Raw genomic sequence first — 51,872 nt, forward strand, 5'->3', positions numbered from 1 at the left:
AGGACGACGACCATCTGCTCGACATCATCAACCGCAGGGTTCGAACACATCCCGAGGTGAACTCGACCGAGACCCTCGTTTATCTGAAACTAGTGAAACAGCAATACAATTGGGGTACACGATGACCGCATCCACAACAGAATCCCTCGGGCAGCGCAGCGCGGCGCACCTGTGGGGGCACTTCTCCCGCCATGGCGACGAGATAACGCCACCGGTGATCACCCGGGGTGAGGGCGCGCGAATCTTCGACGACCGCGGTCGCAGTTATCTCGACGGCCTCGCGGGACTGTTCGTGGTCCAGGTCGGTCACGGCCGCGATGAACTCGCCGAGGCGGCGGCCAAGCAGGCCAAGGAGCTGGCGTTCTTCCCGTTGTGGTCCTACGCCACTCCTCCGGCGATCGAACTCGCCGAACGGCTCGCGGCGAATGCCCCGGGCGATCTCAACCGCGTCTTCTTCACCAGCGGTGGCGGCGAAGCCGTCGAAAGCGCGTGGAAGCTCGCCAAGCAGTACTTCAAGCTCACCGGAAAGCCGTTGAAGCACAAGGTGATCTCACGTTCGATCGCCTATCACGGCACCCCGCAGGGAGCCCTGGCGATCACCGGCATCCCGGACCTCAAGAAGATGTTCGAACCGCTGACCCCCGGTGGGTTCCGCGCACCGAACACCAACATCTATCGCGCCCCCGACGAGGAGCTGGCCGCGGACCCGAAGAAGTTCGGCCGCTGGGCGGCCGACCGCATCGCCGAAGCCATCGAATTCGAAGGCCCGGACACGGTCGCCGCCGTCTTCCTCGAACCCGTCCAGAATGCGGGCGGCTGCTTCCCGCCGCCGCCCGGCTATTTCGAACGCGTGCGCGAGATCTGCGACGAATACGACGTGCTCTTGGTGTCCGACGAGGTGATCTGCGCGTTCGGCCGCATCGGATCGATGTTCGCCTGCCAGGACTTCGGCTACACGCCCGACATCATCACGTGCGCCAAGGGCATGACTTCCGGCTACTCCCCGATCGGCGCGATGATCGCCAGTGAACGGCTCTTCGAGCCGTTCAACGACAACACGACGACCTTCGCACACGGTTACACCTTCGGCGGACACCCCGTGTCGTCGGCGGTGGCCCTGGCCAATCTCGACATCTTCGAACGAGAAGGACTCAACGACCACGTGAAGTCCACCGCACCGGCGTTCCGCTCGACGCTGGAGAAGCTCTACGACCTCCCGATCGTCGGCGATGTGCGTGGCGAAGGGTTCTTCTACGGCATCGAGCTGGTCAAGGACAAGACCACCAAGGAGACGTTCACCGAGGCGGAGTCCGAACGCATCCTGCGTGGATTCCTGTCGACCGCACTCTTCGACGCCGGTCTCTACTGTCGGGCCGACGACCGCGGAGACCCGGTCATCCAGCTCGCGCCGCCGCTGATCTGCGGACAGGCCGAGTTCGACGAAATCGAACAGATCCTGCGTGGAGTCCTGACCGACGCGTACGCGCTGCTCTGACCACGGGCCCCGACACGACGGATCACCGCGAGGCAGGCTACCGGCTGCATGCTGCGGCCGGTAGCCTGCTCAGCGATGCACTCCTTCGCAGCGCCGGCTCGACGCTCCCTCCGCCGACTCGCGGCACGCGGCATTCTCGCGACGATCGTCACGGTCGGCGTCGTCGTGGGGATGTCCGACGCTCCGCTGAATGCCGCTCCGTTGTCACCGCCTGCGATGACAACGCCGAACACCGACCACTGCCCGCAGCGGGTCACGCCGCCTGCCCCGGTCGATGAATCGGAGGTCGTTGCACCGGGCTCGACGACTCCCACACCACTGCCCGTGCATTCCCCACCGGTCGGCGGGGACAAGCTCGGCGCCTGCGGCGTTGTTGCCGACCCTGCAGCCGGACCTGTCCCCGGCCGGCTGACCTCTGCCGCCTGGCTCGTCGCCGATCTCGACAGTGGCGCGGTGATCGCAGCCAAGGACCCGCACGGGCGCTACCGCCCGGCGTCGACCATCAAAGTCCTGTTGGCACTGACCGCGCTGCGTGCAGGCGTCCCGCTCGAGAAGCCGGTGACCGCCACACCGGAGGACTGGAGCGTCGAGGGTGACGCGTGCGGCATGGGGCCGGGTGGCCGATACACCATGCGCGACATGATGATCGGACTGCTGATGGTGTCCGGAAACGATTGCGCGCACGTCATCGCCCGCGAGCTCGGCGGCGTCGACACCACGCTGCGCAAGATGAACGACCTCGCCCACAGCCTCAACGCCGACGACACCCGGGCGACGACACCATCGGGTCTCGACGCTGCCGGAATGTCGACGTCGCCGTACGATCTCGCACTGATCTTCCGTGCCGCCATGCAGAATACGACTTTTCGCGAGATCATCGCGATGCCGAACCACACATTTCCCGGATACCCGAAGCGAGCGGATGTCCCGGGCGACGTCGACCACCCCGGATACCTGATGCAGACATCCAATCACCTTCTCCTCGACGGTGATCCGGGTGCACTCGGCGGCAAGACCGGCTATACCGACGACGCGCAGAAGACCTTTGTCGGCGCAGCCAAGCGTGACGGTAGGACCGTCCTCATCGTCCAGATGTACGGTCTGTCGACCGCCGACGACAACTACTGGGACCAAGCACGCTCACTCGTTGCGTACGGCGCACACGCTCCACGCGAGGTGCAGGTGGGCGATCTCGCTTCCCCCGACGAGCCGGCCTCGACGGGCGGCGACGGCACCCGAACCGGGGCCAGGACGGGCTCGGACGTCACCACCGCTGAGACGTCGGCTCAGCATGGTGCCGCGCAACAGGACCCGGCGTCGCCGTGGTCGGTCCGAATCCTCGTCGGGCTGGTCGGACTGCTGGTGGCGCTTCTCCTGCTGTTGGTTGCGCTGCGACTCTTCCGACGACGCTGATCTCACGACCGACGAAGTCACACCGCCGAAAGCCGTGACGCTCAGTCGCTTTTCTTGTGTCGGGCGACGAGCGCCATGGCGGCACCGACCGCCGCCGCTGCGCCGAGGGCCCCCGGCTTGGGGACCGGATTGACCTCGTAGACCGGACGCACCACGACGGTGGGCGGCTCGGGCTGTTCGGTGGGGTCGACTACCTGGAATGCCTCGTTCGCGGTGTCGGTGGCACACCATGCCGTGGCGTAGAGGACGATTCGCGATGCGAGGTACCCGAACACCATGATACCGAGCAAGGGACCGAACGCGGCGCCCGCCGGGCTGCTCAGTACCGACTTCAGGTAGATCCCAGCCACCGATTTGAGGACCTCGAAGATGACCGCGGTCAACAGGGCAGCTTTCAGTACGTTGCGAAAAGGCAGCCGATTCAACGGAAGTCGAGCGAACACGAAGACGAAGAGCAGCCACGTCGCAGCCAGCGATACCGCGATCGCCAAAATGCGGACGAACACCGTGGAGCCGGTGAAGCCGTCGACGTGGGTCCACTCGAGGATCTTGTTGATCAGGCCGCTGTTGCCCAACGCTGTGAGACCGAGGGTCACCAGGAACGCGATGCCGAGCAACACGAAGATCACCAGATCGCTGAGTTTGGACTTCACCGCGTTGCGTTCGACGCGTCCCCCGTACATCTCGGTCATTCCGATACGCACCCCGGAGATCCAGCCGATGCCCGTCAACGCCGCACCGACGAGACCGATGATGCCGACGGTCGCGCGCGACTGGATGGCCGAGTCGATAGCGCTCTCCACCGTCGTGCCGAGCTCACCGGGCATCGCCTTGACGATCTCGTCCTTGATGCTGTCGAGCCATTCCGGATGAGCGGCGAGGACAAAGCCGCCGACCGAGAAGGCGACCATGATGATCGGCACGATAGAGAGAATGCCGGTGAATGTGATACTCGCGGCGTAGAGATTGCCGCGACGATCGTTGTATCGCTCGAGAGTCCGCAGGATGTGGTCGAGCCAGCCCCACCGCTGCCTTGCCGACTCGAACTCGTCCTTGCCGCGGGCGACAAGCGCTTTGCCCGAATCGATCACCGAAGCCATGGGCTCTCGTCTCCGCTCGGTCGATGTTGTTCCCTGCACTCCGTGTCTACCGGAAACAACGGCGGGAGGTCAGGATTTGGTTTCTGACACGCGCGGCGCGACGAACCCGACCTTGTCGTAGACATCGCGCAGCGTCGACGACGCCACCGAGCGTGCGCGGTCCGCGCCGTCGGCGAGGATGCCGTCGAGATATGCGGGGTCGGCGAGGTACTCGTCGACTCGTCCACGAAGAGGCGTGACGAAGTCGCTGAGTACGTCGGCGGTCTCGACCTTCAGATCGCCGTATCCCTTGCCCTCGTACTTGGCGACGAGATCGGCGATCTCGACACCCGACAGCGCCGACTGGATGGTGAGCAGATTCGAGACACCCGGCTTGTTCTCGGGGTCGAACGCGATCTCGCTGCCCGTGTCGGTCACCGCCGACCGGATCTTCTTGGCCGACCGCTTCGGGTCGTCGAGCAGATTGATGAGTCCCTTGTCGGTCTCCGCCGACTTGCTCATCTTCGCCGTCGGGTTCTGCAGGTCGTAGATCTTCGCGAACTCCTTGACGATGTACGCCTGCGGCACAGTGAACGCCTTGCCGAACCGCTTGTTGAATCGCTGAGCGAGATCGCGGGTCAACTCGAGATGCTGTCGCTGGTCCTCGCCGACGGGAACCTGGTCGACCTGGAACGCGAGGATGTCGGCCGCCATCAGAATCGGATAGGTGAACAACCCGACGCTCGACGACTCGACGCCCTGCTTGGCGGTCTTGTCCTTGAACTGGGTCATCCGGCTCGCCTCACCGAACCCGGTGATGCAGTTGAGAACCCAGGTCAGCTGGGCGATCTCGGGGACGTGCGATTGCACGTAGACGGTCGAGCGCGCCGGATCGACACCGACGGCCAGCAACTGTGCCACCGACATCCGGGTGCGCTCCGCGAGCACCGACGGGTCGAACCGCACCGTCAATGCGTGCATGTCCGGAATGAAGTAGAAGGCGTCGAACTCGTCCTGCAGATCAACCCACTGGCGTACGGCCCCGAGGTAGTTACCGAGGTGGAAGGAGTCGCTGGTGGGCTGGATACCCGACAACACCCGCCGCCGCGTACTCGACGCAGGCGATTTCTCGACGTCGCTCATGATCTCCAGTGTCTCAGACGGGCGCACCTGAGTTTTCTACAGGCGTCAGTCGACGATGACGGTCACCGGGGCGTGATCGGACCACCGTCGGTCGTAGGCATCGGCGCGATCGACGAAGGCCTTGGACACACGCGTGGCCATCGCCTTGTTGGCGAGGTGATAGTCGATCCGCCAACCGGCGTCGTTGTCGAATGCCTTTCCGCGCCATGACCACCACGAGTACGGCCCGTCGACGTCCGGATGGAGGTCTCGCATCACATCGGACCATCCCGACGCGAGCAGCCCGCCGACCCACTCGCGCTCATGGGGCAGAAACCCCGGGCTCCGCAGATTGCCCTTCCAGTTCTTGATGTCGTGCTCGGCATATGCGATGTTCCAGTCGCCGCCGACCATGACCGGACGCCTCTTCCGAGCCAGCGATCCGAGGTGGGAACCGAAGGCGTCCAGGAAGCGCTTCTTCTCGGCGAACTTCTCCGCCTCCTTCTCCGACGACGCCGACGTCGGAACCGCCGCACCCTTGGGCAGATAGAGACTCGCAACGGTGACCGCACCGCTCTCGGTATCCAGATCGGCTTCGAGATACCTTCCGGTGGAGTCGAATTCGTCGCTACCGAATCCCACCCGGACCGCAGAGGGCTCCATCCTGCTGAGCACCCCGACGCCCGCATGGCCCTTGACGACCGATTCGGTCATCGCCAGGTGCCAACCGTCGTCGAGCAGCGGTGCGAGGACGTCTCTGGTCTGGTCTTCGGTGGCCCGAACCTCCTGGAGGAGAACGATGTCGGTTACCGCCGAGCGCACCCACGGGACGAATCCCGGGTTGCTATCCGAGCGCACCTTCGTCGCCGCACGGATGCCGTTCACATTCACTGTGGTGATCGCAGTTGGCACGGTGCACCAGGGTACGGCGGGGCACCGACACCGACGTCGACGCACCCTGCCGTCGTTGTTCGGAATCAGTCCAAAAGGTAAGGCAACCCTTGCAGTCCGTCGGCTTTTATGTAAACCTTGCCTAATAGATTGCGAGGTGCGAGATGTTCGTGTGTATTTGCCGGGCCGTCACTGTGGACGAGGTCCACGAACACTGCGACGCGGGGGCCGACACTCCCGATGCCGTCAGTGAGCGCTGCGGCGCAGGCGAGGGCTGCGGAACTTGCATCGAACGTCTCACCCAGATCGTCAGTTCACGATGCGCCGGAAGGGTCGCCACAACTAGCGCAGCCTAGCCTGACCTGCACGAACACCCCGTGGGGATAGCGCCCACGGGGTCTTTTGGCGTGCTAGGTTCACTGTCACCAACAGTCCGAACCGGAGGTATGCCATGCGTGGAGACGATGAGGTCATCGCTCTACTCAACGAGCAATTGACCAGTGAACTCACCGCCATCAACCAGTACTTCCTGCACTCCAAGATGCAGGCCAACTGGGGCCTGACCGAGGTCGCCGCGAAGACGCGGGAGGAATCGATCGAGGAGATGACCCACGCGGAGATCCTCACCGATCGCATCCTCTTCCTCGAGGGTCTGCCGAACTATCAGAAGCTGTTGCCCTTGCGCATCGGGCAGACCATTCGCGAGCAGTTCGAGTCCGACCTCGCGATCGAGCTCGAGGTCGTCGACCGGCTGAAGCCGGGTATCTCGCTGTGCCGCGAGAAGCAGGACATCACCACAGCCAAGCTCTTCGAACAGATCCTCAAGGACGAAGAGCACCACATCGACTACCTGGAGACACAGCTCGAGCTGCTCGACAAGCTCGGTGAGCCCCTCTACTTGTCGAAGACGATCGCCACGCCCCCCGAGGTGGGCTGAGCGGACTGTCGCTCAACGAGACCCGACCCCGGCATCTGACGGTGCCGGGGTCGGCGTCGTCGTACGCCTGGCAGCAGTCAACGCGACGCCCAGTACGACTATCCCCGCGAGTGCGAGACCCGCACCCAGTACCGACGGTGCGCGATACCCGAGACCTGCAGCGATCGCGACGCCACCGAGCCATGCCCCGAGCGCGTTCGCGATGTTGAGTGCGGAGTGGTTGAGCGCCGCGGCGAGCGTCTGGGCGTCGTCGGCGACGTCCATGAGCCGCGTCTGCAGCGCGGGCACCATCGCCGTGGCGCTGACCCCGACCAGGAACGTCAGCGGCACGGCGGCCCATGCCGAGGTCACGAACGCCGCGAACAGCCCGAGCACGACGGCGGTGGCGATGAGCCCGACCAGGATGGCTCGCGGCACGCTCGAATCCGCGGCCGCACCGCCGACGAGATTTCCCACCACCATGCCGACACCGAACACCATCAGCACCACCGGAACCCAACCAACCGAGATGCCCGACAGACTGGTCAGCGCGGTGTTCAGGTACGTGTAGAACGCGAACATCCCGCCGAAACCGACGACGCCGATCGCGAGCGTCAACCACACCTGCGACCGCGTCAGCGCGCCGAGCTCGGTGAGCGGATTGGTGACCGTCATGTCGTCGAGAGCGGGGAGCGTGACGTAGAGCGCACCGATCGTCACGACACCGATGATCACGACAACGACGAAAGCAGCTCTCCAGCCGAGGCTTTCGCCGAGCCAGGTCGCCATCGGGACCCCCGCGACGTTGGCCACCGAGAGCCCGAGGAGAACCAGCCCGACGGCCTTCGCACGATGTCGGGGTCCTGCGAGGTGCGCCGCCACGAGGGCCGCGACACCGAAGTAGGCACCATGCGGTAGACCCGCCACGAATCGGGCGACCATGAGCGTGGCGAAGTTCGGCGCCAACACGGTCGCGGCGTTGCCGACGGTGAACGCCACCATCAGCCCGATCAACAGCGTGCGTCGAGACATTCGCGCGGTCAGTGCGGCGATGAGCGGCGCACCGACCACCACACCCAGCGCGTACGACGACACCACATAACCTGCCGTCGGCTCGGAGACATCCACCGACGATGCGATGTTCGGCAGGAGCCCCATCGCAACGAACTCGGTGGTCCCGATCCCGAATCCACCCAGCGCCATCGCGAGCATGGCGAACCGACGAGTGGCGTCCGAATGAACGACGGGCGGGGTCGCCACCGTCGCGGCGCGGCTGCCTGTCGGATTCTTGTCGGTGCTGGTGAACGGCATTCACGCTGCAACGAGGACGCCGGTTGGCGCGATTCCACCTTCGACGGTGAGATCGTTCACACGAGTCGACGTCGGGACCAGCTGTCGACGTCGGAAGCGACAATCGTACGAGTCAGGCGGCCGGTGCGCCCTGCGTTTCCCGCTTCGTGCTCGCGACCTCATTCAATGACGCGTCAGGCGCGGACTGCTCGGGTACCGGGTCCTCACGCTGCGGCGTCCCCGCCTGCGCACTGTAGCCCGGTTGCGGCTGCTTGGTCCCGTCGACCGGCTGCGGCTGCGTAGACCCCTCGCCCGGCTGCGGCGATCCGGCGCCGGTGGGAGCGGGTAGTGGCGGCGTCGCGCCGGCGACGTTCGCACCATCTGTTGCGCCACCACTTCCGGGCTCACCATTTCCCGGCTCGTTACCTACCGCGCCGCCACCTGCTGTGCCACCACGTTCTCCCCCACCACCGTGGTTTTCGCCGGGTGTGGTCGCCGGAGCGTCTGTGCCGTGCTCCGCGCTCTCCCCTTCGGTGACGGCAGCATCGTTACCGAGAGCCCTCTCGTCGAGCCGGTCTCCCTGCGTGGTGGTGCCCTGCCCCAACGCCGACAGTGCGTCGACGGATGGGGTTTGGCCCGCAGTTGTGGGGGCGCGGAGCGACGCGAGCCACTCTTCGAACGCCACCAGCGACGGCCGGTACGCGGGGCCCGGAATCCCACTGACATCGCGGCCGGTGAGCGTGTACGCCCAGAACCTGGCGAAGTTCACCGGCATCTGCGCGATACTCCGCACGCTGGCACTCAACGAGTCGACGCCCTTCGCCCAGAGGTCGGGGTTCCAGGTCCTCAAGCCGTTGGCCATGTCCTGCAGTGCGAAGACGTCCGTGAGCACTCCGCCGTAGCCGAGGTCGGGCAACTGCGGGAACCATCCCATCGCCCACCTGATCGGTGGCTGAAACGTCGCGAGTGTGATGCCGAGGATGTTCGGGAGCGTGAGTCTGTCCCCCATCAGATCGGGCACGGTCCAATCGATGCCGAGCTTGTCGACGAACTGCTGGGTACGAACCCACATCGACGACGGCACCACCAGTACACAGCTCGTGAGCTGACCGGTCTCGACACAATCGAGTGGCTTCACACCCCACGCATCCCACAGCGCGCCGTCGGTGGTCGGGAGATACATGTACAGCGGGTACAGGTCGTGCTTGGCCCAGTAGCCGATGAACCCGTCGAGTGCGCCGAGAGGATCGTGCAGCGGGTCGGGCAGGTCGCAGATCGGGTCTCCGCTGAAACAGACGGTGGTCACGGGAAGACCACCGAAGTCGTCGACGCTCCGCGCGCCGGTCATCGTGAGACCGGGGAGCACGCCGACCATCACGAGTTCGATGCCCTCTCCGTACAGGTTCCCGGCCTGCCGCGGATCGGAATAGAGCAGCCCCGACACCTCGTCGCGCGAGATGTCGTAACCCGATGTCTGCCGCGTACCGATGGCAGTGAGTACGTCGCCTGCGATACCCGCGCCCTGCGAGTAGCCGACGATCACGACCGGTTTACCCTCGCACGACGCCTGATAGCGCTCGACGGTCGAGAGCGTCGCCGCAACGCCCTCGGACTGACTGGCGTCGAACCCGAAGGAACCCATCGGCCAGATGGATGCCGGATATTCGACGCGTTGAACCGTGTAGCCGGCGTACCTGTCCTGACGGGTGACACCGTCGAGCAGATGGGCATCGGGATCCCAGGTACCCCCGACGAGCACGAGCGATCCGCTGCCACATTCGGTGTCGACGGCACCGGCGCGCGCCACACCGGCGCCTGAGGTCTGCCCGATCGTCAGGAGTACCGCGGCAACAAAGGCGAGGCCCAGTGTGCTCAGGGCCGTGATCGATCGCCGGACACCGAAATGAGCACCCATACCGTCTCCACCTATCCAGCTCGGCCGGTGTGCACCGCTATGCGGCGTCGAAGTTCCCGGGTCCGATACGAATGATCGGATGGTAGGAGCGGCACGACGACGGCACCGTCGAATTCCTGATCAGCAGGCGAACTCGCGGTGACAGAGCGTCGAATTCCCCCGATCGGACTACACACCCGGATGATTTTGCGCCCGGCAGAGCACGTCGCGACCCACCTGGAAAACGCAGCTTGTCCAGCCCGAGAACCAGGCTGCGTCAGAGGGTTCTCACATCATTTCGGACGTGTTATATCCTTGACGCCAGGTCATGAGTATCAGCGCAAAGCCCCGGCTTGCTGATCGGCAACCCTCCAACCGCGGTGGGGTGCTCCGGGTGATGACCGGGTTGAGGGACAGCGGAAACGGGTCCCCGGCAAGCGCGGGTCCGAAGGTCGGACCCCAACAGGGTCGTCGTGCCCTGCCGACCGTAGAAAGTGATGCACATTCCAATGTCTGACGTCGACGTCGACCAGAATCCAGCGGACAGCTGGAGTTTCGAAACCAAGCAGATCCATGCCGGCCAGACGGCCGATGCGGCCACCAATGCCCGCGCGCTGCCGATCTACCAGACCACGTCGTACACGTTCAACGACACGACGCATGCAGCCAATCTGTTCGGACTGTCCGAACCCGGCAACATCTACACCCGCCTGATGAACCCGACGCAGGACGTCGTCGAGCAGCGCCTCGCCGCCCTCGAGGGTGGTGTCGCCGCGCTGCTCGTCGCCTCCGGCCAGGCCGCCGAGACGTACGCGATCCTGAACATCGTCGAAAACGGCGGACACGTCGTGTCGAGTCCGAGGCTGTACGGCGGAACCTACAACCTCTTCCACTACACGCTGCCCAAGCTCGGTATCGAGGTGACCTTCGTCGAGGACCCGGAAGACCTCGACTCATGGCAGGCCGCTGTACGCGACAACACACGTGCGTTCTACGGAGAGTCGATCTCCAACCCCAACAACGAGATCCTCGACATCGAGGGCATCTCCGGTGTGGCGCATCGCAACGGGGTTCCGCTCATCGTCGACAACACCGTCGCCACCCCGTACCTGCTCAACCCGTTGGCGCACGGCGCCGACATCGTCGTGCACTCGGCCACCAAGTACATCGGTGGACACGGAACCGCAATCGGTGGCGTGATCATCGACGGCGGCACCTTCGACTGGCGGGTGCAGCGCGACGGTGAAGACCTCTTCCCCGGCTTCACGACGCCCGATCCGAGCTACCACGGTGCGGTGTTCGCCGACCTCGGCGCCCCCGCGTACGCACTCAAGGCTCGTGTGCAACTGCTGCGTGACACCGGTGCGGCGATTTCTCCGTTCAACGCCTTCCTACTCGCGCAGGGACTCGAGACGCTGAGTCTTCGGGTCGAGCGTCACGTGGCCAACGCCCAGCGGGTCGCCGAGTACCTCAACGACCACCCGCAGGTGGAGTCGGTCGCCTACGCGGGTCTTTCGTCGTCTCCGTGGTTCAAGCGCGGCCAGGAACTCGCGCCGAAGGGACAGGGCGCGGTCATCGGATTCGAGATCATCGGCGGTGTCGACGCGGGCAAGCGATTCGTCGAGGCACTCACACTGCACAGCCACGTCGCGAACATCGGTGATGTGCGCTCCCTGGTGATCCACCCCGCATCCACCACCCACAGCCAGCTGACTCCCGACGAGCAACTCGCCGCGGGCGTCACCCCTGGCCTCGTTCGCCTCGCAGTGGGCATCGAGGGGATCGACGACATCCTCGCCGATCTCGACCGAGGATTCGAAGCAGCCAAGTAACGACGGACGCGCACCAAGGAGCGAGGACACCTGTGTCGGTGAGTATCGACCCGCAGACGGAGACCGAGCAACGGCCGAACTGGGAGAACGTCCCGGACGGCCAGATGCTCAGCGCCCGTCTCGGGTCGATCTCACTCGACAACGGTCAGCAGATCGACGACGTGACCATCGCTTTCCAGCGCTGGGGTCGCTTGTCGCCGTCTCGGGACAATGTGATCCTCACCCTGCACGCACTCACGGGCGACTCACATGTCACCGGCTCCGCCGACGAAAATCATCCCTCTCCCGGTTGGTGGGACGGCCTGATCGGTCCCGGCGCAGCCATCGACACCGACGAATGGTGCGTCATCTCGGCCAACGTGCTCGGCGGATGCCGCGGCTCGACGGGCCCCGCATCGTTGGATTCGTCCGGACGCCCCTGGGGTTCGCGCTTCCCTCAGATCACCGTGCTCGATCAGGTACGCGCAGAGGTCGCCCTGATGGACCATCTGAATATCGAGAGCATCGGGGCCGTCGTCGGCGGCTCGATGGGTGGTGCCCGAGCGCTGGAATGGATCATCGAGTATCCCGAACGGGTCCGGAGCGCGCTCGTACTCGCTGTCGGGGCGCGTGCGACGGCAGATCAGATCGGCATCCAGACGACTCAGATCGCCGCCATCACGTCCGACCCCGCATGGCACGGCGGCGACTACCACGGAACCGGCCAGTCGCCGACGACCGGGCTGGGAATCGCTCGACGGATCGCGCACCTTACCTATCGCAGCGAACCGGAACTCGATGAGCGCTTCGCGAATCACCCTCAAGGCGAAGAGGATCCGCTCACCGGCGGACGCTACGCGGTGCAGAGCTACCTCGATCACCAGGCGGGCAAGTTGGTCGAGCGCTTCGACCCCGGGAGCTACGTCATTCTCACCGAGGTGCTCAACAACCACGACGTCGGCCGTGACCGCGGTGGCGTGCAGGCGGCACTCAACGCCTGTGAGGTACCCGTGATCGTCGGCGGCATCGACTCGGACCGCCTGTACCCGTTGCGGTTACAGGTGGAACTCGCCGAGGAGCTCGGCAACTGCGTCGGCGGTTTGCAGGTCGTGCAGTCTGATACCGGCCACGACGGATTCCTGACCGAGTTCGACGCGATCGGCGATCTTCTGAAGCGCACCGTCGCCCTCGCGCGCCGCTGAGCGGGCGCATCCGTCGCCGACGCCTCGCAGAGCGAGCAACTCACTCTCAGCACCCGACCCCACGCTCAGGGCGCTGGAAGCAACCCATCCGGAGCGGGTGTCGTGGTGGTGGTCGTCGTCGACGGCGTTGACGGCCGATGGGAACCCTGACCGGTATCGGCGTGGGGCGCATTGCCGTTCGGGCGCTCGCCGCCCGGCGCCTGCTGATCGTCCGGTGTCGGGGTCGCGGTGTCGGGAGCCGGAGTCCTCGACGGCGGAGCAAGGTTCGGGGGAAGCAGCGCGGGCGGAATCGTGATACCCGGAGGCAGCGGCAGCGTCGGGCGACTGCTCTCCGCGCTCGGCGGCTGGGTCGTCGACGGCGGGGCGGGACGCGCCGAGAGAGTCAACGTCGTCGGCGAGGGGGTCGTCGGGGGTAGTTGGGTCGTTGCCCACCCCGGCCCGTCGTCCTCACGCGTGGTGTGCGGCGCATTGCTCGACGCCGAGCTGTGCTGCGGCACAACCGCTGTCGGCTCCGAAGGCATCGCTTCGGTCTGCTCGACCTGAGTCGTCGTCGATGCGACACGCGCACTCGACGGCGACGGAATCTGTGTGGAGTTCCCTGTCAGTGTCGAACCCACTGCGTACACGGTGAACATGGCCGCTGCGATGATGACCGCGGTCACCGCGATCGGCAGCGGCGACAACGCTCCCCTGCGGCGACCGCCGCCGATGAACGCGAGTCGACTCGGCGCAGACGCCTCCTCCGACGCGAGCATTGCGGCGCCGACGGCAGCCGTCTGCTCGGGACTCGCCGGGATGACGACATCGATCGGTCCGTCCGGACCGTCGACCTGCGGCACGATGTCGGCGATACTCGGCAGATTGGCGAGCCCTCCGACCAGCACGACCGCACACGTCGAACGCGTTGCGAGATAACGACTCAACTCCTCGCGGGCACCACGGAGGAGCGGACGGGAGGCAGCTGCGAGTGTCGCACTGCCGATACGGAAGCGGCCGGCGGAGTCGGCCGAATTGCTGTCACCGGGCTCCTCTTTCGCGGTTCGTACCGCGCCACGCAATGCGTTGCGACTGAGCTTGTTGGTCGACGAACCACGCACGGCGCTTGCATCGGCGCCGAGTTCACGGACGATCGCGTCGTCGAGTGCGCGCCCGGACAGCGCTCGTGAGCGTGTGACATCGGAAATGGCACCCGTCGCGGGGTCGACTGTGTACAGGCTCATCCCGCTGTCACCGCAGTCGACGACGACCACAGACCGATACCGTCCGATCTGCCCCGTCTCGATGAGACAGGCCGTCACAGCCTGCTCGACGGAGACCAGGTGGATCTGTCGTCGCGGACCCGACCCCGTCGAACCGACGAGTTCACGACCGAGATCGCCACCTGCCGCGACACCGATCGGTCCTACGCGGCGATCGGTGTCCCGCGCGGCGTCGAGCATCAGATCGATGCCTGCATTGACGCGGCCGGAAGTGTCGTGGCCGTCGCTGGTGTCGACGTCGATCACCCGTGACTCCACGAGCTCACGTCCTGAGTCGTCGCGTGTGAGCAGAACGAAGTGAATCATGCCCTGACCCAGCGAAACGCCCATCGACGTCGTCTCGTCGTGGGTGGTGTGACCGTGTCTATTCAGCGTCGAAGAGATTGGTTGCCTGCCCGTTGTCGCCGTTCATCGTTCGTTGCGGCGTGCTCGCGCACAGCCGCCGCGCACCACTGTTCGGTTCGCGGAGTTCACACTCGCGTCCGGAATGGAACCGTCGAGGTGTACTGATCAGACGGGTGCCGGATCAGCTCATGTCCTCAGACACTTTACCGAAGCGTAGCCCAGATTGTAATCAATCCGTGCCCAACGGGTCTATTGACGCAGCTAGCCATAGCATCAACGCACCGACGCCGGCAAGAGACACGACGTCGAAAAATCTTCCTCTGACCTGCAGCAATCCAATTCGTGACGTTGGCAACACCGCTCGCATGAATGCACCGAGAAGCAAAGCCGTTCCAAAAACGAACGACCCACGTCGCCAGCGATCGAACAGCACCAGTGCGGCGCCGACGATCACGCCAAGCATCACCAGGATGTACGGAATCTGCGCGATGACGGCGCGGACGCGACGGGCATGGCGAAGCTGACGCACCCGCGCATCCGTCGCGGAGTTCACCGGCCGGTGTCCCCGGAAGTCGACACCCCTGCGGCAGATCGTGCGGCGAGATCGGCCTCGGCTCGTTCGATGACGTTCACGAGCAAAAACGCCCGGGTCAGCGGGCCGACGCCACCGGGATTCGGCGAGACGTACCCTGCGACGTCCCACACGTCGGGAGCGACGTCGCCCACGAGTCCGTCAGCGGTCCGGCTGACGCCCACGTCGATGACCGCTGCGCCGGGCTTGACCATGTCGGCTGTCACCAGGTGCCCGACACCCGCGGCCGCCACCACTATGTCGGCACGTCTGATCTCCGCTGCGAGGTCGCGTGTGCCGGTGTGGCACAGCGTGACGGTCGCGTTCTCGCTGCGACGCGTGAGCAGCAGACCGATCGGACGACCTATCGTCACGCCACGACCCACCACGGTCACCCGCGCGCCGTCGATGGGGATGTCGTACCGACGCAACAGGTGGATCACGCCACGTGGTGTGCACGGGAGCGTCGACTCCTTGCCCAGGACGAGTCGGCCCAGGTTGATCGGGTGCAGACCATCGGCGTCCTTTGCCGGGTCGATGCGCTCGAGCGCGGCGTTCTCGTCGAGATGCTTCGGCAGCGGAAGCTGCACGATGTAGCCGGTGCAGCCGGGATCGGCGTTGAGCTCGTCGATGGCGGCGTTGAGATCGGCCGTCGTGGCGTCAGCGGGAAGATCTTTGCGAATCGAAGCGATGCCGATCTTGGCGCAGTCGGAGTGCTTACCCTTCACATAGGACTGCGAGCCTGGATCCTCGCCGACGAGAATTGTCCCGAGACCGGGCATCACACCGGCCATCCGAAGCTTGTCGACGCGTTCACGGAGATCGGCAAAGATCTCGTCGCGGGTCAGTTTGCCGTCGAGTCGTATCGCGCTCACCCGTCCATTGTTCCATCCTGCGCGACGCGCGGTGTCAGGTGTCGAGGTCGGGCCATGGTCCGCGCATCCGACCCGAGTACCGTGCTGCCATGCCGATCAACGCCACCCGCCCGATCACCATCTCTGATGTCAGGCGCGCGCGAGGGCGCATCGCTGCGCATGTTCGACGCACACCGGTCCTGCGTGCGGAGATCGACACGATCGGTGGACGCGTGCCGGTGGTCTTCAAACTCGAGTACCTGCAACTCGGCGGCTCGTTCAAAGCCCGAGGAAGCGTGAACACAGTGCTGGCGGCGCGCGACGCCGACAGGCTGCCGGACGCAGGGGTGGTCGTGGCGTCCGGCGGAAACGCCGCGATCGGCGCGGCTCACGCAGCCCGCATCGTCGACGCACGATGCACCGTCGTCGTACCCGAGAACGCCCCGCCGGTGAAGGTGGCTGCGCTGCGGGAGTTGGGTGCCGACGTGCGGTTGGTCGGATCGCAGTACTCCGAGGCCGCCGCGGCTGCCGCGACGTTCGCCACCGAATCCGGTGCTCTCGAACTGCACGCCTACGACCTGCACGACGTCGTCGCGGGGGCTGGGACCATCGCACTCGAACTCGCGGCGGACGTTCCGGGACCCCTCACGACGGTCGTGTGTGTGGGTGGCGGTGGACTGCTCGCAGGACTCGCCGCTGCGCAGCGACCAGGAGACCATCTCGTCGGTGCCGAGCCCGCCGGCGCGGCTTGCTTACACCAGGCGATCCAGGCGGGTGAGCCGACCTCTGTCGAACTCGACAGCATCGCCGCGGATTCGCTGGGCGCCACCATGATCGGCGACATCTGCTGGTCGACCATCACCGGCAGCTCGCTCGACAGTGTCGTCATCTCCGACGACGAGATCATCGCTGCGCGTCGAATGCTGTGGAGGCAGTTCCGCATCGTCGTCGAGCACGGCACCGCGACCGCGGTGGCTGCCGTGGTCGGCGGCCAGGTGAGGGTCGCCCACGACTCGACGCTCTGCGTGCTGCTGTGCGGAGCCAACACGCGGCCCGACGATCTCTGAGTACCTCCCCACGCCCGCCCCGCCGACTGTGCGCTCCCTGCCGCCGACCGTGCGCTGCCTGCCGCCGACCGTGCACTGCCGACCTTCGCGATAGGCAGCCCACTCCCGCTCTGCACAATGGACCCCATGTTCCGCATCATGTTCTACCAGCCGTGTATCCCGCCCAACACGGGCAACGCGATCCGGCTGGCCGCCAACACCGGAAGCGAACTGCATCTGATCGAGCCGCTCGGCTTCTCGATGTCCGACGCCCAGGTGAAGCGCGCGGGTCTCGACTATCACGAGATGGCGAACGTGACGGTTCATCCGAATCTCGTTACAGCGTTCACGGAATTGAAGCCGGAGCGCGTTTTCGCGTTCACCGCGCACGCCTCGCGGTACCACACCGACGTCGACTACCGCCCTGGCGACGTGTTGCTGTTCGGTCCGGAACCCACGGGTCTCCCCGATGACGTGCTCGCTGAACCCGAGATCACCGACTCGCTTCGCATCCCTATGCTCGCCGGGCGTCGCTCACACAACCTCGCGAATGCAGCAAGCATCGTCGTATACGAGGCGTGGCGACAGAACGGATTCGACGGCGCCGTGTGACGGACGGCCAAGCGACGACAGAGTCAGGCGACAACGGGATACAGCGCCCACTCGACGGCAGGCAGCGCACACTCGCCAGCAACTTGCGCCCACTCGACAGCAGGCAGCGCCCACTCGGCGCTCAGCCGACGCGGAAACGCTTGGTGCGCGCCGTGGCGCCGCCGATCAACGCCACCTTCGACTTCGGCACGCCGAGATGCTTGGCGAGCAGTTCGGCGACCGCCTTGTTCGCCTTGCCCTCGGTGGCGGGTTCGCGCACGTAGATGGTGATGGAACCGTCCGGACCGGTCTCCACGAGCGGCCCCTTGCGGCTACTCGGCTTCGCCGTGACGATCACCTGTTGCGCCATGTGTTCCTCTCCCCGCTCTCATTGTGCGCGAATGCTTTCCGCGCAGTTGTCGGCATCAGTGCCAATCCCGCGAGCGGGTACCCACTCGAAGATCCATACGTTGTAACCGATCTGCAACCACCGTCACCGCACCCTCGGCGTTCTGCACCCTGCCGCGTACCAGTAACGCAGACGCCGAGTGCGCCAGCTCGCGGTACCGCGACCACAGCCCTACCGAACACACGACGTTGACCATTCCGGTCTCGTCTTCGAGGTTGATGAACGTCACGCCGGATGCCGTCGCCGGCCGCTGCCGGTGGGTGACAGCTCCGCCGACGGTGACACGTGACCCATCCGGCACAGACAATAGCGCCTCCGCGGGCAGGACACCTATCGCAGTCAGCCGCGGGCGCAGGAACTGCGTCGGATAGTTCGAGGGGGTGATCCCCGTTGCCCAGGCATCGGTGGCGGCCAACTCCACATCCGACAATCCCGGCAGTGTCGGCACCTGCGCCGATTGCTCCAATTCGAGATGCTCGACGCTCGCGGTGGCCGCAGCGCCCGCCTCCCACAGTGCCTGTCGTCGACTCATCCCGAAACAGTCGAACGCACCCGCCCCCGCCAAACCCTCGAGATGCGCGAGGGTGAGGTCGGCGCGGCGCGACAGATCCGTGATACTCGCGTACGGGCCGTCGGCATTCCTGGTTTCGACGATCCGCGCCGCGACCTCGTCTCCGACCCCACGCACCGACGCCAACCCGAGGCGAACGTCGAGTCCGTCGTTCTCCAACGTCGTCTCGGCCAGCGACGCGTTGATATGCGGTCGATGCACGTCGACACCGTGTCGGCGTGCATCGGCGACCAGCGACTGCGGCGAGTAGAAGCCCATGGGTTGTGCACGCAGCAATGCCGCGCAGAACGCCGCCGGGTGGTGCAGCTTGAACCACGACGAATAGAACACCAGCGATGCAAAGCTCTGCGAATGACTCTCCGGGAAACCGAAATTGGCGAACGCTGCCATCTTCTCGAAGATCCGGTCGGCGACGTCGCCGGTGATACCGTGCGTGCGCTGCATACCTTCGTAGAAGCGTCGACGAAGCCGCTGCATGCGTTCAGGCGAGCGCTTGGACCCCATCGCGCGACGGAGCTGGTCCGCCTCGGTGGCGTCGAATCCGGCGACGTCGACGGCCAGCTGCATGAGTTGCTCCTGGAACAGCGGCACACCGAGGGTCCGCTTGAGCGCCGGCCACATGGACGGGTGCTCGACAGTCGGCTCCTCCTGACCGTTGCGTCGTCGGATGAACGGGTGGACCGATCCGCCCTGGATCGGCCCCGGTCGGATCAGTGCGACCTCGACGACGAGATCGTAGAAACAACGCGGTTTCAGACGCGGAAGGGTTGCCATCTGGGCTCGCGACTCCACCTGGAACACCCCGACTGAGTCTGCGCGACACAGCATCTCGTATACGGAATCTTCGGTGAGATCGAGTTTGGCGAGGTCGACGTGGATGTCCTTGTGTTCGGCGACCAGGTCGATCGCATAGTGCAGCGCCGACAGCATGCCGAGACCGAGCATATCGAACTTGACCAGACCAATTGCTGCACAATCGTCTTTGTCCCACTGCAACACGCTGCGGTTCTCCATGCGAGCCCACTCCGTCGGGCAGACATCGGCGATGGGGCGATCACAGATCACCATCCCGCCGGAGTGGATTCCGAGATGTCTTGGCATGTTGGCGATCTCACTCGCAAGGTCGAGCACGTCGTCGGGTGCCGTGTCGGGCATCTTGCTCCAGGCATCTTGCTGGCCACTCGCGTAGCCGAGTGCTCGCGCCATGTCGCGCACCGACGATCGACCCCGATAGGTGATCACGTTGGCGACCTGTGCGCTGTACTTGCGGCCGTATCGCCGGTAGACGTACTGGATGGCCTCTTCACGGCGGTCGGATTCGATGTCGACGTCGATGTCGGGCGGGCCGTCACGCTCGGGTGAGAGGAACCTCTCGAACAGCAACTCGTTGGCCACCGGATCGACGTTGGTGATACCCAGCGCGTAACACACAGCGGAGTTCGCGGCACTCCCCCGACCCTGACAGAGGATGTCGTTGCGCCTGCAGAAGTCGACGATGTCGGCGACGACGAGGAAATAGCCAGGAAAAGTGAGTGTTTCGATGACCGCCAGCTCATGCTCGATCTGCCGGTACGCCGCCGGATGCTCGGCAGGTGTCCCGTAGCGTCGTCGAGCGCGGGCCATCGTGAGGTGTCGTAGCCAACTCGACTCCGTGTGACCGTCGGGTACGTCGAACGGCGGCAACTGCGGCGCGATCAGTCCGAGCGAGAACGCACACTCGTCCGCCAGGTCGGCGGCGTTGGCGATGGCATCGGGGTGTGCGGGCAGCAGCCGCGTCATCTCGTCGCCGCTGCGCAGATGCGCGCCGCCGACCCCGGGCATCCAGCCCGCGATGGTCTCGATGTCGGTGCGGGCACGGACCGCCGCCATGGCCAGCGCCAGTCGTCGACGACGCGGGCCTGCGAAATGCGCCCCGGACGTCGCGACGGTCGGCAACCCGAAACGCTGCGCGAGCTCGGCGAGTACCGCGTTGCGCTCGTCATCGTCCGGCAGTCCCTGCGCGGTGAGTTCGACGACCACGTCGTCGCGGCCGAACCTCTCGATCAATTCACCGAGTGCCGCTTCCGCCGCGCCTGTTCCCGCACGATCGAGCGCGCGCCGAACCCCACCTTTGCGACAGCCGGTGAGCACGACCCAGTGACCCGCATCGCGGGCGAGTCGGTCGACGTCGTAGCGCAGCAGCCCTTTCTCGCCGCCGGACATGTGCGCGTCGGCGATGATCCGGGACAACCTCCGGTACCCCTCGCCGTCACGGGCGAGGATCAACAGATGTTCACCGGCCGGATCGGTCACCCCGGTGCGGGTGACGTCGGGTTCCAGGGAGAGTTCGGCGCCGAACACCGTAGGCATCGCGAATTCCTTTGCCGCCTCGGCAAATCGGACGACACCGTAGAAGCCGTCGTGGTCGGTGATCGACAATCCGCTCAGATCGAGCCGGGCCGCTTCCTCCACCATCTCCTCCGGCATCGACGCACCGTCGAGGAAGCTGTAGGCGCTGTGCGCGTGCAACTCGGCGTAGCGCACCGAGGATCGCTCGCGCGACACCTGCGGAGCGGTGTAGGCACCCCGCTTGCGCGACCAGGCAGGGCTGTCGCTTCCATCGCCGGGTTGCTCGGGGCCGAAGAACTCCCCCGGCCGGCCGCCTCTCGGCGAGCGCCCCGACAGCACCCGCTCCATCTCCCGCCAGGTCGGCGGGCCCTGGTTCCAACCCACCCGTCCATCATAGAACATACGTTCGACGACGGGTGCTGGCGTTCAGCCTGGTTCGCTCATTCCGCCCGCACTGACGCCATCGAGGCCGCGACGAACACTTCGGCCACGCGGCGCGCCGTCGCCGACGACGCGCCAGGATCCGTCTCACGCAGCCTCATGGCGAGCTCTCCGGTCACGATCACGAGCAACCCCTCGGCGAGATCGTCGGGATCCGCGCAGGGCAACTCGACCGCCAGCCCCGCGAGCGTGCGCCTGAGATGGTCGGTGTCGCGTCGGATCGCGGCGTCGATCTCGGGCTCGGGGTCGGAGTAGTCGGCCGCAGCCCCGAGGAACGCGCACCATCGTGCGCCGTCCGGTTGCGCACGGAAGGCGTCGAGCGCGTCGAACACAGCAAGCAGACGTTGCGTCCCATCTGCCCCCGCGGCGTCGATCGCCTTGTCCCAGACCCCCACCCATCGCTGGTGTCGACGCTCGAGGGCGGCCGCGATGAGGTTCTCCTTGCTGCGGAATCCGCGATACAGCGTGGCCGGAGAGACACCGGCCGTAGCCAGGATCACGTCGACGGGGGTGCTGGCGATGCTCTGCGTCGCCGTCAACTCGTCGACCGCGTCGAGCAATTTGCGCTCGGAACTCTTGCGCACCGGCATGGACATCACTCTAGACTCGGTGAACATGAAACGATCGTTTTCGTTTTTGGGGATTCGCGAGTCGTCGATCGCCGCCGTAGGCACATGCACGATCGCCGCGACGTACGGCCTCGTGCGTCTGGCCTACGGGTTGTTCCTCCCCGACATCCAGCACGAACTCGGCCTCGATCCCGCCACGGCCGGGTACATCTCGTCGGGATCATCGCTGGTGTATTGCGTGGCAGCGGCGGCTGGTTTCTGGTGGTCACGACAGCCCGGCCTACTGATCGCCGCCGCCGGGATAACCGCGGTCGCCGGAGTCTGGACGATGGCCTCGACACACGACGTCGCGCTCTTCGGACTATCCGCCGTACTCAGTTCGGCCGGGGCGGGTTTCGCTTCACCCGCCATGGTGACCGTCGCACAGCGCGGCATCCGACCGGTGCGCGTCGACACCGCTTAGTCGATGATCAACGCGGGAACCGGCCCCGGCCTGGTGACAGCGGGCGCCCTGGCGCTGGCTCTGCTACCGGCGTGGCGCACGGCATGGACTCTTGTCGGCATACTCACCGTGATCATCGTGTCGGTGATGTTCGTACTTGCGAGGATCGCCGCGGTGCCAGGCGCCGCAACCGCACACGATGGGCCGCGAGGGTTGTCACCAACATGGTTGGCGATGCATCGTCGTGCGATCGCGTCCGCGATCGGCATGGGTGCAGGCTCGAGCGCGGTGTGGACCTATGGCCGCAGCCTCCTCGTCGACTCCGGAGGCCAGAGTTCCCAGGGCACGATCGTCGCGTGGATCGCACTCGGAATCGGCGCGACCGCAGTGATTCCGACGTCGCGACTCATAGCACGCCGCGCGCCGACGACAGCGTGGACGATCAGTTGTCTCGTTCTCGCGGCAACGATTTTGGCGCTCACGCTCGCCACCTCGTCCGCCATCGCCACAGTGATCGCCTGCGTACTGTTCGGGTGGGGCTTCACCGCGGGAACGTCGGCTCTCATCTCGTGGACAACAGCCTTGAGTCCCGGGAACGCCGCCGCTGGGACCGCTCTCCTGTTCATCGCGCTGGTGCTCGGGCAGGCGGCGGGGTCGTCCGTTCTCGGGGCCGTCATCACGAGTGCCGGGTACACGACCGCGTTCCTTGTGGCCGTGACGTTTTCGGCCCTGGCCATCATTCCGGCGACACGACACACCGTCCGACCAGCTGCGACGGTTCAGGAGGTCGGCGTGTAGAAGATCAGCCGATCAGGCATCTGCGGCTCGGTCATCCGTTGGCTGCCACCGCTTTCGGAATCCGACGATCGGCCAACGTCATGGCGATCAACACCGACCCGATGACCACGATCGCCCAGCCCGCGACGTGTAGTCCACCATCGGTGGCGCGGGCGCCGAAGGCGATCCCGATGAGGCTCGAGGAGAAGATCGCCCCGAAGTACATGAACGTCCGGTACAGCCCGGATGCCACACCGATCGACTCCGGCGGGCTCTGCGTGTAGAGCGTCGCCTGGTTGGCGTAGCCGCTCAGTCCGTTGGCGACGCCGAACAGGAAGGTCATCGTGAGCAGGATCCACAGCCCAGAGGAATGATGGATTGCGACCGCGGTCACGCCGGCGCCGACGAAGCAGAAACCCGTGAGGATCAACGGGATTCGCACCCAGCCGTGCGTCGAATTCACCCGAGCGCACACCACGCTCAACGCGGAGTACGGGATGAGGATGAGCCCGACCTGCGCGGCGGTGTAGCCCGCGGACTGCTCCATCCACTGACTGATGCCGTACATCGCCGTGTAGGAACCGAGGCCAGCCAGGGCCTGCCGCAGATAGGTGCGGACAAGCGGGGTATTCGACGCGAGCATCCGCACGTCGATGAGCGGTTGTGCAGCACGTAGTTCCCAGAGGACCAGCAACAGCCCCGACACGGCGACGATGACGAGCAACCACCACCGCGGTTCTGTCAGCCGCGCCAAGAACTCGAGTGCCACAACGACGGTCACCGCGAAAAGCACTACCCCCACGACGTCGACGACGCGGACAAGGCCCCGGACACCACCCACATGGACCGCCCCGTCTCGGGGAATACTGCGCAGCGCCCACGCCATGGTGATCAGTGCGACGGGGATGTTGACGAAGAACACAGCGCGCCAACCGAAGACACCGGTCAGTACACCTCCCAGAGGCAGACCGATCACGGCGATCACCTGTGCCGCGATCGAGAAGCCGCCGAGAATCCGGCTCGGCACGCCGGTGCCGAAGGAGTCGGCTCGCGACCGCACGAGTGCCATCGCCGTGGGATACGCGGCCGACGTGCCGATACCGATCAGCGCACGGGAGAGCAGAAGACACCAGAAGGCCGGTGCGGCAGCTCCGACGATTCCGGCCACGAGCAGAACGACCAACCCGGACACGAACACCCGGCGCGGACCGAAGACGGCCGCGAGCTTGCCCATCGTCGGCTGCGCCACAGCGCTGCAGAGGTAGAGCACCGAGATGAGGATCGTCGTCTGCGCCGGACCACGATGGAAGTCGACACCGATCCCCACCAGCGCGGTCGCGATCATGGAACTGTTGATCGGGTTGAGCGTCGACCCCATTAAGAGCGGCCCAGTGAACCGCCAGCCGAAGGGATTGCGCTGCGCCACACCGGCGTCGCCGGTGGTCACCGCGCTCACTGCGCGACGGCGTCGAGGAGTCCGAGAAGCTCTGCGGTCGAACCAGTCTCGGCGATCTGGGGAAACACCTCGCGCACGCTGTGCGCATGGCGTTCGCCGACCGAATCCGTCATCGCATCCGTCGGCAATGTCACGTTGAACCCGGCCTCATGTGCGTCGCGGGCGGTCGATTCGACCCCTGCACCGCTGGCGATTCCGACGACGACCACCTGGGTTATCCCTCGCGAACGCAGGTCGTCAGCGAGGCCGGTACCGGCGAATGCACTCCGCGAGTGCTTGGTCACCACCAGATCTGTTGGTTCGGGTGCGAACTCGTCGATGAACTCGGTCGACTCCTTCGATAATCGTGGCCTGGGGGCACCCGCGTTGCGATCAGTTCGCCCCGGCGGGACTGCGTCGACGTTCACCAGCACCACGAGACGACCGTACTTGCGGAATCTGTCGACGAGTCGGCCCGCCCTGTCGATGATCTCCGATGCCGGATGCGGAGCGAGATTGTCGCGTAGCGCGATCCCGCGCTGCATGTCGATCACGATCAGCGCGGTGTGCGGGTCGAGAGTAGTCATGGCCATTGTCGACTCCTTGTCAGATGAGGGTCAGGATTCCGCAATTCGACGGAGAAGTTCTGTCGCGGTGACGATCTGGTCACGCTCGTCCTCGGTGAGGACGTGCTCGATCCGGTCGGCGAGCCAGTCCTCGCGGGCAAGTCGTCCACGCGCGTACATCTCGCGTGCCTTGTCCGAGAGAGCCAGCAGCGTCTTCCGACGATCGCCGGGGTGCGGTGTGCCGATCACCAACCCCTGGTCGACCAGTGCGGCAACGGTTGTCGACATCGACTGCGGGCGGACACCCTCCGCACGCGCGAGCGCGTTGGCCGTCGTCGGCCCCTCACGCTCGAGTCGGCCCAGGACGTTGGTCTGTGATCGGGTGAGATCGCCGATTGCACCCTGTGCACGCAGACGGCGGTTCAGTGCTGCCAGCACAGGACGGAGCGAGGCGGCCACCACGGCAGGATTCTCGGACACCTCCTAAGCATACCGAATAGTCAGCTAACTGATTAGTTTCCTGACTAATGGTGTCCGTTCGACATCGTCGTTGCCATCTGTCGGTGTAAGTGTCAAGGTGAACAGACCTGTTCCTTACCGTGTAGTAAGAAGTGAGCCGGGGCTGCGGCCCGGACTCGGAAGGCTGTCATGACCACGTACTTCATCACCGGCGGCACCGGATTCATCGGACGTCGAGTGATCGGCAAACTGCTCGACACACATCCCGACGCGCAGGTGTACGCGCTGGTGCGTGCGGGATCACGACCACGATTCGACGCGGTCTTTTCCGATGCAGCCTCCGATCGGCTGCATCCGGTCGTCGGAGACCTCACCTCCCCCGGTCTCGGAGTCGCCGACGACGAACTCCCCCAGATCGATCATGTGATCCATCTGGCCGCGATCTACGACATGACCGCCGACGCCGAGAGCCAGCAGCGCGCCAACGTCGAGGGCACCGCGCGCGTCATCGACTTTGCCGTCGAGCACGACGCGATGCTGCATCATGTGTCGTCGATCGCCGTGTCCGGCGATCACGACGGCGTGTTCACCGAGACTGATTTCGACCTGGGGCAGGGATTTCCGACTCCGTATCACCGGACCAAGTTCGAGGCGGAGAAACTCGTCCGTGACCGTGCGGGATTGCGGTGGCGGGTATACCGGCCGTCGGTGGTCGTCGGCGATTCACGGACAGGCGCGATGGACAAGGTCGACGGGCCTTACTACTTCTTCCCGCTCCTTGCACTTCTCGGCATGTTGCCGTCGAGGCTTCCTCTTCCGACGCCCGACCTCGGTCGACTCAATCTGGTTCCGGTCGATTTCGTTGCAGAGGCCATCGTGACACTCGTCGACCATGACCCACTGCGCGGTGGGCAGGTGTTTCACCTCGGCGATTCCTGTGACCGTGGGGTCATGGGAATGTACAACGCGCTGGCACCTGCGATCGGGTCACCCAAAGGTGTTGGCGTGGTGAGCAATCGAATCGTGGCACCCGCTCTTGCGATGACCGGATTCGGACCGATCGCACCCATACGCGATCTCATCGCGTCACAGGCCGGTATACCGCCCGCATTACTCGACGGCATGCAGATGACCGCGGACTTCCGTTCCGCTCAGACTCTCGCCCTACTGGGCAGGCTCGGCGTCACACTTCCCGACCTCGACGACTACGGCCCGCGTCTCTGGGAGTTCTGGACCGCGCACCTCGACCCATCGCGTCACCGGCGAGCCGATCCGCGCGGGCCACTCGTCGGGAAACACATTCTGATCACGGGCGGCTCGAGCGGAATCGGCAAAGCGACGGCGCGCATGTGTGTGGCTCGGGGTGCCGACGTGTACGTGGTCGCGCGCGACGTCGACGACCTGCACGCGGCCGTGACCGAACTCGAAGGCACCCAACCCAAGTCAGGACTGCCGGCAGGAAGGGTCTACGCCTATCAGTGCGACATCACCGACGAGGAGGCGGTGCGGACCCTGGTGAAGACCATCATCTCAGAGCACGGACACGTCGACGTTCTGGTGAACAACGCCGGGCGGTCCATTCGACGTTCGACACTTCATTCCGTTGATCGCTCACACGACTACCACCGGGTCATGGCCGTGAACTACTTCGGGGCGGTCAATCTGGTACTCGCGCTGCTTCCGCACATGATCGAGCGGCGGTCCGGTCGTGTGGTCAACGTGTCCTCCATCGCCGTGCAGACCCGCGGCGCGCGTTTCGGCGCATACGCGGCGTCGAAAGCCGCGTTGGAGGCGTTCAGCGAGTCGACAGGCGTCGAAACCCTGTCTGACCATGTGACGTTCACCAATGTGCGGCTGCCACTGGTACGTACCCGCATGATCGCGCCGACCGAGGCCTACCAGAACTCCGCCGGCGTGTGGAGCGTCGACAAGGCGGCGTCGAAAGTACTGGAAGGAATTCTGCGGCATCCGGCACGCATCAGCCCGCCCCTCGGTCAGCTCGCCGAGTTCGGACGGAAGTTTACACCACGGCTGACCTCACGCATCCTGCACCAGGAGTATCTCCTCGTCGACGAGTCGGCAGCTGCGCTCGGTACCGTTGAGCGGTGACCGATACCCCGTACCTCGTCGTCGACACCACTCGCCTCGATCGCAATCTCCAGGCGGTTGGCGATCAGGCGCGCCGCACGGGAGTCGACCTGCGTCCACACGCCAAGACACACAAGACAACCGAGCTCGCACGCCGCCAGATCGACAGCGGCGCAGTGGGTCTCACCGTGGCAACCATCGGAGAGGCAGAAGCCTTCGCCGCGGCGGGCTTCACTGATCTGTTCATCACGTATCCGCTGTGGGTGACCGAGCACAAAGGTGCGCGCCTGCGCGCGCTGGCACAGCATTCGGCTCTGCGGCTCGCCGTCGACTCGATCGCGGGTGCGCAGCGGATGGCGGCGGAGGTGAGCAGGAGCGATGTCGAGGTGCTGGTCGAGGTGGATTCGGGCCAGCACCGCACCGGGGTCGTCCCCGAGTCCGCGGGTGAGGTCGCAGCCGCTGCGCGCGACGCCGGCCTCGACGTTATCGGGGTGTTCACTTTCCCGGGCCACGGATACGGTCCCGGCGATGCACGCAGCGACGCGGCACGACAGGAGGTCGCAGCGCTCGCCGAAGCCGCCGACAGGCTGCGTTCGGTCGGCATCGAACCGCGGGTGCGGAGTGGGGGTTCCACGCCCACGGTCGAGTTCGCCGGGGACAGCGGCGTCCTGACCGAGATCCGCCCTGGCGTGTACCCGTTCTACGACGCCCAGCAGATCGAACTCGGCGTCTGCGGATTCGACGACGTCGCGCTGACCGCGGTGAGCAGCGTCGTCCATCGCGATGGGCACCGCGTGGTACTCGACGCGGGCAGCAAGATCATCGGGGCCGACCGTCCCGCGTGGGCCAGTGGACACGGTCGGGTACTCGACGAGCCGGACGCGCGGATCGTCGGACTCTCCGAACACCACGCCGTGGTCGAGTACCCGCTCAGCGCCGTCGTCCCCGAACTCGGCGCCACGGTGCGCGTCATACCCAATCATGTCTGCACCGCGGTCAATCTCGTCGACGAGTTGGTCGTCGACGAGGCGCGTTCCGGCGGCGCCGCGGACCGCTGGCCGGTGATCGCCCGCGGCGCCAACAGCTGAGCGCGGAACGGGGTGCCGCGCGGAACGGGGGTGCCGCGGAGGCGGGGCTCGGGTGGTGCGGGGCAGTGCAGAAACTCGGGGAAGGATTCCTTCCGCGGGTTTTGCACCCTTCCCCGGGAAACAACACGCGGAAAGGTCAGAAAGTAGCGGAAGAGTGCCGGCCCAGCGTCAAAACCCGCGGAAGAACCGCGGCCCACTGACAAAACCCGCGGAAGAGTGCCGGCCAGCGACAAAACCCGCGGAAGAGTGCCGGCCCAGCGACGAAACCCGCGGAAGAGTGTCAGCCAAGGCCCCGCACTGCTCGGGGCGGCCGCACCGCTCGCCAAACCCCCTGCAGAAACCCAGAGAGGAAGCCCTTCCGCGGGTCTTGCACCCTTCCCCGCGAAACAACACGCGGAAAGGTCAGAAACCCGCGGAAGAACCGCGGCCCTGTGTCAAAAAACCCGCGGAAGAAACCCTCCCCCTACTTTCTGCCTTTCTGCCCGCCAGCGCGCGCCCACGAGCCGAAGCGGCCGCGCTACTCGTACACACCCTCGACCAGCCACCCGCCCGCTCGGTAATAGAGCAGCAGGGCGCGCGAATCCTCCAGGAGCACTTGGACTCTGGCGATGATTCCGGTGTCGTCCATACCTGCGGGCCACGGCCCGGCCCACCAGCTCAGTGCCCAGGTGTCGAGGACCGCGCCCTTCCCGCCACGCGCGGTGCCCCCGCTGCGCGCCATACGCACGACGGCGGGTTCTTCGGAGAACGCCCCACGACCGGTGACGGTGACCGGCTGCCCCGACGCGTCGATCAACGACACCGGGGTGCGGGACATCACCGTGGGTGCGGGCTGGGGAACCCGCCCGGGCCAGGGGGCCTTCGGGTCGTGTTCGGGGGTCTTCTCGTCGCCCAGCGGGATCAAGGTGATCTGATCCGACGGTCCGCGGCCACCGCTGCGCACGGGCACCTGCACGGAATCGCCGCCCAACAGTCCCTGCACACGTTCCAACGACCTGCGGGCACGCTCGGAGACCTCCGATTCGCCGGGTAACCCCGCGCCCGTCAGCGCGTAGTGCAGCGCCCCGGCATCGACCGTCTCGACCGGTTCGAGTCGCAGCATCGCGATGGGCGAATCCGGACGCGTGTCGCCGCGGTTTCTACCACGCCCCGCGCCGGTCAACCACCCTTCCAACTGCCAGCGAATCCGATCGGCTGTGGCGTCGGGTGTGAGTGGCTGCGCACACCGCCATATCCGCGAATGTCGTTGTCCACGTTCGGTGATGGCTTCGACCTTGAGCTTGGTGCACGCCGCGGGCACATCGGAGAGCCTGCGATGCAGCATGTCGGCGAGCCGTCGGCCCGCGAAGGCCGCCGAGTCGATCCGGTCGATCGGCGGGTCGCAGACGTAGTCGACGACCAGTTCCGGTGCGGCGACGATCCCCGCGGGCCGCCGATCAGGCAGCGCGTTGGCCAATCGGTGTGCCACCGCGGCGTCGGCGGAGAACCGGGTGGCGACGTCGCGCGCGGGCATGGCAGCGAAATCGCCGATGGTGACCAGGCCGAGTCGTCGTAGCAGGTCGACGAACTCGGTGCGTTCCGGGCACGACAGGCTCGGTTCGGCGTTGAGTTCGGCCACCGGCAGCTCCGCCAGATAGGCGCGGTCGCCGCCCGGATCCACATGCTGTCCGCGACGGGCGGCGACCACCGCGGTGAACATCTCGTCGGCGACACCGACCTGGGATTCCACTCCGCAGACCGAGACCTGGTCGATGAGCTGTTCTGCGAGCGACGCCTCTCCCCCGTGATGTCTGGCCGCCCCGTCGGCCGGCATCACCAGCAGACCCGGCCGCAACACCTCGACCACCGCGACCACCTCGGCGACCGCTGCCACCACCGGTTCGAAGAAGCGTGCGTCGCGATCGACGTCGGCAGTGAACACCTGCATCTCCGGGCACACCGCCTGCGCCTGCCTTTTCCGCATACCGCGCCGGACCCCGGCCGCACGCGCGGTGGCGGAGCACGCGGTGACCCGGTTGGCCGAGAGCACCGCGATCGGGTGCGCAGGGGGGAGATCCTCGTCGGCAGCCGCTGCCGTCGCAGGCCAGTCCGGGCACCACAGGGCCATGATCCGCCCCATCAGTTAGCCACCGCGGTGAGTGCCGAATCCATCGCACCCGCTGCAGGCTCGACCGGACGTGTCAGACCCACGAGACCTCCCGGCCCGCCGGATGAGCCGACGGCACTCAGATCGACGTCGGCGCTGCGTGATCGACGGTCGCGCCCGGTGGCGGTGACCTGTAACCGCAGTCCGCCGATCCTGCCGTGCCCGCGACGCGCCGCGGCGAGGTCGGCACCGACACCACCCGGCACGTGACGGTAGGTCAGCACCGACGCCTCCATCCGGATCTGGGCGCCCGGCCAGTGCCCGTCGACGACCATCAGCGCCGACGAGTGCTGCCGCACCCGCCCGCTCACCACCCTGCAGCGCGCGGGCGCGACGTCGACGCCGCGCAGCCCCAGGACGACCAGATCCATCCCGTCGAGGAGCACCGAGGCGATCTCCACCGGATCGACACCCGGATCGGGCACCGTCGCGATGCGGGCGAGGTCGGCGCCCATCTCGGCGGCCGACAACAGATTGAGCCACGGCAGTCCGACGATGCCCACCTGACCACCACCACGACTCACCGCGGCGATCATCGCGACCACCAGCGAACGCGCGCCGGAGCAGCCGACCACACTCCCCCGTGCGATCCCCCCGCGTCCCGCGGATTGGCCTCGCGGCAACAGATCTGCGAGGACATCGGGTAGCGGGAGACTGTCGTCGACCTCAGCCGAACGGTCGGCGGAGGGGCGATCAGGCATCCCCGACAGCACCGCCATGCGTTTGCGTAACCGGGCGAGCGTATCGGCGCGATCATCGCCATCCGAACCCTCCCCGGCGCCCTGCGACGGGCACGGATGAGCCAACGGCAAAACACTCATGAAAACCTCCTGGCCAGCGTGGATGATGCGTGGCGAGCCGGGAAGTTGCTGCGCCGTCGGTCGCTCGGATCACCGAGTCGGATCGAACGTTTTTTCGATACGGCGATCGTACGACGCCCCTCCGACAAGACGCAACAGCGCAGGTGCCGGACAGTCAGACGGGGCGCGACTCAGCGCGACTCAGGCGGAGAATCGTGCATCGAGAAAGGCGAACACGCGGGCCCAGGCATCCGACGCCGCATCCTCGTCGTAGTGCATCCCGACGACTCGCAGCACCGCGTCGGGAACCGAATCGATGCGATTGGCGAAGCTGTGCCCGACCCCGGAATAGGTCTTGATGTCCGAGGGGATCTTGTGCTTGTCGAGGACACGCCGCAGACGCGATTCGCCGAACGGGATCAGCGGATCGCGCGCGCCGAACGATGCCACCACCGGGCAGGTGTCCGCCGTGACGGCACGGTAGGTGGTGAGGCTTCCGTAGAACGGCGCTGCCGCGACGTACCGTGCATCGCCCTCGAGAAGCGCGAACCCGCCGCCCATGCAGAATCCGACGATGGCCACCTCACCGGTGGACAGCGGGTCAGAGGCCAGACGACGTCGAGCGCTCTCGAGAATCGCGAACACCGGTCCACGCCCCGAGACCAGTGACCGCATCGTGGACACGATGCACGCGGCACGATTCGTACCGGCGGTGAACAGCAGCGGCGCCAGCGCCAGGTACCCGTGGTCGGCGACGATACGTAGCGTGCGCACGATGTCGTCCTCGGCACCGGTGATGTCATGCACCACAAGGACAGCCGGCAGCGGACCGTCCGAATCGGCGGGTCGGGCCATCAGCGCCTCGACACTCGTTGAGTCGCCCGCAGCCGCAGGCAGCGACTCGTCACAGTCGACGACGAGCGACTCGACGATGGTGTTCGCGGTCATGATGATGTTCCTTTCGGAGAAGACGGGGAGGTCGACGTGGCGCCGTCGGATACCGCGAGCCCGCCACCGGACGACGGCCACCAGATCCGTGAGCCGAGCACATGCAGTACCGACGGGACCAGCACCGTCCGCACCACGGCGATATCGAGCAGCAGTCCGATGCCGATGGTGAATCCGGTCTGCAGGAGGAGGATGACCGAACCGCTCATGAGCGCGAACATCGTGACGGCGAAGACGATCCCTGCCGTGGTGATGACCCGGCCGGTGCTACCGAACGTCCGTAGAATCGCCGACGTCGTTCCGCTCGAGGAGTTTTCCCGAACACGCGAGGCGAACAGCATGCTGTAGTCGGCGCCGACGGCCACCAGACTCATGAACGAGACGGGTAGCACCGACCAGTGCAGCCCGATACCGATGATGTGTTGCCACACGAGCACACTGATGCCTGCTGCACTGAGAAACGACAGCAACACCGTGGCGACCAGGATGAAGGGCGCGAGCAGGCTGCGCAACAGAGCGACCAGGATGACGAACACCGCGGCAAGCGCAACGATCCCGAACATCAGGAAGTCCTTCTCCGACTGCGCGATGAGGTCCGAGGTGATCGACGTCAGTCCGGTCGCATCCACACGTGCGTGTGACAGGCCACTGCCCTTCAGAGACTGTTCGGCAGTCGTCGAGATGTCGGATACATGGCTGGTCGCCTGCTCACCGTAGGGATTTCCCGACGGGATCACAAGCATACGAGCCACCCGGCCGTCGGACGACATGAGCATCTTCGACCCCGCCACCAGCCGTGGATCCTCGAATGCACTGCGCGGCAGATAGAACCCCGCGCCGGGGCCCTGCGACGTCGCCTTACCCATCTCCGAGAGATATCCGGAGGCCTCGTCGAGTCCGCTGCGGAGTTGGTCGGTCATCGACACAACGGTGTCGGTCCCGGTCTTGGCTTCCGAAAGCCCCTGTGCCAGTTGATCCATACCCGACGTGAGCTGTCCCATACCGTCGCGCAGTCGTGTGAGATCCGAGCGGATGGACTCCGGCGAGCGCCCGCCCAATGATGCAGTGAGGGTGGAGATGGCCGAGAGTCCGGCGCGCAGATCGGGCATGACCGACGACACCGTCCGCAGGTCGTCGGGATCGAGGTTCGCCGCGTTCTGCGCCGCCGTGAACGCCGCGCTCAGCGCATGATTCGACATGCCGTCGAGTTGCGCGAACAGCGATCGCCCCTGCATACAGAGCGGCGAACTCAGACACTGCGCGGAGGGTTGCGGGGACGCATACGGAGCGAGCGCCCGCGAGAGCGAATCGATGGCCTGCCGCTGTGAGTTCAGCGTCGACACCAGCGTCTGCAGTGACGACAGTTGCGGTTCCAATCGCGCGAGTACCTGGGCCAATGACTGACCGTCAGCGGTCCGGGCGGTAGCGATGTTGTCGGCCAGGGGAAGCAGATCGAGAACCGAGTTCGACAGGTCGACAACCTGGTTGACGCCCGACACCAGCTCGGGCAGTTGCTTGGTCGACTCGACCGCACCGTCACGAAGCGCGGTCATGCCCTGTGTCAGTCGCTCCAGATCCGGTCGGGCGTCTCCGATCTGGGTTCCGGCGTCGGCGAGTCGACCAGCGATCAGTGCCGCCTGGTATCCGATGGCCGATTCGGGCAGTTGGCGACCGTCGGGCCTGGTCAACGAGCGTACGTACGCGACGTTCGGGAGGTCGGTGACCGCTGAGGCAACGCGATCGAGCGCGGCGAGATCGGTGGTGGTACGCATGTCGTGATCGCTGCGGATGATCAGGAACTCCGGGACGATTTCGTTTGCGCCATAGTGTTTCGCGACGAGATCGTACCCGCGGGAGCTGTCGGTGGGATGCAGCTGCATGGCGTTGTCGTCGCCGTTGGCGCGGAAGGTCACGACGGGTACCGCCAGCAGGATCAGCAACAGCAACGACGCCCCCGCCAACGCGCCGGAGCGGCGCAGGATGAAGCGACCGCGGCGGCGCCAGATGAAGTCTCGGGAAGGCCGTGGTTCGATCCTGCCGTGTCGGCCAAGAATGGCCATCATCGCGGGAGTGAATGTCAGTGCGACAGCGAGTGTGACGACGAGTCCGATCGCAATCGGCGGCCCCGAGGTGGTGAACATCCCGTTGCGGGCCATGAGCATCGCCGTGGCCGACGCCGCAATGGTGAGTGCCGACGCCGTGAGTACCTCCCCGACACTGAGCCCGGCGAACCCGACAGCCGACCGGGACGGGAGCCCCTTCCGTCTGCCGTCGTGATAGGCGGCCATCTGGAAGATGGCGTAGTCGGTACCCGCGGCCAACACCAGCGCGGTCATCAACGTGACGGTCAGCGTCGACAACGCGAGTGCCCCGTTGTCTCCCAACCCGGACACCACGGCACGCGACGCCGCCAACGACACACCGATCGTCAGGAGCGGCACCAGCGCGGCGATCACCGAGCGATACGACATCACCATGAGCACCGTGATCAACAGGACCGAGACCGCGGTGATCACGACCATCGATGTGTCCAAGGACGTGAACTCGTCGACGACGACCGGCGCGGGACCCGAGAAATGGGTCTGCAGACCCGCGGGCTTCTCGACAGCATCGAGATGATGACGAACCGCTTCGGTGGCGCGATGTGCCGCCGCAGTACCGATGGCTCCCCGTTCGGCGACCAGCAGCGTGATCGCCTTGCCGTCGGGGCTGACCGCGTAGTCGCGCGTCGCCGGATTCCCGAACATGTCCAGCACGTACGAGACGTGCTCCCGGTCATCGAGCAGCCGCTGCACGACCGCGGAGTAATAGCGCTCTTCTGCAGGTCCGATCACGTTATCGCCTGCCATCACCACCGACCCGACCGCCGTGGAGGGATCATTGCCGAAGTCACGCGCCATATCGGCGATCGCCTGTGTCGACGGCAGATCCGCAGGCACGATCGCGGCTGACTTCTCTGCCGCCGTCTGCTCGATCTGGGGTATCGCGATGTTGAGGGCACCGACCACGACGACCCAGAAACCCACGACCCACCATGGGTAGGCCGCCGCCAGACGGCCGGGGGCCGCGAGCACCGATCGTGCCGTCACGCTTCTCCCCATACGCGGTCGACGTCGCATCCCCACCCTCTCGCGAGACATTTAGACACAAAATGACTCATTGATCGAGACGGTAGCATCGTGCGTAATCGAGGACAAGAAGGGCTCATGAGCAACGACGATGCGATGTCGGCGATACGCCAACTCCTCATGACGCCCGATGTCGATTCCGAACAACCGTCCGCGGTCACCGACGTCCTCGAGGCCGCCGTCGGCGTGATCCTCACGATCGGATGGCAGCGGTTGACGATGGCCGACGTCGCCAAGCGGGCAGGCGTCGCCCGTGCCACCGTGTACCGCCACTTCGCAACCAAGGACGATCTGCGACGCGCGGTGGGCGCGCGGGAGGTCCAGAAGTTCCTCCTAGAAATACTGGAATTGCGTTCCGCCGCACCAGATCTCGAGTCCGGAATGGTAGCGGCCGTCCGTCACATCATCAACGAGGTCCGCACCAATCCACTGATCGCACGCCTGCGCGAGACCGACCGCGAGTTGCTCATGGACGTGGTCTCCCGCGACGACATCGTGACCTACGCGACGCAGTTCTGCGCGCAGATGTGGCGGACACAGCTGTACGCCGCCGACGATGAGATCGCCGAGGCCGACTGGAACCACCTGCTCATGGTCAGCGAGATCACCGTTCGGGTGTCACTGTCACTCGCATTGAACCCCACCACCAGCACCGATCTCAGCACGGAAGAGGGCGCCACCGACTTCGTGCGCAGATTCACCAAAGCCCTCCTGCCTGATGCCTAGGATCAAGGCCGGGTCGGTCGCCGAACACCGCGCCGCCGTCATGGCCCAGCTCCTCGACGGCACCGAACGGCTCCTCTTGTCCGGACCGGATGCCACGCTCACCGCCGCGGGCATCGCCGCGGAGGCCGGCATCGCGCGCAACAGCATCTACCGCTACGTGTCCTCGGTCGACGATCTGATCGAGATGGTGCTCGAGCGTGGGTTCACCGACTGGTCGACCGCCGTGACGGAGCGCGTGGCCGAAGCACCCGACCCGCGCACAGCCATCCTCACCTACGCGGAGGCCAACCTCGAGTTCGCGGCTGACGGCCGACACGCCTGGCGCACCGCCATCTCTCGAATTCACCTGTCCGACAACGCGCGTAGCAGAGTCATGGCCCTACACGAACAGATCACCGATACCCTCCACGAGGCCATCGCCGCCCTCGACGTGCTCGACACAGACCTCACCGAGGCCACCGTCGGCGCCATCGTCGACGCCTGCATCGGCCGCGTCGACGCCGGGCAACCGGTGTCCGAGGTCATCGACCATGCACGCAAGACCGTCGGCGCGGTGCTCGACGCCTGCATGCCTGACTGACGATTCGACGTTCCGACCCCAGCGCCTCGGGAGATCTCGCACACAGAATTTTGGGGACACGGTGTCCCCATGTGTAGATTCACTTAGCGACAGTATGTCTCTAAGAAGGAACCCGAATGTTTGTCGCTCTCCACGAGTTACGCGCGGCCTGGGGCCGATTCATGTTGATGGGTGTGGTGATTGCCCTGGTCTCCGCCCTGGTCGGAATGGTCTCCGGCTTCACCATCGGCCTCGGCAACGACACCGTATCCGCACTGCGGGCCATGCCCACCGACTCAATGGTCTTCGCCAAGGGGACATCCGATTTCACCCGCAGCGTGCTGACCGGGGATCAGGTCTCGGCTTGGGCTCGACACTCCGGTGTGAACGCACACCCGCTCGGCATCGGGATCTTCCACGGCGAGACGTCCGACGACTCGTCGGTCGACATGGCCGTGATCGGAGCCGAACCGCACAGTCCCCTGCTTCCGGCGACCACCCATGGCCGGCAGGTCGCGGCACCGGGCGAGGTGGTGGTCTCCGAGGGCTTGGCGGACAGCGGGATTCGTATCGGCGATTCCATCAGGATCGACAACTCCGACGTCGGACTCCACGTCGTCGGCATCACCGACACACTCTCCTACGGCCACGTGGCAGCCGCATACGTCCCCCTCGACACCTGGCGACTCCTACGTTTCGCACCCGACGGGAACCTGCGCCCACACGACGAGGGAGCAGCCGGAGCGATCGCACTCACCGGGGGCAGCGCACCTGCGGAACTCGCTGACACGCATGTGGTCGGTGAGGACGTCATTCTCGCTGCGGCACCCGGCTATTCGGGAGAGCGACTGACCATGAACTCGATCATCGCGTTCCTCTACGTCATCGCGCCGCTCATCGTGGCAGCCTTCTTCGCGGTCTGGGTCGTCCAGCGTCGCTCCGTCTATGCACTACAGCGCGCACTGGGGGTGTCGCGCCTGGCACTCGTGGGCGCCGCACTGGCGCAGGCAGCCGTGGTCGTGGTTCTTGCGACCGTCATCGGTTCGGCCATCGCGTATCTGCTCGGCCTCGCGATGGGCTCGGCCGTTCCGTTCGATCTACCGGCAACGTCATTGGCCACCACCGGCATCGCCGTCATCGCGGCGTCGATGATCGGCTCGGCTATCAGCCTCCGATGGGTTCTGACAGCAGACCCCCAGATCATGTTAGGAGAATCGCGATGAGCCTCGACCTACACGACATCGTCGTCGAATATCGTTCCAGCACAGAGACATCACGTGTCCTCGACCACGTGTCGATGAGTTTCGCCCGTGGCCGGATGACCACGATCACCGGCCCGTCGGGATCCGGCAAGTCGACGCTGCTCGGCGTCTGCGGAGCGCTCCGACGACCCGATGGCGGAACTCTCACTCTCGACGACACCGATGTCACGGCGCTGTCCGACCGTCGTCGCACGGAGTTGCGCAGACACCAGGTGGGGTATGTGTTCCAGAGCGGAAATCTCTTCCCCGGACTCACCGCGATAGACCAGGTGCTCGCGATGGCGGCGATCTCCGGGCGACGACCACGCTCGATGCGGGCTCGCGCGCACGAACTGCTCGACGCGGTGGGGCTCGCCGACGCTGTCCAGTCGAGGCCCGAGCAGCTGTCCGGAGGCCAGCGGCAACGGGTCGCGATCGCCCGTGCACTGATCCACGAGCCCAGAATCCTCCTCGTCGACGAACCAACGGCAGCGGTCGACCGATCACAGGCAGGCACGATCACGGATCTGCTGCACAGCGTGACGACCGAGCACGACTGCATTACCGTCGTCGCCACACACGACCCGGAGGTCGTGGCCCGCGCCGATGCCACGGTCGACCTCGCCCACGCGGTTCGGTGACCTCTCGCGCTGATGAGCGCGCACCGATCTCGTCCTTGAACAGCCGCGGTGGAGCCCGAGGGAGCGCCGACCGCATCAGAACAGCGTCAAGGCCTCAGCCAACTGCGGCGTACCGACGAGGTCGCGCTCCTCGGAACCATCGTGCTCGCCCCTGCCGTGGTCTCGACCGGCAAGGCCGTGACGGGCCACCAAGGGCTGCAACCGATCTCGCAGCCACGATGAGTACTCCGCGGTGACATAGGCACCACGCCCATAGAGGCCGCGGTACTTGCGCACCAGCGCCGGGTGGTTCTCGGCGAGCCAATTCATGAACCATGGCTTCGTCGAGCTGCGCAGATGCATCGGAAACGCCGTCACACCGGCGGCGCCCGCCTCGGCGAGTGCTCCGAGCAGCGCGTCGAGATGCGCGGTGGAGTCGCTCAGATACGGGATGACCGGCGCGACCATCACGTGTGGCGCGAAACCCGCCTCGGCGATAGCACGAATGAGCTCCAGCCGCGCCCGCGGCGACGCCGTCCCGGGTTCGATCTGTTTCTGCAGGTCGTTGTCGAAGATCGCCAACGACACACCGATGCTCACCGGGATCTGCCCGGACGCCTGACGCAGCAGGGGCAGATCCCGACGTAACAGCGTGCCCTTCGTCAGTATCGATATCGGGGTGCCCGACTCCGCCAACGCGGTGATCACGCCGGGCATCAGGCGATAGCGCCCCTCGGCACGCTGATACGGATCGGTGTTGGTACCGAGCGCGACGGTGTCCTGTTGCCAGGAGCGCCGACGGAGTTCTTTGCGCAACACCGCGGCGACGTTGAGCTTGACCACCACCTGGGAGTCGAAATCACGGCCGGCATCGAGGTCGAGGTATTCGTGCGTCGGCCGCGCGAAACAGTAGCGGCACGCGTGAGAACATCCGCGAAAGGTGTTGACCGTGAACCGAAACGGTAGTCCCGACCCCTCCGGCATCGCGTTGAGCGCACTCTTGGCGAGTACCTCGTGAAAGGTGATGCCCTCGAACTCCGGGGTCTGCACAGACCGCACGAGGCCAGCACGCGCAAACCCGGGTAGCGCGCCGTCGTCGACTTCGACCACTTGTTCGGACCACCTCATGGGACGAGTCGAACATACGTACTAGGTGGTGTCAACCCGCCTCACGACCGCGACAGTCGGCACCGAGCAACGACCGCGAGTCCGTTACGCGGCTATCATGCCGGTATGTCATTCGCCGACAGCTATCGCACACCGGGTCCGCAGTACCTGGTGGCAGGCCGATATCGGCTGCGATCGCGAATAGGCGGCGGCGGCATGGGCACCGTGTGGCTCGCGCGTGACCAACTCCTCGACCGCGACGTCGCGGTCAAGCAGGTGCTGTCCACCGAGGGCCTCTCCGACGATTCTGCCGACAACGCGCGTAAGCGCGCCATGCGTGAGGGGAGGATCGCGGCAAAACTCGCCCACCGCAACGCGATCGCCATGCACGACGTCGCGCTCGACCGTGGCGAACCGTGGCTGGTGATGGAATATCTGCCGTCGCGCAGCATCGCACAGATCCTCCACTCGAGCGGGACGCTGGAGGTGACCGAAGCCGCCAAGATAGGTGCACAGGTGGCTGACGCCATGACCGAAGCCCACGCGGCAGGGATCGTCCACCGCGACATCAAGCCGGGCAACATTCTGATCTCCGAGTCGGGGCGTAACGCGGGGCTGGTGAAGCTCACCGACTTCGGGATCTCTCGCGCCAAGGACGACGTCTCACTCACCCAGACCGGCGTGATCACCGGCACACCAGCCTATTTCGCACCGGAGGTCGCACGCGGCGCGGAGCCGTCGGAGGCCTCCGACGTCTACTCACTCGGCGCGACGATCTACACGATGGTCGAGGGCGAACCACCGTTCGGCGTCGACGACAACTCCCTGGTGATGCTGCACAAGGTCGCGCGGGCGCAGATCAATCCGATGACCCGCGCAGGCGCTCTCGAATCGGTGTTGTTGCAGATGCTCGAACCGAGTCCCAAGAAGCGGATCACGATGTCGCAGGCGCGTGACGAACTCGTCGCCGCGGCCTCGGGCGGACACGCGAGCGCCGACCAGGTGCTCACCAGTCTCATCCCCCGCTCGGGGGTCGCCACCCTGCCGCCACACCCGCGTACCGATCCGGGTGTCGGTGCCCGCCAGGGACAGCCTCATTCGGGTCGCTCCGCCTCCGACTATCCGGCCGCCGCTTTTCGTTCGACACCGTCGCGCCCGACCTCGAGCGGCGGAGCGTCGGTGGCGGGTGGCTGGCAGACCTCACAGTCGGCTGCGCCGTCGACTCATCGCGATCACACGCTCGTGTCGTCGACGCCGCACTTCCCGTCGGAGATGTACTCGAGTCCCCCGCCCCGGCAGCACTCATCGGGAACGTCGAGCACCGCTCTGGCAGCGGCCGTATTCGTCTTCTTCGTGGTCCTCGCCATCGTGGTGGTCCTTGCCATCGCACTGATGCGCTGATCGGCGCGACTCACGCACCTGTCCCCGCCGCAGCGAAACCCCCTGCAACTCAGCCGATGTGCCGTGTGGCGGCCCACCTGGTGAGCGCGTTGCGATTGGACTGTTGGGTTTTGCGGAGCACGTTCGATGCGTGGGTCTCGACGGTTTTGATGGAGATGAACAACTCCTCCGCGATCTCGCGATAGGTGTATCCGCGCGCGAGAAGCCGTAGAACCTCGAGTTCGCGTCGCGTCAGCGAGTCGAGTTCGGGATCGAGGGCGGGTTCGGGTGCCGACGACTTGCCGGTGAAGGAGTCGAGCACGAAACCCGCGAGTCGCGGACTGAACACCGCATCACCGTCGGCGACCCTGCGCACCGCATCGGCCAGTTCACGTCCGTCGATCGTCTTGGTCACGTAGCCACGGGCGCCCGCGCGTATCGTCGCGATGACGTCTTCGGCGGCGTCGGACACGCTGAGTGCGAGGAACACCGGCGCGTCGTCACCCAATGATTCTGTGACACCACGTAATACCGACACCCCACCACCGGCAGGCATGTGCACGTCGAGGAGGACGACGTCGGGTCGCAGCCGGGTGATCGCCGTGACCGCGTCGGACACCGTACCCGCCTCGCCCACCACGTGCAGTCCGGCTTCGTCAGCCAGTTCTGCACGGACCCCGGAGCGGAACACAGCGTGGTCGTCGACGAGGAAGACGCGGTGGGGTGCGTCGGGTACGGTCGTGCTCTGCTCGGTCATCTCGCCTTTCCGTGGTCGATCGTCGCGTTCTGGTGTACCCGGCCGTCGTTTTCCCGGTGCTCGTCTGCTCGATTCTGCACCGGCTCGTCATCGCTCGACCCGGCGGTACGCACAGCAGTGTGCTGGACGTCGCGCGGCATCGTCAGTCGCACGTTGGTCCCCCGCCCCGGCGTCGAATCGACGCGCGCGCAACCACCCGCGCGTTCCATCCGCGCCACGATCGACCGGGCAAGTCCTTGGCGGTCGGGGTCCACGGAGTCGGAGTCGAATCCGACGCCGCGGTCACGCACGTACACTTCGACCTCCTCCTCCCCGACCTCGAGATACACGTCGACGCTGCGTTCACCGGAGTGCTTGGCTGCGTTGACCAGTGCCTCGCGGGTCGCGCCGACCAGTGCGGGCCAGCGGCGGGCGTCGCGCGCCTGGCCGTGTCCAGCCCCCTCGTCTGGTCGCAGGTCGCCGACGGTCACCACTTCGACCTCGATTCCGTAGGTGTCCTCGACCTCTGCCCCGACGTCGCGCATCGAAGCACTCAGCGATGTCCCACGTTGCGCCGGGTCGCCGAAGAGCCAGCCGCGCAACTCGCGTTCCTGACTGCGTGCCAGCCGCGCGACCTCCTCGGGTTTGCCCGCTTGCTTCTGGATGAGGGCGAGTGTCTGGAGTACCGAATCATGCAGGTGTGAGGCGATCTCTTCGCGTTCGGCGTTGCGGATGCGCGCGGCTCGCTCCTCGTTGAGGGCGCGCCACAGTCGCATCCACAGCGGAACGGTGAGCAGGACGACGCCGATCAGGGTGGCGGCGACGGCTAGCAGGGTGGTGCTCAGCCCCCCGTAGTTCCGTCGGCTCGCGACGACGATCACCACCAGACCGCCGATGACGAGCACCGCACCACCTGCCAATCGGGTCCAGGTGAGTGCGGTGCTGCGCGGCGCGGTTTTCGACGTGTCGAACTCACGCCACACCAGACCTGCACCCACCATGACGAAGACGAACGGTACGAGGTACGCCGCGGGTGTCCCCGACGCCGCAAACCCCACCACCGTCATCGCCACCAGTGCCAACAACGCCAGACCCAACGCCTGCCGACGCTCGCCTCGCGCGGGCGGCGTGGTGTCGTCACCCTGCGGGCAGAAGAACCAGAGCAGTCCGTATGCCAGTACGCCGGCACCCGCGAGGGCGGCGAGCACGACGAAGACCACCCGTACGCGGAACGCGTCGACGCCCAGGTGGTCGGCGACGCCACCCGCGACGCCACCGATGACCCGTCCGGCGTCGCGACGGACCAGCCGTGGTGCCGGTGGCAGGTCTGGGGAAACAGGGGTGGTCACATCTCGATACTGCCGCACCTCCCCCCGTCCCCACATCAGGGTCGATCCCCGATTTCCGGGGGAACGTCAGGGTCGGTCCCCGATGTCGGCTGCCTGTGGAGGCAGCAGGATGTGGGTCATGGACGCCACACAGTTCCGTAACCAACTCGAAGAGCTCTGGCGCACGCGGCCGGTACGCCCGGCCGGTCCGCGCACGGTCGCCGGGGTCTGCAGCGGCATCGCATTTCGCTACCGGGTCGACCCGACGCTGGTGAAGGTAGCTTTCGTAGTGTCGACGCTGTTCGGCGGAAGTGGCCTGATCCTCTACGTCGCGGCCTGGATCGCGTTTCCGTCGAGCACTGCCGTTGCCGCGCGCCCAGACGGGCACCGCCGGCTACGACGCGACGGACGACGAGGTGACGGACAGCGACGGCGGCGGCACGGCGGTCACAACAATCCGAAGTTGCTGGTCCTCATCGTTGTGTGCGTGGTGATCCTGACCTCGATCGGACCTCGCGGCACCTGGGGTTCCGGGGCGCTGCTGGGGATGATCCTGATGGTGCTCGGCTGGTGGTTGTTGTTCCGTCGAACGCCGGAGCCGGCGCCGGGTACGAGCGCTGACACCCTCACGCCCGAAGGGATCACGCCCGCGGCAGACCAGTTCCAGCGGTGGACTCCACGTGGGGTGCGCGTCGGTGCGACGAGCGCCTGGCCTTCCGCCCCGGCAGATCCCCGCTTCGGCGGCCAGTCGAACGACGCCGACGGTCAGCCGACGGCCCCCCTTCAGAACGCCACGACCACGACGACCGTCGACACGACCACCGCAGACCCGACGCCCGCGTTCGGGTCAACGAATAGGGAGCCGCCGTCGTGGGATCCGCTCGGCGCCGCGCGATTCGCCTGGGATCTCCCGGAGCCGACGGAGCCCGAAACTGCTCCGCAGCCCGTCGAACACCGTTCGCCGAAGGCGCCGTTGCTCGTGTTCGGGGCGACGCTGATCGTGGCGATGGCCGGGGTGGCCGCACATCAGGCGGGCGTCGAGTGGTTCAGCGTGACCCGCATCCTGTCGATGGCACTGGCCGTCGTCGGGATCGGCATGGTGGCGATCGCCGCACGTCGTGGTTCGGCCCAGCACAGGACGGGCGGTCTGGTGCCGCTCGCGATCACGCTGGGCGTCGCGGTGATCGTCAGCGCAGCCGTCACCGGTTGGTCGGCCCAGGACGGTGGGGGCCCGATCCCGCCGGGCGGGGTAGGTGAACGAACGTATGCGCCCATGAGGGAGAACGACATTCGCGACGCCTATTCGGTCAGCATCGGAGATCTCGAACTCGATCTGCGGAGCGTGGATCTGACCACCGACCGCACCGTCGATCTGCGTGCCGGCGTCGGACAGGTCACGGTACGGGTCCCGCGCGACATGAATGTCCGGGCGAACTGCACCTCGAACGTCGGAGAAGCGCACTGCCCTGAAGGTCTGTCCATCGGTAGCGCAGGCAACCACGCGCCGGTCCTGACGATCAACGCACACAACAATCTCGGCAACGTGGAGGTGCTCCGATGAGTCACGACAACCCCAGCGATCGGACGCACGCGGGCGACGGTCGCCGATCGGTGGGCCTCGCACTGCTCGGAGTGGTCGCCATCGCGATAGCCGTGTGGGGCCTGGCGGGCTCACCCGACTTGCCGTCGGCATCGGTCATCGGGTGGGTGGTGATCGGCGTCGGACTCGTCGCCGGTTTGGTGCTGCTGGTCAGTGGCGCCCGACGGTGATCGGGCGCGCGACTACTCCCACTCGATGGTGCCCGGCGGCTTGCTCGTGACGTCGAGGACGACACGGTTGACATCGGGCACCTCGTTGGTGATCCGAGTGGAGATGATCTCGAGCACCTCGTACGGAACGCGAGTCCAATCGGCGGTCATCGCGTCCTCACTGGACACGGGGCGCAGCACGATCGGATGCCCATAGGTGCGTCCGTCGCCCTGCACTCCGACGCTGCGCACATCGGCAAGCAACACGACGGGGCACTGCCAGATCTGATTGTCGAGCCCGGCAGCGGTCAGTTCCTCGCGGGCGATGAGGTCGGCCTTGCGCAACATCGACAGCCGATCGGCGGTCACCTCGCCGACGATGCGGATCGCCAGTCCCGGTCCGGGGAAGGGCTGGCGGCCGACGATCTCCTCGGGGAGACCCAGCTCGCGCCCTACCGCACGCACCTCGTCCTTGAACAGCAGTCGCAGCGGCTCGACGAGGGTGAACTCCAGGTCATCCGGCAGTCCACCGACATTGTGGTGGCTCTTGATGTTCGCGGTGCCGCTCCCGCCACCAGACTCGACGACGTCGGGGTACAGGGTGCCCTGGACGAGGAAGTCGACCTTCTCGCCGTCAGCCGCCCGATCGCCGAGTACGTCGCTGACCGCTCCCTCGAAGGAGCGGATGAACTCGCGGCCGATGATCTTGCGCTTCGTCTCCGGATCGCTGACGCCCGCGAGCTCGTCGAGGAACTTGTCCGCTGCGTCGACCGTCACGAGTCGAGCACCGGTGGCGGCGACGAAATCGTGTTCGACCTGCTCGCGTTCACCTGCGCGCAGGAGCCCGTGGTCGACGAACACACAGGTCAGTCGATCGCCGATGGCGCGCTGCACCAGAGCCGCTGCCACCGCGGAGTCGACACCACCGGACAGCCCGCAGATCGCAAGACCATCACCGATCTGATCGGAGACCTGATCGATGAGCGCGTCGGCGATGTTCGCAGGTGTCCAGTCGGCCTCGAGCCCGGCGATCTCGTAGAGGAACCGGGTGAGCACCTGCTGTCCATGCGGTGTGTGCAGCACCTCGGGGTGATACTGAACGCCGGCCATCTTCTTGTCGACGGACTCGAAGGCGGCGACCGGCGCGCCGGGCGTCGATCCGGTGACGGTGAATCCGTCGGGTGCCACCTGCACGGCGTCGTTGTGGCTCATCCAAACAGGCTGGTTGTGGTCGAGCCCCTGGTGCAACACACCGTCGCCGTTGAGCGTGAGGCTCGTCCGCCCGAACTCACGCCCACCGGTGTTGGCGACCTCACCGCCGAGTGCGGCCGCCATCGTCTGGAAGCCGTAGCAGATGCCGAAGGCGGGGATGCCGAGCTCGAGAATCGCCGGGTCGAGGCTGGGTGCGTCGTCTGCGTACACCGAGGCCGGACCGCCGGAGAGGATGATCGCCACCGGGTCCTTGGCCTTGAACTCCTCGATGGACGCGTCGTGCGCGATGACCTCCGAGTAGATGCGCGCCTCACGAACGCGCCGTGCGATCAGCTGCGCGTACTGAGCGCCGAAGTCGACGACGAGCACCGGGCGTGGGCCCTCCACGAAGTCGGCTGACGAGTTGCCCGCGACGTCGGTCGAGACATCATCGGCGGGGGTGGCCGTGGGAGTGCCGGCAGAAGAGTCTGTCACCGTTCCATTCTATGCGTGACCGTTGCGGCTCCTTGAGTGACCGCCACGACGGAGCGCCGGGCGGGCGTGCGGAGAGTGCCTTCGTGACGTCGTGGAATACTCCTTGTCACCATGAGTACGTCAGACGAGCGCGAAAAGGCCAGGTCATCAGCGCACAAGCCGAGCAGGCGGTGGCTGTCGATCTCGATCTCCGACCTCACCCAGGCGGCGGTCTTCGCCGCGTTGATCGCAGCGCTGGGACTGCCCGGCCAGATCAGCGTGGGTAGTGCGGGTGTGCCGATCACGTTTCAGACGCTCGGTGTGATGCTGACCGGCGCGATCCTCGGCCCCAAGAAGGGCACGCTGGCAGTGCTGATCTTCATGGTTCTCGCCATCGCCGGGTTGCCGATTCTCTCCGGCGGTCGGAACGGACTCACCTCGCTCTCGTCACCGACCGCCGGGTTCTTCGTCGGATTCCTGCCGGGTGTGTTCGTCATCGGGGTGCTGACCGCTCTGATGATGCCGAAGTACCGCGTGATCCCGGGCATCGTCTCCAACCTCATCGGTGGCGTCCTGGTGATCTACGCCTGCGGAACGATCGGTCTGATGATTCGAGCCGACCTGACACTGTGGGCGGCGATCGCGGCGAACGGATGGTTCATCGCAGGTGACGTGGTCAAGGCGGTGATAGCGGCGTTGGTCGCCTCGCAGGTCCACCGCGGCTGGCCGGGACTGATCACTCCGTTGCGGTTCTCTCGCGGACGACTGTCGACACCGACCGCGTGACATCCGAGCGCCCGTGATCGAATTCCGCGACGTCTCACACGCTTTCGACGGCCGATGCGTGCTCCGTGACATCACGGTGTCGCTTCCCGAACGTCGCATCGGCATCGTCGGAGCCAACGGAAGCGGCAAGTCGACACTCGCGCGGATGATCAACGCACTCGTCGTGCCCGACACCGGGACCGTGGTCGTCGACGGACTCGACGCCGCCAAGGACAAACGTCGCGTTCGACGTCGGGTCGGATTCATCTTCTCCGATCCCGATCGTCAGATCATCATGCCGACGGTGCGTGAGGACATCGAGCTCTCACTGACCAGAACCGAGCTGAACAAGGCCGAACGTCGCGACCGGACGATGGATGTGCTCGATCGTTTCGGTCTCGCCGGTCACGCCGATCAGCCGGCGAGCAGGTTGTCGGGCGGTCAGAAACAGCTACTCGCACTCGCCGCGGTGTTCGTCACCGAACCGGCGATCCTCGTCGCCGACGAACCGACGACGCTCCTCGATCTACGCAACAGCAGGATGCTGCGACGCGTGTTCGCCGACCTCGACGTCCAGCTCGTCGTCGTCAGCCACGACCTCGATCTCGTCGCCGACTTCGACCGCATCCTCGTGATCGACGACGGCACGATCACCGTCGACGACGTCCCCGACGTCGCGCTGCGCGCGTATCGGGAGGCGATGGCGTGAACCCGCTCGGCACCTACCGACCCGGGAACTCGCTGGTGCACAGGCTCTCCCCCGGCGTGAAACTACTGGGCCTCGCGGCGGGAATTCTCACCATCACGCTGTGCGTACGATCGCTGCCCGCACTCGCCATCGCCGCGGCGGCGGTCACCGTCGTCTACGGGCTTGCCGGTATCGGTCCGGTGACCGCGTGGCGCCAGTTCCGACCCACGCTATGGATCCTCGTCTTCGTCCTCGTCTTCCAGCTGATCTTCACCGACTGGCGTCGCGCCGTTCTGGTCACCGGAATACTCGCGCTGTCGGTGCTGCTCGCCGCGATCGTCAGCCTGACCACCCGCACCACCGACATGCTCGACTCGATGACACACGCCATGACGCCGCTGCGACGACTCGGCGTGCGCACCGACCTCATCGCGATCGCGCTGGCGCTGACGATCCGCACCATCCCGTTGATCGTCGAGATCGCCGGCCAGGTCGACGAGGCACGACGAGCTCGGGGTCTCCGACCGGGCGCTCGAATCCTGGTGGCGCCCATCGTGATCGCCGCACTACGCACCGCCGACGGGTTCGCCGAGAGCCTCAGCGCGCGGGGGTTGGACTGACCGCCACTGCCTCGGCGTTCACCGCCAGCGACGAGGAACGCGCCTACAGTCGTGCGCGGGCACACCTCGACGACCTCATCCTGGCACTCAACGAATCGTCGCCGGGTCCACCGAAGTGATCGGCACTCGCGCGGGTATCCGAACCATGCTCGCCCCCATCGTCATCGGAGATTGCGAACCGTCGACAGGTGGACCAAGGCCTCAGCGCGCGAGAACGCGCTGGACCGGGCGCAAGCCATCCTCGCGTAGGCTGGGTGGCCGCCCGTGCGGTCACCACCGCGATCGCGAAACAACGGAGGTCCGGCCAGACATGGATGTCACTGCCCTACTCGTTCTGGACTACCAGTACGGCACCGTCGATCAATTCGGCACCGAGGAAGCACTGCATGCCGCCGTCGCGGCCGTCGATGCAGCGCGGGCGCACGGAATTCAAGTCTATTTCGTCCGTACCGCATTTCGACCAGGGCTACCCGAGATCGGTACGGGCAACAAGATATTCAAGAAGTCGGGCGAATTTCCGATGGCGTCGGATCACGCCGCCACCATTCATCGAGATTTCCACCGAAACGACACCGACATCCTCGTCACCAAACGTCGCGTCAGCGCCTTCTCGGGCTCCGATCTGAGCATGCTGCTCCGGGCGTCGAACACGACCAGTCTGGTTCTGGCAGGAATCGCGACCAGCGGGGCGGTCCTCTCCACTCTGCGAGAGGCGGCTGATCTCGATTTCGAGCTGACTGTCTTGGCTGATGCGTGTGTCGACTTCGACGACGCTGTCCACGACGTACTCATCGAGAAGGTGTTTCCGATGCAGGCCGACGTAACGACTTCACAGCAGTGGATCGAATCGCTGCGTCAGCGCTCACTCATCGCGCCGTCGCAGGCTCCACCGGAGTGATCGGAAGCCGCAACGCGCCCGGTGCGTCCGCGGGAACCACCGGATGTGCAGGCGCGGTCGGCGCCAGCCGCCGGTAGTCGCTCCCCTGCTCTGGACGCTGGTCTTCCTGACCTTTGTTGGGCCACAACGAGATAGCGCGCTCGGCCTGCGCCGAGATCGTCAGCGATGGATTCACGCCGAGGTTCGCCGACACGGCGGCCCCGTCGGTGACGTGCAGGGTCGGGTAGTTCCACACGCGATGGTAGGCGTCGATGACACCGGCGGCCGGATCGTCGGAGATCGCACAGCCGCCGAGGTAGTGCGCGGTCAGCGGCATGTTCATGATGTCACCCCACGTACCGCCCGCGAGGCCACCGGGCAGAATGGCGGCGATACGTCGGGTGGCCTCGTTGCCCTTCGGAATCCACGTCGGGTTGGGTTCCCCGTGTCCCTGCCTGCTGGTGATGTAGCGGAACGGACCGCGCTTGCGCATGAACGTGGTCAACGAATTGTCGCTGCTCTGCATCACCAACGCGATCACCGTGCGCTGACTCCACTTCCGCACGAAGAGGAGTCGTACGAGCAGGAAAGGGTTGCGTGCGACCTGCTTGAGGAACTGTCCGAATCGGTTGAGCCTGCTCCCGCCGTCGGTGAGCACAGTCTGCAGGTAGGCGATGGCGTTGCTGCCCTTGCCGTAGCGGACCGGCTCAATGTGGGTGTTCGGCTCCGGATGGAATGACGACGTGATCGCCACTCCGTGCGAATAGTCGTGCTGCGGATCGTATTTCGCAGCCATCGCACCGAGGATCGATTCGGAGTTGGTACGCGTGAGCCTGCCCATGGCGTCCGAGATCTTCGGCAGAGTGGTGTTCTTGGCCCGGTGCAGCAGCTTCTGTGTGTTGAACGTGCCGGCAGCGACGATGACCTGATCCGAGGTGAACGTGCGCCGACGACGGCCGAGTGGCCCCCACGACGACGAGCCGATCGTGCTGACCTCCCATGTTCCGTCGACGCGCTGAATCAACCCGTCGACGGTGGTGCGATCGATGATCGTCGCGCCGTTGCGTTCGGCGAGCCCGAGGTAGTTCTTCATCAGGGTGTTCTTCGCACCCACTCGACATCCGGTCATGCACGCTCCGCATTCGGTGCAGGCCGTGCGTTCAGGGCCTGCACCACCGAAATACGGGTCGGGCACGGTCTCGCCCGGAACACCTTCGAGTCCGGTCTTCGCACCGAAGAACACGCCGACCGGCGTCGACGTGAAGGTGTGGGCGGCGCCCATCTGTTCGGCGACGGTTCGCATCACTCGATCTGATTCCGTGACAGTCGGATTGGTGACCACACCCAGCATTCGACGAGCCTGCTCGTAGTGCGGCGTCAGCTCCGCCTCCCAGTCGGTGATGTCGTTCCACTGCGGATCGGTGAAGAACGGCGTCGGCGGCTTGTAGAGGGTGTTGGCGTAGTTGAGCGATCCGCCGCCGACACCCGCTCCCGCCAGGATCATCACGTCCTTGAGCGCGTGAATGCGCTGGATGCCGTACAGACCGAGTTTGGGGGCCCACAGCCATTTGTGCAGGCGCCAACTCGTCTTGGCGAACTCGTGGTCTTCGAACCGGCGTCCGGCTTCGATCACCCCGACGCGGTACCCCTTCTCGACGAGACGCAGCGCGCTGACGCTGCCGCCGAACCCGGACCCGATGATCAGAACGTCGAAATCGCGTTCGTCACTCCTGCTACTGCGCTGGTCGACCGCGTCGAAACCATGGTGGGCTGCCATAGCCGATCATTCTAACGGCGGTTGTCACATGCCGTGACGGCGGTCTCACCCACCCGAGGA

Annotated in this window: 46 protein-coding genes, 1 pseudogene and 1 riboswitch; of the genes and pseudogenes, 24 read left to right on the plus strand and 23 right to left on the minus strand. The window is 65.9% G+C overall.

The genetic code is table 11. The features are described from left to right. From GOOTI_RS11235 to GOOTI_RS11245, 3 genes and pseudogenes are all read left to right on the plus strand, one after another. Positions 1–125: pseudogene (locus GOOTI_RS11235) on the plus strand (Lrp/AsnC family transcriptional regulator); the annotation flags it as partial. After that, on the plus strand, positions 122–1,495 hold the full coding sequence (locus GOOTI_RS11240) for an aspartate aminotransferase family protein (RefSeq protein ID WP_039993964.1): 1,374 nt from the start codon (positions 122–124) through the stop codon (positions 1,493–1,495). The pseudogene GOOTI_RS11235 and the gene GOOTI_RS11240, both read left to right, overlap by 4 nt. A 75-nt stretch (positions 1,496–1,570) precedes the next feature. Then, entirely contained in the window at positions 1,571–2,908 is a 1,338-nt protein-coding gene (locus GOOTI_RS11245; RefSeq protein ID WP_007238710.1) for a D-alanyl-D-alanine carboxypeptidase family protein, read from the plus strand. Positions 2,909–2,949: 41 nt separating this feature from the next. On the opposite strand, the gene GOOTI_RS11250 is transcribed toward GOOTI_RS11245, so the two are convergent. The 3 genes from GOOTI_RS11250 to GOOTI_RS11260 all read right to left on the minus strand — a co-directional run bounded on the left by GOOTI_RS11250 (position 2,950) and on the right by GOOTI_RS11260 (position 6,021). Further along, on the minus strand, positions 2,950–4,008 hold the full coding sequence (locus GOOTI_RS11250; RefSeq protein ID WP_007238711.1) for a YhjD/YihY/BrkB family envelope integrity protein: 1,059 nt from the start codon (positions 4,006–4,008) through the stop codon (positions 2,950–2,952). Between the two features lie 69 nt (positions 4,009–4,077). After that, positions 4,078–5,130, minus strand: coding sequence for a tryptophan--tRNA ligase (gene trpS, locus GOOTI_RS11255; RefSeq protein ID WP_039993969.1), 1,053 nt, complete (start codon positions 5,128–5,130; stop codon positions 4,078–4,080). A 45-nt stretch (positions 5,131–5,175) separates the two neighbouring features. Beyond that, entirely contained in the window at positions 5,176–6,021 is an 846-nt protein-coding gene (locus GOOTI_RS11260; protein ID WP_039993965.1) for an exodeoxyribonuclease III, read from the minus strand. Positions 6,022–6,164: 143 nt separating this feature from the next. On the opposite strand from GOOTI_RS11260, the gene GOOTI_RS25135 reads away from it, so the two are divergent. Further along, positions 6,165–6,356, plus strand: a complete 192-nt coding sequence (locus GOOTI_RS25135; protein WP_083835901.1) for a (2Fe-2S)-binding protein — start codon at positions 6,165–6,167, stop codon at positions 6,354–6,356. A 95-nt stretch (positions 6,357–6,451) separates the two neighbouring features. Beyond that, positions 6,452–6,937 carry a bacterioferritin gene (gene bfr, locus GOOTI_RS11265; RefSeq protein WP_007238714.1) on the plus strand — a complete coding sequence of 162 codons (486 nt, stop codon included), beginning with the start codon at positions 6,452–6,454 and terminating at the stop codon, positions 6,935–6,937. A 12-nt stretch (positions 6,938–6,949) separates the two neighbouring features. Here bfr and GOOTI_RS11270 read toward each other — a convergent pair whose 3' ends face one another. Together GOOTI_RS11270 and GOOTI_RS11275 are read right to left on the minus strand one after the other, a co-directional pair. After that, the gene (locus GOOTI_RS11270; RefSeq protein WP_007238715.1) at positions 6,950–8,227 is read right to left on the minus strand and encodes an MFS transporter; all 1,278 of its coding nucleotides are present in this window, start codon (positions 8,225–8,227) and stop codon (positions 6,950–6,952) included. Between the two features lie 112 nt (positions 8,228–8,339). Further along, positions 8,340–10,121 (minus strand): cutinase family protein, encoded by a 1,782-nt coding sequence (locus tag GOOTI_RS11275; protein WP_007238716.1) that lies wholly within the window; start codon positions 10,119–10,121, stop codon positions 8,340–8,342. Positions 10,122–10,424: 303 nt separating this feature from the next. Continuing rightward, a riboswitch (SAM riboswitch) is annotated at positions 10,425–10,546 on the plus strand. 63 nt (positions 10,547–10,609) lie between these two features. Between GOOTI_RS11275 and GOOTI_RS11280 the strand changes: the two genes are divergently transcribed. Both GOOTI_RS11280 and metX read left to right on the plus strand, forming a co-directional pair. Continuing rightward, the gene (locus GOOTI_RS11280; protein ID WP_039993966.1) at positions 10,610–11,932 is read left to right on the plus strand and encodes a bifunctional o-acetylhomoserine/o-acetylserine sulfhydrylase; all 1,323 of its coding nucleotides are present in this window, start codon (positions 10,610–10,612) and stop codon (positions 11,930–11,932) included. A 32-nt stretch (positions 11,933–11,964) separates the two neighbouring features. Continuing rightward, positions 11,965–13,113 (plus strand): homoserine O-acetyltransferase MetX, encoded by a 1,149-nt coding sequence (metX, locus tag GOOTI_RS11285; protein ID WP_007238718.1) that lies wholly within the window; start codon positions 11,965–11,967, stop codon positions 13,111–13,113. A gap of 65 nt (positions 13,114–13,178) precedes the next feature. Here the strand turns inward: metX and GOOTI_RS11290 are convergent, their stop codons facing one another. The 3 genes from GOOTI_RS11290 to GOOTI_RS11300 all read right to left on the minus strand — a co-directional run bounded on the left by GOOTI_RS11290 (position 13,179) and on the right by GOOTI_RS11300 (position 16,163). Beyond that, positions 13,179–14,702 (minus strand): Hsp70 family protein, encoded by a 1,524-nt coding sequence (locus GOOTI_RS11290; protein WP_007238719.1) that lies wholly within the window; start codon positions 14,700–14,702, stop codon positions 13,179–13,181. A gap of 244 nt (positions 14,703–14,946) precedes the next feature. Beyond that, entirely contained in the window at positions 14,947–15,270 is a 324-nt protein-coding gene (locus GOOTI_RS11295; RefSeq protein ID WP_007238720.1) for a DUF3017 domain-containing protein, read from the minus strand. Continuing rightward, positions 15,267–16,163, minus strand: coding sequence for a bifunctional methylenetetrahydrofolate dehydrogenase/methenyltetrahydrofolate cyclohydrolase (locus tag GOOTI_RS11300; protein ID WP_007238721.1), 897 nt, complete (start codon positions 16,161–16,163; stop codon positions 15,267–15,269). The genes GOOTI_RS11295 and GOOTI_RS11300 overlap by 4 nt, the downstream gene beginning before the upstream one ends. A gap of 89 nt (positions 16,164–16,252) precedes the next feature. Here GOOTI_RS11300 and GOOTI_RS11305 point away from each other — a divergent pair, with 89 nt between their 5' ends. Both GOOTI_RS11305 and GOOTI_RS11310 read left to right on the plus strand, forming a co-directional pair. Then, on the plus strand, positions 16,253–17,209 hold the full coding sequence (locus GOOTI_RS11305; RefSeq protein WP_007238722.1) for a serine/threonine dehydratase: 957 nt from the start codon (positions 16,253–16,255) through the stop codon (positions 17,207–17,209). A 126-nt stretch (positions 17,210–17,335) separates the two neighbouring features. After that, entirely contained in the window at positions 17,336–17,800 is a 465-nt protein-coding gene (locus GOOTI_RS11310; protein ID WP_039993970.1) for a tRNA (cytidine(34)-2'-O)-methyltransferase, read from the plus strand. Between the two features lie 121 nt (positions 17,801–17,921). Here GOOTI_RS11310 and GOOTI_RS11315 read toward each other — a convergent pair whose 3' ends face one another. Genes GOOTI_RS11315 through GOOTI_RS11325 form a run of 3 tightly spaced genes read right to left on the minus strand, consistent with a single transcriptional unit; the run spans position 17,922 to position 22,118 of the window. Next, positions 17,922–18,149 carry a DUF167 domain-containing protein gene (locus GOOTI_RS11315; protein WP_005174076.1) on the minus strand — a complete coding sequence of 76 codons (228 nt, stop codon included), beginning with the start codon at positions 18,147–18,149 and terminating at the stop codon, positions 17,922–17,924. A 55-nt stretch (positions 18,150–18,204) separates the two neighbouring features. After that, positions 18,205–21,471, minus strand: a complete 3,267-nt coding sequence (locus GOOTI_RS11320; protein WP_007238724.1) for an error-prone DNA polymerase — start codon at positions 21,469–21,471, stop codon at positions 18,205–18,207. Positions 21,472–21,527: 56 nt separating this feature from the next. Further along, on the minus strand, positions 21,528–22,118 hold the full coding sequence (locus tag GOOTI_RS11325) for a TetR/AcrR family transcriptional regulator (RefSeq protein WP_039993967.1): 591 nt from the start codon (positions 22,116–22,118) through the stop codon (positions 21,528–21,530). 25 nt (positions 22,119–22,143) lie between these two features. On the opposite strand from GOOTI_RS11325, the gene GOOTI_RS24745 reads away from it, so the two are divergent. Together GOOTI_RS24745 and GOOTI_RS24750 are read left to right on the plus strand one after the other, a co-directional pair. Beyond that, the gene (locus GOOTI_RS24745; protein WP_007238726.1) at positions 22,144–22,560 is read left to right on the plus strand and encodes an MFS transporter; all 417 of its coding nucleotides are present in this window, start codon (positions 22,144–22,146) and stop codon (positions 22,558–22,560) included. Positions 22,561–22,563: 3 nt separating this feature from the next. Then, a complete protein-coding gene (locus GOOTI_RS24750; protein WP_007238727.1) occupies positions 22,564–23,337 on the plus strand; it encodes an MFS transporter in 774 nt (257 codons plus the stop codon). Positions 23,338–23,368: 31 nt separating this feature from the next. On the opposite strand, the gene GOOTI_RS11335 is transcribed toward GOOTI_RS24750, so the two are convergent. Genes GOOTI_RS11335 through GOOTI_RS11345 form a run of 3 tightly spaced genes read right to left on the minus strand, consistent with a single transcriptional unit; the run spans position 23,369 to position 25,797 of the window. Next, positions 23,369–24,772, minus strand: coding sequence for an MFS transporter (locus GOOTI_RS11335; RefSeq protein WP_233425481.1), 1,404 nt, complete (start codon positions 24,770–24,772; stop codon positions 23,369–23,371). Continuing rightward, positions 24,769–25,344 (minus strand): cysteine hydrolase family protein, encoded by a 576-nt coding sequence (locus tag GOOTI_RS11340; RefSeq protein ID WP_007238729.1) that lies wholly within the window; start codon positions 25,342–25,344, stop codon positions 24,769–24,771. The genes GOOTI_RS11335 and GOOTI_RS11340 overlap by 4 nt, the downstream gene beginning before the upstream one ends. A gap of 24 nt (positions 25,345–25,368) precedes the next feature. Beyond that, positions 25,369–25,797, minus strand: coding sequence for a MarR family winged helix-turn-helix transcriptional regulator (locus GOOTI_RS11345; RefSeq protein WP_007238730.1), 429 nt, complete (start codon positions 25,795–25,797; stop codon positions 25,369–25,371). 168 nt (positions 25,798–25,965) lie between these two features. On the opposite strand from GOOTI_RS11345, the gene GOOTI_RS11350 reads away from it, so the two are divergent. Both GOOTI_RS11350 and GOOTI_RS11355 read left to right on the plus strand, forming a co-directional pair. Next, the gene (locus GOOTI_RS11350; RefSeq protein ID WP_007238731.1) at positions 25,966–27,885 is read left to right on the plus strand and encodes an SDR family oxidoreductase; all 1,920 of its coding nucleotides are present in this window, start codon (positions 25,966–25,968) and stop codon (positions 27,883–27,885) included. Then, a complete protein-coding gene (locus GOOTI_RS11355; protein WP_007238732.1) occupies positions 27,882–28,952 on the plus strand; it encodes an alanine racemase in 1,071 nt (356 codons plus the stop codon). The genes GOOTI_RS11350 and GOOTI_RS11355 overlap by 4 nt, the downstream gene beginning before the upstream one ends. Before the next feature lie 517 nt (positions 28,953–29,469). Here GOOTI_RS11355 and GOOTI_RS11360 read toward each other — a convergent pair. From GOOTI_RS11360 to GOOTI_RS11375, 4 genes are all read right to left on the minus strand, one after another. Then, positions 29,470–31,071: a DNA polymerase Y family protein gene (locus tag GOOTI_RS11360; protein WP_007238733.1), complete on the minus strand. Its 1,602-nt coding sequence runs from the start codon at positions 31,069–31,071 to the stop codon at positions 29,470–29,472. Further along, positions 31,071–31,919, minus strand: coding sequence for a DnaE2-dependent mutagenesis accessory factor ImuA' (gene imuA', locus GOOTI_RS11365; protein ID WP_007238734.1), 849 nt, complete (start codon positions 31,917–31,919; stop codon positions 31,071–31,073). Before imuA' ends, GOOTI_RS11360 begins: the two co-directional genes overlap by 1 nt. A 180-nt stretch (positions 31,920–32,099) precedes the next feature. Further along, entirely contained in the window at positions 32,100–32,846 is a 747-nt protein-coding gene (locus GOOTI_RS11370; RefSeq protein ID WP_007238735.1) for a dienelactone hydrolase family protein, read from the minus strand. Next, the gene (locus tag GOOTI_RS11375) at positions 32,843–35,935 is read right to left on the minus strand and encodes an MMPL family transporter (protein ID WP_233425482.1); all 3,093 of its coding nucleotides are present in this window, start codon (positions 35,933–35,935) and stop codon (positions 32,843–32,845) included. The genes GOOTI_RS11370 and GOOTI_RS11375 overlap by 4 nt, the downstream gene beginning before the upstream one ends. Before the next feature lie 117 nt (positions 35,936–36,052). Between GOOTI_RS11375 and GOOTI_RS11380 the strand changes: the two genes are divergently transcribed. From GOOTI_RS11380 to GOOTI_RS11395, 4 genes are all read left to right on the plus strand, one after another. Then, positions 36,053–36,700, plus strand: a complete 648-nt coding sequence (locus GOOTI_RS11380) for a TetR/AcrR family transcriptional regulator (RefSeq protein WP_007238737.1) — start codon at positions 36,053–36,055, stop codon at positions 36,698–36,700. After that, entirely contained in the window at positions 36,693–37,280 is a 588-nt protein-coding gene (locus tag GOOTI_RS11385; RefSeq protein WP_007238738.1) for a TetR/AcrR family transcriptional regulator, read from the plus strand. Before GOOTI_RS11380 ends, GOOTI_RS11385 begins: the two co-directional genes overlap by 8 nt. A gap of 116 nt (positions 37,281–37,396) precedes the next feature. Further along, positions 37,397–38,482: an FtsX-like permease family protein gene (locus GOOTI_RS11390; RefSeq protein ID WP_007238739.1), complete on the plus strand. Its 1,086-nt coding sequence runs from the start codon at positions 37,397–37,399 to the stop codon at positions 38,480–38,482. Beyond that, positions 38,479–39,141, plus strand: coding sequence for an ABC transporter ATP-binding protein (locus GOOTI_RS11395; protein ID WP_007238740.1), 663 nt, complete (start codon positions 38,479–38,481; stop codon positions 39,139–39,141). Before GOOTI_RS11390 ends, GOOTI_RS11395 begins: the two co-directional genes overlap by 4 nt. A gap of 75 nt (positions 39,142–39,216) precedes the next feature. On the opposite strand, the gene GOOTI_RS11400 is transcribed toward GOOTI_RS11395, so the two are convergent. Beyond that, positions 39,217–40,248, minus strand: a complete 1,032-nt coding sequence (locus tag GOOTI_RS11400; RefSeq protein ID WP_039993968.1) for an Rv2578c family radical SAM protein — start codon at positions 40,246–40,248, stop codon at positions 39,217–39,219. 105 nt (positions 40,249–40,353) lie between these two features. On the opposite strand from GOOTI_RS11400, the gene GOOTI_RS11405 reads away from it, so the two are divergent. After that, positions 40,354–41,628 carry a serine/threonine-protein kinase gene (locus GOOTI_RS11405; RefSeq protein ID WP_007238742.1) on the plus strand — a complete coding sequence of 425 codons (1,275 nt, stop codon included), beginning with the start codon at positions 40,354–40,356 and terminating at the stop codon, positions 41,626–41,628. Positions 41,629–41,677: 49 nt separating this feature from the next. Here GOOTI_RS11405 and GOOTI_RS11410 read toward each other — a convergent pair whose 3' ends face one another. Together GOOTI_RS11410 and GOOTI_RS11415 are read right to left on the minus strand one after the other, a co-directional pair. Continuing rightward, on the minus strand, positions 41,678–42,364 hold the full coding sequence (locus tag GOOTI_RS11410) for a response regulator (RefSeq protein ID WP_007238743.1): 687 nt from the start codon (positions 42,362–42,364) through the stop codon (positions 41,678–41,680). Beyond that, positions 42,361–43,728 (minus strand): ATP-binding protein, encoded by a 1,368-nt coding sequence (locus GOOTI_RS11415; RefSeq protein ID WP_007238744.1) that lies wholly within the window; start codon positions 43,726–43,728, stop codon positions 42,361–42,363. The genes GOOTI_RS11410 and GOOTI_RS11415 overlap by 4 nt, the downstream gene beginning before the upstream one ends. Before the next feature lie 82 nt (positions 43,729–43,810). On the opposite strand from GOOTI_RS11415, the gene GOOTI_RS11420 reads away from it, so the two are divergent. Together GOOTI_RS11420 and GOOTI_RS11425 are read left to right on the plus strand one after the other, a co-directional pair. Further along, complete coding sequence (locus GOOTI_RS11420; protein ID WP_007238745.1) at positions 43,811–45,232, plus strand: PspC domain-containing protein; 1,422 nt, start codon at positions 43,811–43,813, stop codon at positions 45,230–45,232. Next, the gene (locus GOOTI_RS11425) at positions 45,229–45,441 is read left to right on the plus strand and encodes a hypothetical protein (RefSeq protein ID WP_007238746.1); all 213 of its coding nucleotides are present in this window, start codon (positions 45,229–45,231) and stop codon (positions 45,439–45,441) included. The genes GOOTI_RS11420 and GOOTI_RS11425 overlap by 4 nt, the downstream gene beginning before the upstream one ends. Positions 45,442–45,453: 12 nt before the next feature. Here the strand turns inward: GOOTI_RS11425 and guaA are convergent, their stop codons facing one another. Further along, on the minus strand, positions 45,454–47,019 hold the full coding sequence (gene guaA, locus GOOTI_RS11430) for a glutamine-hydrolyzing GMP synthase (RefSeq protein ID WP_039993972.1): 1,566 nt from the start codon (positions 47,017–47,019) through the stop codon (positions 45,454–45,456). A gap of 198 nt (positions 47,020–47,217) precedes the next feature. On the opposite strand from guaA, the gene GOOTI_RS11435 reads away from it, so the two are divergent. From GOOTI_RS11435 to GOOTI_RS11450, 4 genes are all read left to right on the plus strand, one after another. Continuing rightward, positions 47,218–47,871: a biotin transporter BioY gene (locus tag GOOTI_RS11435; RefSeq protein WP_007238748.1), complete on the plus strand. Its 654-nt coding sequence runs from the start codon at positions 47,218–47,220 to the stop codon at positions 47,869–47,871. A 13-nt stretch (positions 47,872–47,884) separates the two neighbouring features. After that, positions 47,885–48,559 (plus strand): energy-coupling factor ABC transporter ATP-binding protein, encoded by a 675-nt coding sequence (locus GOOTI_RS11440; RefSeq protein ID WP_007238749.1) that lies wholly within the window; start codon positions 47,885–47,887, stop codon positions 48,557–48,559. Next, positions 48,556–49,158 (plus strand): energy-coupling factor transporter transmembrane component T family protein, encoded by a 603-nt coding sequence (locus tag GOOTI_RS11445; protein WP_007238750.1) that lies wholly within the window; start codon positions 48,556–48,558, stop codon positions 49,156–49,158. The genes GOOTI_RS11440 and GOOTI_RS11445 overlap by 4 nt, the downstream gene beginning before the upstream one ends. Positions 49,159–49,468: 310 nt before the next feature. Further along, positions 49,469–50,056 carry a cysteine hydrolase family protein gene (locus GOOTI_RS11450; protein ID WP_007238751.1) on the plus strand — a complete coding sequence of 196 codons (588 nt, stop codon included), beginning with the start codon at positions 49,469–49,471 and terminating at the stop codon, positions 50,054–50,056. On the opposite strand, the gene GOOTI_RS11455 is transcribed toward GOOTI_RS11450, so the two are convergent. Beyond that, positions 50,025–51,812 (minus strand): GMC family oxidoreductase N-terminal domain-containing protein, encoded by a 1,788-nt coding sequence (locus GOOTI_RS11455; RefSeq protein ID WP_007238752.1) that lies wholly within the window; start codon positions 51,810–51,812, stop codon positions 50,025–50,027. The genes GOOTI_RS11450 and GOOTI_RS11455 overlap by 32 nt on opposite strands. Positions 51,813–51,872 lie beyond the last annotated feature (60 nt).

This window comes from Gordonia otitidis NBRC 100426 (assembly GCF_000248075.1).
Classification (GTDB): domain Bacteria; phylum Actinomycetota; class Actinomycetes; order Mycobacteriales; family Mycobacteriaceae; genus Gordonia; species Gordonia otitidis.

What these genes read in the sequence shown, in the direction of transcription:
- GOOTI_RS11240 (WP_039993964.1), top strand. Translation starts at nt 122, where the DNA reads ATGACCGCATCCACAACAGAATCCCTCGGGCAGCGCAGCGCGGCGCAC.
- GOOTI_RS11245 (WP_007238710.1), top strand. Translation starts at nt 1,571, where the DNA reads ATGCACTCCTTCGCAGCGCCGGCTCGACGCTCCCTCCGCCGACTCGCG.
- GOOTI_RS11250 (WP_007238711.1), bottom strand. Translation starts at nt 4,008, where the DNA reads ATGGCTTCGGTGATCGATTCGGGCAAAGCGCTTGTCGCCCGCGGCAAG.
- trpS (WP_039993969.1), bottom strand. Translation starts at nt 5,130, where the DNA reads ATGAGCGACGTCGAGAAATCGCCTGCGTCGAGTACGCGGCGGCGGGTG.
- GOOTI_RS25135 (WP_083835901.1), top strand. Translation starts at nt 6,165, where the DNA reads ATGTTCGTGTGTATTTGCCGGGCCGTCACTGTGGACGAGGTCCACGAA.
- bfr (WP_007238714.1), top strand. Translation starts at nt 6,452, where the DNA reads ATGCGTGGAGACGATGAGGTCATCGCTCTACTCAACGAGCAATTGACC.
- GOOTI_RS11270 (WP_007238715.1), bottom strand. Translation starts at nt 8,227, where the DNA reads ATGCCGTTCACCAGCACCGACAAGAATCCGACAGGCAGCCGCGCCGCG.
- GOOTI_RS11275 (WP_007238716.1), bottom strand. Translation starts at nt 10,121, where the DNA reads ATGGGTGCTCATTTCGGTGTCCGGCGATCGATCACGGCCCTGAGCACA.
- GOOTI_RS11280 (WP_039993966.1), top strand. Translation starts at nt 10,610, where the DNA reads ATGTCTGACGTCGACGTCGACCAGAATCCAGCGGACAGCTGGAGTTTC.
- GOOTI_RS11290 (WP_007238719.1), bottom strand. Translation starts at nt 14,702, where the DNA reads ATGGGCGTTTCGCTGGGTCAGGGCATGATTCACTTCGTTCTGCTCACA.
- GOOTI_RS11305 (WP_007238722.1), top strand. Translation starts at nt 16,253, where the DNA reads ATGCCGATCAACGCCACCCGCCCGATCACCATCTCTGATGTCAGGCGC.
- GOOTI_RS11310 (WP_039993970.1), top strand. Translation starts at nt 17,336, where the DNA reads ATGTTCCGCATCATGTTCTACCAGCCGTGTATCCCGCCCAACACGGGC.
- GOOTI_RS11315 (WP_005174076.1), bottom strand. Translation starts at nt 18,149, where the DNA reads ATGGCGCAACAGGTGATCGTCACGGCGAAGCCGAGTAGCCGCAAGGGG.
- GOOTI_RS11325 (WP_039993967.1), bottom strand. Translation starts at nt 22,118, where the DNA reads ATGCCGGTGCGCAAGAGTTCCGAGCGCAAATTGCTCGACGCGGTCGAC.
- GOOTI_RS24745 (WP_007238726.1), top strand. Translation starts at nt 22,144, where the DNA reads ATGAAACGATCGTTTTCGTTTTTGGGGATTCGCGAGTCGTCGATCGCC.
- GOOTI_RS24750 (WP_007238727.1), top strand. Translation starts at nt 22,564, where the DNA reads ATGATCAACGCGGGAACCGGCCCCGGCCTGGTGACAGCGGGCGCCCTG.
- GOOTI_RS11340 (WP_007238729.1), bottom strand. Translation starts at nt 25,344, where the DNA reads ATGGCCATGACTACTCTCGACCCGCACACCGCGCTGATCGTGATCGAC.
- GOOTI_RS11350 (WP_007238731.1), top strand. Translation starts at nt 25,966, where the DNA reads ATGACCACGTACTTCATCACCGGCGGCACCGGATTCATCGGACGTCGA.
- GOOTI_RS11360 (WP_007238733.1), bottom strand. Translation starts at nt 31,071, where the DNA reads ATGGGGCGGATCATGGCCCTGTGGTGCCCGGACTGGCCTGCGACGGCA.
- imuA' (WP_007238734.1), bottom strand. Translation starts at nt 31,919, where the DNA reads ATGAGTGTTTTGCCGTTGGCTCATCCGTGCCCGTCGCAGGGCGCCGGG.
- GOOTI_RS11370 (WP_007238735.1), bottom strand. Translation starts at nt 32,846, where the DNA reads ATGACCGCGAACACCATCGTCGAGTCGCTCGTCGTCGACTGTGACGAG.
- GOOTI_RS11380 (WP_007238737.1), top strand. Translation starts at nt 36,053, where the DNA reads ATGAGCAACGACGATGCGATGTCGGCGATACGCCAACTCCTCATGACG.
- GOOTI_RS11385 (WP_007238738.1), top strand. Translation starts at nt 36,693, where the DNA reads ATGCCTAGGATCAAGGCCGGGTCGGTCGCCGAACACCGCGCCGCCGTC.
- GOOTI_RS11390 (WP_007238739.1), top strand. Translation starts at nt 37,397, where the DNA reads ATGTTTGTCGCTCTCCACGAGTTACGCGCGGCCTGGGGCCGATTCATG.
- GOOTI_RS11395 (WP_007238740.1), top strand. Translation starts at nt 38,479, where the DNA reads ATGAGCCTCGACCTACACGACATCGTCGTCGAATATCGTTCCAGCACA.
- GOOTI_RS11400 (WP_039993968.1), bottom strand. Translation starts at nt 40,248, where the DNA reads ATGAGGTGGTCCGAACAAGTGGTCGAAGTCGACGACGGCGCGCTACCC.
- GOOTI_RS11405 (WP_007238742.1), top strand. Translation starts at nt 40,354, where the DNA reads ATGTCATTCGCCGACAGCTATCGCACACCGGGTCCGCAGTACCTGGTG.
- GOOTI_RS11410 (WP_007238743.1), bottom strand. Translation starts at nt 42,364, where the DNA reads ATGACCGAGCAGAGCACGACCGTACCCGACGCACCCCACCGCGTCTTC.
- GOOTI_RS11415 (WP_007238744.1), bottom strand. Translation starts at nt 43,728, where the DNA reads ATGTGGGGACGGGGGGAGGTGCGGCAGTATCGAGATGTGACCACCCCT.
- GOOTI_RS11420 (WP_007238745.1), top strand. Translation starts at nt 43,811, where the DNA reads ATGGACGCCACACAGTTCCGTAACCAACTCGAAGAGCTCTGGCGCACG.
- GOOTI_RS11425 (WP_007238746.1), top strand. Translation starts at nt 45,229, where the DNA reads ATGAGTCACGACAACCCCAGCGATCGGACGCACGCGGGCGACGGTCGC.
- GOOTI_RS11435 (WP_007238748.1), top strand. Translation starts at nt 47,218, where the DNA reads ATGAGTACGTCAGACGAGCGCGAAAAGGCCAGGTCATCAGCGCACAAG.
- GOOTI_RS11450 (WP_007238751.1), top strand. Translation starts at nt 49,469, where the DNA reads ATGGATGTCACTGCCCTACTCGTTCTGGACTACCAGTACGGCACCGTC.
- GOOTI_RS11455 (WP_007238752.1), bottom strand. Translation starts at nt 51,812, where the DNA reads ATGGCAGCCCACCATGGTTTCGACGCGGTCGACCAGCGCAGTAGCAGG.